Source organism: Yinghuangia soli, from assembly GCF_021502675.1.
GTDB classification, from domain to species: Bacteria; Actinomycetota; Actinomycetes; order Streptomycetales; family Streptomycetaceae; genus Yinghuangia; species Yinghuangia soli.
Window position 1 is genome coordinate 12,558 of the sequence record NZ_JAKFHA010000040.1, and the last position, 57,397, is coordinate 69,954.

Consider the following 57,397-nt stretch of genomic DNA (forward strand, 5'->3'; position numbering starts at 1 on the left):
CCCACACGTCTTCCTATTCCCGCCCCCCCCCCCCCCCCCCCCCCCCCCCCCCGCCCCCCCCCCCGGGGGGGGCGGGCGCCCCCCACGTCGTTGTGTCCCGGGTTCGGTCGCGCTTCAGCTCGGCGAGGGGGTCGGGGGGTGGCCTCCGCAGAGGGTGGTCAGTTGGTTGGCGACATCGGTCAGGTGGGTGGCGAGGGTGCGGACCTCGGCGCGGGGGGCGTCGGGGCGTAGGAGGTGGAGTTCTACCTCGTAGCGCGGTCTGCCGTCGTGGCCGAAGACCGGGGCTGCCATGTAGGAGACCGGGAGGGTCTCGGCGTTCTGGAGTTCGCCGGAGAGGTAGCCGCGGCCGATGCGGCGGAGGAAGGCGGACATCTGGGGCAGGTCGCTGCGGCCGGTCAGTGCCGACATGGTGCGGATCGCCTCGGTCACCTGCTCCATTGCGTCGTCGAGGCGCCAGATGCCGACGCCTTCGGCGCGCACGGTGGCCAGGAAGCGGTCGAGGTGTTCGCGGGCGGCCGGGTCGGGGGTGCGGGCCAGCCATTCGCGGCGTTCGGCGGGGGTCCGGAAGGCCATCACGACGGCGCCGAACGGCGGGAAGATCGGGAGGCGGGTGCGGTCGGCCGGGCCGGGGCGGCCGCGGCCGGACGAGGCGACGACGCTGGTGTGGTCGGCGGCGACCCGGCTGAGCGAGGCGGCGAGGCCGGTGGCGGCGCTGAGTTCGCGCAGCAGGTCCTGGGCGCCGTCGACCACGGGTACGCGCGCCAGGACTGCGCCGGCGATCGGGACCAGGCCCGCACCGGCGCGGTAGGCGCGGTCCTCGCCGCGCTCCGCCCAGCCGTGGTGCTCGAGTGCGCCGAGGACGGCTGCGCACGTCGCGCGGTTGAGGCCGAGGCGCTCGCTGATCTCGGAGAGTGCCGCCCCGTCCTCCGCGTCGAGGAGCAGTTCCACGATCGCGATGACCCGGTCGGTGGGCGGTGACGTCGACATTGCTCTTGTCCCTCCTCGGCGGCGCCGCTATGTTCGCCGAATAGATGGCGATAGTACGCCGAATATTCGGCGCCTGCCAAGGCCGAACCCGAAGGAGCACGCCATGACAGCCACCGCCGCGGGGCCCGAACTGTCGGTCCACATCGGGTCGGACGACCTGCCGTTCGTGGAACTGGGCGGCGGCAACAAGCTCAAGGTCATCTGCGTCAAGGCGCAGGAGGGGCTGTGGATCGTGGAGAACGTCTTCCAGCCCGGCTTCGCCGTGCAGACCCACCGGCACACCGGCCCGGTCTACGCGTACACCGTGTCCGGGGCGTGGAAGTACACCGAGTACGACTACGTCAATCGCGCTGGTTCGTTCCTGTTCGAGCCCGCCGGATCGGTGCACACCCTGACGTGTGTCGAGCCCGACACGCGCGTGTGGTTCCAGATGTACGGCGCCAACCTCAACCTCGACGCGGACGGCAATATCGAGTCCGTGACCGACGGCCCGGCTTCGCTCGAGTCCTACTACCGGCTGTGCGAGATGCAAGGGCACGGCCGTCCGAACGTCCTGGTCGCCTGAGGAGCCGCCGTATGACCGCCACCCCCGACACCGTCCCCGCCGGCGTGCCCGACATCTACAGCCCGGACTGCTACACGGGCGGCGTCCCGCACGGGATATTCACCGAACTACGCCGCACCAGCCCGGTGTTCTGGCAGGACATGCCCGGCGAGCCCGGCTACTGGGCGGTGCTCAAGCATGCGGACGTCGAGTACGTCTCGCAGCACCCTGAGCTCTTCTCCGCGGAGCGCGGCGGAATAGTCCTGGAGGACCTGGACGAGGTACGCCTCGACCAGCTCCGCGGCACTCTGCTCGCGATGGACCCGCCGCAGCACCGCGCGTACCGCAAGCCGCTGGTGAAGTCCTTCACGGCACGCGTCGTCAGCGGCATGGAAGGCCGCATCCGGGAGATCTGCCGCGAGATCTTCGCCCGCATCCCGGACGGCGACGTCGAGTTCGTGCACGACGTCACCTCCAGCCTCCCCACCCAGGTCATCGGCGAGCTCATGGGGCTGCCGGAGGAGGACTGGGCCTACCTCCACCGCCTGGCCGAGCGGACCAACAGCCAGCAGGACCCCGAGGCCGCCCGCGACGGTTACGGACCCGGCGACGCATCGCGGGAAATGGCGATGTACGCCGTGCAGTTCGCCATGAAGCGGCGCACTGAGGAGCCCCGCGAGGACCTCACCACGCTCATTCTGGAGTCCGAGTTCGGCGGCAAGATGATGACCGACATCGAATTCGGTTCCTTCTTCATGCAGTTGGTCACCGCGGGCAATGACACCACCAAGACCATGCTGTCCGGCGGCCTGCACGCACTGCTCACACACCCGGAGCAATTGGCCGCACTCCGCGCCGACCCGTCCCTCATCCCCGGAGCCGTCGAGGAGATCCTGCGCTGGGCCAACCCGCTGCACTACTTCCGGCGTACCGCGACGCAGGACGTCGAGCTGCGCGGCGTGCAGATCAAGGCGGGCGACAAGGTCGCCATGTATTACTCGTCCGCGAATCGCGACGAGGAAGTATTCGAGGACGCGCAGGCCTTCGACATCTCGCGGCGCCCCAACCCGCACCTGTCGTTCGGCTTCGCCGAGCACTTCTGCCTGGGCGTGCACATCGCGCGCCTGGAAGGCCGGGTGTTCTTCGAGGAACTGCTTGCGGCGTTCCCCCGCATCGAGCTCCTCGGCGCGCCCACCCGGCTTCGCTCCAACCTCAACAACGCCCTGACGGCCTTGCCGGTACGCCTGATGCGCAGCTAGGGAACGCCGGGCAGGGAACGGGCCAAGTCGGTCAGGGTCTTGGCGAAGAGCTCGGGGTCCAGGGTGTGCATGGCGTGGCCCATCTCCGGAAACGACAGGTAGTCGCAGCGGTTGCCGGCCGCGGTGACCAGCTCCCGGGCCCGGGAGGCCTGGACGTCGGCGAGGGCACCCAGGAGGCGGCCGGCCGCGTCGATCGTGCGGAAGTGGTGGGTGAGCAGTACGGGGGTCTTGACCGCGGGGCCGTACCGGTGCGCAGTCTTGATTTCCCTTCGCGGGACTTCGGCCTTCGGGCTTCCGGGCATGCCTGACAGGGATTCAACTACGTTCGGTTGGTTGGAGGTTGGCCACATGGCCCAGATTGCGACGCGGCACTTGGGCTCGGCGACCAAAAGCCGGCATCGTCCGGACGCGGTTTCTCGTCCGGACGATGCAGTTCGGCGTCACTGCTCCCGGAGGTAGGTGAGGACGGCCAGGACGCGGCGATGGCCGGCCTCGTCGGTCAGCAGGCCGAGCTTGGTGAAGATGTTGCGGATGTGCTTGTGGATCGCGGCTTCGGTGACGTGGAGTTCGGCCGCGATGTCGGCGTTGCGGTGGCCTTGGGCCATGAGTTGGAGGACGTCGCGTTCTCGGGCGGTGAGCGCGGCGAGAGGGCTGCTGACGCGGGTCCGGCGCATGAGGGTGGTGACGACCTCGGGGTCGAGGACGGTCTCGCCGCGCGCCACGCGGTCGATGGTGCGTAGGAAGTCCTCGACGGCGCCGACGCGTTCCTTGAGGAGGTAGCCGACCGCACCGGCCCCGTCGGCGAGGAGGTCGCCGGCGTACTTGGTCTCGACGTGGGCCGACAGGACGAGCATCGGAAAACCGGGGCGGAGGGCGCGGACCTGCATGGCGGCGCGGAGGCCTTCGTCGGTGTACGTGGGCGGCATGCGCACGTCGACGATGGCGAGGTCCGCGGCGGACTCCTCGATGGTCTCGTGGAGGCCTTCGGCGTCCGGGCGGGCGGCGACGACGTCGATGCCCTCGGCGGCGAGCAGGGCGGCGAGCCCTTCACGCAGGAGGGTGTCGTCCTCGGCGATCACGACTCGCACGGGAGCTCCATCCGGACCGCGGTCGGGCCGCCGGGCGGGCTGGTGAAGGCGACGGTCCCGCCGAGCGCCTCGATCCGGCTCTCGATGCCGGACAGGCCGGTGCCCTTTGCCGGTTCGGCGCCGCCGTGTCCGTTGTCGGTCACGGTGGTGATGACGCGCATGTCGCCGTGGTCCTCCGTCCAGGTGAGGTGGATGTCGCACGTGGTCGCGCCGCTGTGCTTGGCCACGTTGGTGAGTGCCTCGGCGACCGAGAAGTACAGGGCGGCGTCGACGGATGCCGCGGTGGGGGCCGGGGCTTCGATGTGCAGCCGGGTGGGAATCTGCATGCGGTCGGCCAGCATGCCCAGGGCCGGTACGAGGCCTTCCTCGGCGAGGGCGGGCGGGTAGACGCCGCGGATGATGCGGCGCATTTCGGCGAGCGCGTCGCGGCTGGCGTCCTGGGCCTTGGCCAGCGTGGTCGCGATATCGCCCTTGCCGGTGGTCAGTTGGCGTTGCGCGGTGCCGATGAACATGGAGACGGCGACCAGCCGGTTCTGTGCCGCGTCGTGCAGGTCGCGTTCGATGCGCCGCAGTTCGGCGCTGTGCAGGTCGACTGCGGAGCGGCGGCGCTGTTCTTCCATCCGGGCGCGGAGGCGGAGTTCCTGGTCGCGGCCGGGGGCGAGGAGGCGTTCGAGGAGCTTCGCGTCGGCGGCGGCGACGGCGGGTACGGCGAACCACCAGGCGGCCAGCCCGGCAAGGCCGATCAGGCCGGACGCCGCGGCGAGCCACCAGGACGTGATCACGAAGAACTGCTCGGCCGGCTTGCCGTCCGGCATCGCCCACCAGTACGCGGGCAAGGCCAGGGCCTGCACGGACAGCACCGGCACGAGGATGCTGACCGCGCCGAGCGGGATCCCGACGACGATCCGCTGGAGAAGGGCGGCCAGGTCGCGGGGCAGCGTGCCGTCGGCAATGCGGCGGGCAGGGCCCGCCCCGGGTGCGGGAGGAAGGTACGGGGAGCCGATGCGCCGCCCCAGCGCCCGGCCGACCCGGCCCCGTTCGGCGCCGCACCAGCGCCGCAGCAGCCCGGACGCGGTCCCGGCGAGCAGCAGTCCGACGCCGACCAAGGACAGCGCGGCGACGAGCACGAGGAACGCGAGGACGAGGAGGCCGTGGAGCCCGGCGAGGCCGCCGCCCAGCAGGTAGCGGGCCGAACGGGCCAGGCGCCGGAGCGGCTTGGCGTCGTGCGGCCGCCCAACGCTGCCGGCGTCTTCCGGGGAGCTCACCGGGCGAGCCTACTTCCCCGCCGCCGTCCGGTCCCGGAGGTATAGCCGGCACCACCATGCAGGTGGGAGCCCGTGCCACCCAGGGTCGGGCGTGCAGGGGACTGTGCCGCACGGGCCCCGAATCTACGGTCGAAAGCGTGAAGAAGCACAAGGGCGGACACCCCGGAAACCACGCCGAGCACGCCGAGCACGCCGTGACGATCAGCGGCCTGAGCAAGAGCTTCGGCACCGACGCCACCCGCTTCTGGGCGCTGGCCAACATCGATCTCACGGTCGCGCCGCGGACCTTCACCGCGATCATGGGACCGTCCGGATCCGGCAAGACGACCCTGCTGAACTGCCTTCTGGGCCTGGACAAGCCCGACACCGGCGCGATCCGCATCGGCGGCACCGACATCACCGCGCTGGACGAGGCCGGGTTGGCCGAGATGCGGCGCTCGCACGTCGGCGTCGTGTTCCAGTCCTACAACCTCATCCCGTCGCTGAGCGTGGCCGACAACATCTCGCTGCCGCTGCGGCTGGCCGGGCGCCCGATCGACATGCGCCGGGTGCGGGAACTCGCCGACACGGTCGGCGTCGGGGCCACGCTCGACCGCCGGCCGGCACAGTTGTCCGGCGGCCAGCAGCAGCGCGTCGCGTTCGCGCGGGCGCTGGTCACCGATCCGGAGCTGATCGTCGCCGACGAGCCGACGGGGGCGCTGGACACCGCGTCGAGCGACGTCGTCCTCGGCCTGCTCCGGTCGATCGTCAGCGATCTCGGACAGCGGGTGCTGCTGGTCACGCACGACCCGCGGGCCGCGGCGGTCGCGGACCGCGTGCTGTTCCTGCGGGACGGGCGTTGGCACGGCGAACTCCGCGGTGCTGCCGAAGGCCGGATCGCCGCGGCCCTGGCAGACCTCGGGCGGCGGTCGTGAAGGGGCTCGCGCGGCTGATGCTGCGCGCACGTCGCGGCCAGGTCGCCGCGCTCGCCGTGACGGTGTTCTTCTCCGCGGTACTGGTGGGGGCGTTCGGCGTCCTCCTGGAGACCGGGGTCCGCGGCAAGGTCGCGACCGGCGAATACTCCGGTGCGCCGCTGCTGGTCGCGGCCGAGCAGGCGGTGCCGGTCGACGGCGACGTCGACATGACGGTCCCGGGCCGGGCGCTGCTGCCCGCCGCACTGGCGGACGAGATCCGTGCGGCGCTGCCGGGCTCCCGCGTCGTCGCGGACCGCATCGTGCCCGCGGTGCTCGGTGCCCGGTCCGGCGGCGCCGAGCCGGTGGACGCGCATCCCTGGTCGGCGTTCGCCCTCGGGGACCGCGAACTCGCCGCCGGGCGCGCGCCGGAGGGCCCGGGCGAGATCGTGCTGCCCGGCCATGCCGCCCGCGCCCGCGGCCTGGAGATCGGGGCCCGGACCGTGCTGGGCTTCGGCGACCAGGCCGTTGCGTACACGCTAGTGGGGACCACCACGGCCGACGACTCAGGCGTGGACGTCCCGGACGTGTACCTGAGCGACCAGGAGATCGGGACGCTCGGCAACCCCGACCGCAGCGTGGCGGCCATCGGCGTGTGGCCGCAGGCCGCATCCCGGGCGGACGTCCTCCCCGGCATGCTCGCGCCGGCCCGCGCACGGCTGTGGGACGGCGGCGACCGGGGCCCGGTCGAAGCGGTGTCCCAGGGCCGCGCGAAGGCGACGCTCGTGTCGGCGGCCGGGGCGCTCGGCGCCCTCGCGTTCATCGTCGCGGTGTTCACGGTCATCGCCCTCACCTCGCTGCAGATCCGCGAGCGGTCCCGCGAGTTGGCGATGCTCCGGATCGTCGGCGCCACGCCGCGGCAGGTGAAGCGGCTGCTGCGGTCGGAGATCCGGATGGTCGCCGGACTGGCCGGCGGCCTGGGCGGGCTCGTCGGGCCGTTCGCAGGCGCGGCCCTGATCGGCGTCATCCGGTCGTGGGGCGTGCTCCCCCGGACCCTTGAGCCGGTCTACGGCCCGCTGCCCTTCGCCGTGGCAATGCTGACCGGCCTCGTCGCCGCGGAGACCGCCACCCGCGTCGCAGTACGCCGGGTCGCCCGCAGCAGCCCGCTGGGACTGCTCGACGGCGGCGACGCGAACCCCCCGGGTGCGCCGCGGACGGGTCGGCGCACGGCACTCGGTCTGGCGCTCCTCGCGATCGGCATCGTGATGGCACTGGCCCCGGCGTACACGTCCAATGTGGATGCGGCCAGCGGACTGCCCGGTATCTCCGGGCTGGTGATGGCGCTGTCGATCGGCCCGCTGAGTCCGTACGTGGTGCGGGCGGCAGCCGCGGCCGTGCGCCGGCCGGCCATGCGCACGGCCGCCGCCTATATGGCGCTCGGCAGCATCCGCCACCGGGCCGCCCGGGTCGGCGGGGCGCTGACCCCGATCGTGCTCGGGGTCGCGCTGGGTGCGGTGCAGCTCTCCGGTGCGGCGACGGTCGGCGCGGTGTCGGCCGCGCAGGCGGAGGCGGGCGCGCGGACCGATCTCACGGTCACCGTGCCGGGTCCCGGCATCGGCGAGCGGACGGCCGAACTCGTGCGCGGCGTAACCGGGGTCGGCTCCGCCACCCCGTTCGTGGCGGCGGGCGTCATCGTGCAGCCGCCCGCGGGCAGCGGCAACAGCCCGCAGACCCTGAACGCGCTCGGCATCGCCGGCGACCAGGTGGAGCAGTACGCCGAACTCGAGCCGACCGGTGGCGACCCGATCCGGCTCCGGGAGGGCGAGGTCGCACTCGGCGTCCTCGGCGCGGCGCAGTTGGGCGCCCGCGTCGGCGACCGGGTCACCGTCGTGCTCGGCGACGGCCGGGCGCTCACGCGGCAGGTCGGCGTGCTGTACGAACGCGGCCTCGGCTTCGGCGAAGTGCTCCTGCCGCTTGCCGACCTGCTGCCGGCCACCGCGTCCGGGCGTGCCTCCGGGCTGGCCGTCACGGTCCCCGGCTCCGCCTCGGCGGCACAGGTGGCGGACGGCATCCGCGACCGCCTGGCGGACGTCCCGGGGGCCGAGGTCACCGGTTCCACCGGCGGCACCGGCGGCGACGCTGCGGGCGGCGAGGAGAAGTTCGGGCTGCTGATCCTGCTGGTCCTCTTCGGCTACATCGCCATCGCGGTCGCGAACTCCCTGGTCACCGCGACGCTCTCGCGCCGCTCGGAGTTCGCGCTGCTGGCCGCCGTGGGGGCCACGCCGCGCCAGCGGCGCTCGGTCCTGCGCTGGGAGGCCGCCGTGCTGGCCGCGACCGCGTGCCTGGTCGGCACCGCGTTCGCGCTGCCCGGGCTGGTCGGCATGACGTACGCGCTGAGCAACGGCGACCGCTTGATGCCCGCGATCGACCCCGTCGCGTTCACCTCGATCGTGGCCTTCACCTTCGTGCTCGTCTTCTCCGCCACCGCACTCGCCGGCCGGTCCGTCCTGCGCGCGCCGCGCTGACCCGCGCCGAACGCGCGGGCTACCCCGGGGGCGTGTACCGGACGCGGGCCGCGATGACCGCGACGTCGTCGTCCACGTCCCCGGTGAGCAGTGCGGCGAGGGCGGCGTCCACGAGCGAGTCGAGCGGCAGGTGGCCGGGCAGCCCGAGTGCGGTGAGGCGCCGCAGCGAGGCATCAATGTCCTCGTCGCGGCGTTCGACCAGGCCGTCGGTGTAGAGCAGCAGGGTGTGGTCGGGGGTGGTGCACGGCGCCGTGTGCCGGGCGTAGCCGCCCAGCCCGGTGCCCAGCGGCGGCCCGGCGGTGAGCGGCAGCAGTTCGACGCTGCCGGAACCGTCGACGTACGCCGGCGGCAGGTGCCCGGCGCCCGAGTAGGTGTAGGTGCCGAGGCGGGCGTCGGCCAGGGCCAGCAGGCACGTCGCCGGGCGGATGTCGGCCAGCCGCGAGGCGCGTTCGTCCATGCGCTCCAGGACGCGGTGCGGCTCGGGGTCCTTGCGGGCCTCCTCGCGGAGCATGGTGGCGTAGTGGCTCATGTCGACGGCGGCGGAGATGCCGTGCCCCATCACGTCGCCGATCACGAGCAGGGTGCGGCCGTCGTCGAGCGGGATGCTGTCGAACCAGTCGCCCCCGACCAGGGCGCTGCGCTCGGCGGGCAGGTAGCGCGAGGCGATCCGGATGCCGGGATGCGGTTCGCTCGGCCGGGACAGGAGGGCCTGCTGCAGTTCGCGGGCGATGTGGTGCTCGCGGGTGTAGCGGTGCGCGTTGTCGATCGCGACCGCGGCCCGGCCGGCCAGGTCCTTGGCGGTGACGACGTCCTCCGGGGTGAACTCCGGGGAGCCGTCCACCCGCACGAGGACGACGATGCCGACCGTCTCGCCGCGCGCGGTCAGCGGGACGATCAGCCGCGACCGCACGCCGATCGCCCGGTAGACGGGCACCCGCTCGGCGGTCGTCGCGGCGAGTGCGGGGTCGTCCCCGGGCCGCAGGTCGACCAGGTCGGGGCGCCCGGTCGCCAGGATGCCGGGGATCGGCGTGCCGGGGCCGTAGTCGTTGTGCGGCCCGGGTTCGCCGTAGGCGCCGATGCCGGCCTGCAGGCAGTCGACGGACACCGTGGCGGCCCGGCGCAGGCGTACCGCGTGCGCGGCGGGCGGCCGGGTGCCGTCCTCGGGTTCGTGCGGCACCACCTCGACGGTGACCCCGTCGGCGAGCCGCGGTACGAGGAACCTGGCGAGTTCGCGGCAGGTGCGGTCGACGTCGAGGGTGGTCCCGATGCGGGTGGCGGCCTGGTCCAGCGTGGTCAGCCGCTGCTGGGCCCGCTCCAGTGCGCGCTGCTGCTCCTGCGCGGGGGTGACCTCCAGCAGGATGCCGATGATGCCGAGGACTTCGCCGTCCTGTTCGACCCGGTGGTACGCGGCATGCCAGAAGCGGCGCTCGGAGGCGGACGTCGCGCGGGTGTGGCCGCTGGCCATGACCTCGCGGGGCACGCCGTCGGCCAGGACCTCGCGCAGCACGTCGTCGCAGGCGTCGAGTTCGGGCATGACCTCGGCGACCGTGCGGCCCAGGTGCTCGGCCACCGGGAAGCCATTGATGCGGGCGAGTGCGGGGTTGACGTAGGCGAACCGCAGCCCGGGGTCGAACACGACGACGCCGGCGCCGGTGCCGTCCAGCATCTGGCCGAGGATGGCACGGGCCAGCGGCGAGGAGGGGTCGTCGAGCATCTGCGTCCCCGTCCTTCCCGTGCGCGTCGAGGGCCGACGAGGTGCGCCCCAGCCGAAATGCCATCTTTTTCCATCTTGTTCAATCTTTTTCCATATTCTTCCGCGTCGCACGCCGGACCGCCCGAGCACGCGCCGCGCCGTTTGGTTTTGTCTGATTCTGGCGAATATTGCCCGTATTGCCCGAGGGAAGGGGATCAGGGTGAAGGCGACAGCGGGCCGGGCCCGTCGGCCGCTGCCCGCGTGGTCCCGCAACCGGGGGCGAAATCGGGGCCGGAAATGGGGACGGCCGAAGCCTGCCGATGCGTCCGCCGGGTTCGTCACCGGCATGTTCAGCATCCCCGAGGGCATGGCCTACGCCAGCATCGCGGGGTTCAATCCGGTCGCCGGCCTCTTCGCGGGCGTCGTCCCGACGATCGCCGGCTCGCTGACCGGCCGGACCGTGCTCATGGTCACCACGTTGACCAGCGCGATCGCCCTCACCTCGCAGAGCGTCCTGAAGGACGCCGGGCTCGACCCCGCGGACGCCGGGAACGTGGCCGCGCTCGCCGTGCTGACCGGCGTCGTCATGCTGCTCCTGGGCCTGCTGCGGCTCGGCTCGGTGCTGAGCTTCGTGTCCAACGCGGTGATGGTCGGCTTCGCCACCGGCATCGCGCTGCAGATCATCACCGGGGTCCTGAAGGACGCCACCGGCTACACCCCGCAAGGCCACAACAAGCTGCGCCAATTGGGCGACTGGATCTGGCACATCGGCGATTGGCAGCCCACCGCGACGCTGGTCGCCGCGGGGACGGTCGCGGTGTGGGCGGCCGCACGGGCGTTCCGGCGGCTCAAGCCGGTCGCCCTCCTGATCGCCATGGTCGTCGTGTCGGTGGCCGCCGAGCTCGCGGACGCGGACGTCGAACGCGTCGCGGACATCGCCGCCATCCCCAGCGCCCTCCCGCACGTCACCGCACCCGACTGGGGCGCCATGCCGCACCTGCTGGGCGGCGCCGTATCGGTCGCGCTCGTGGCCCTCGCGCAGGCCGCGAGCATCGCCCCGACCGTCCCCAACCCGGACGGCTCCAAGTCGTCCGTCGATGCGGACTTCACCTCGCAGGGCCTGGCCAACGCGGTCGGCGGGTTCTTCCAGTCCCTCCCGGTCGGCGGATCGCTGTCGCGCACCGGGGTCGCCGTGGACGCCGGGGCCCGCACCCGCTGGGCCGGCGTCTTCTCCGGGATCTCCCTCGCCCTGGTCGTGGTGCTGTTCGGCGGCCTGGCCGAACGCATCCCCATGCCGGTCATCGGCGGCCTGATCCTGGTCGTCGGCGGCGAACTCGTCTGGGGCAAACGCGGCGACATCCTCCTGGTGCTGCGCACCTCGTGGCTGTCCTCCGCCGCGATGGCCGCCACCTTCGCCGCCACCACCCAGCTCCCGCTCCAGCAGGCCATCATCCTCGGTGCGGTCCTCTCCCTCCTGCTCTACTGCGCCCAGGCGGCCCGCCAGGCGAGACTCATCGGGCTCACCCGCGACGCGGACGGCTTCTGGACCGCGGGCCGGCCGCCCGAGCGCATCACCGGCGACTCCGTGACGGTCCTCGCGTACGACGGGGTCAGCCTCTTCGCCGAGATGCCGCGCATCGACGCCGACTGGCCCGAGGCCAGTGGCGAGCGCAATGTGGTCGTGCTGGTGCTGCGGATGGTGCCGGACGTGCCGTCGTCCCAGATGCTCAAGCTCCTGCGCAGACGCGCCGACGACCTGGGCGCGCACGGCGGCCGCCTCATCCTCGCGGGCGTCGAGCCGGGACTGGCCGAAGTCCTGCGCAGCACCGGCACCGGCCGGCACCTCGGCATCGTCCCGGCCGGTGCCCGGCTGTTCGGCTCGCTGGAGGAAGCGGTCGCCCTCGCGAACGCGTGGCAGGCCGGGCCCCGCGACTAGAGTCGTGATCATGATGTACGGACGGGCCGAGGAGGCCGCCGTCGTCGCGCGCCTGCTCGACGATGCCAGGGCAGGGCGCAGCGGGACCCTCGTCGTGCGCGGCGAAGCCGGGATCGGCAAATCGCTGTTCCTGGACCGGATCGGCGGGCTGCCCGAGCGCCAGCGGGGCCGCGCCTGACGAACGTCCCGGGCGGGCTGCGCACCTTCGAGCAGCGCGCGCCGGCCGCCGCTTCGGCCGGCGATCTCCGGCCCGTGGTCCACGAGTTCCCTCTTGCCGCGGCGTCCGCCGCGCACGCCTTCCTGGCCGAGGACCGGGCCGTCGGCACGGTGGTGCTGGTGCCCTGAGCCCCGTGACCGGCGTCCGGCAGCCCCCGAAAATGGCACCAGAAGATCATCATCAAAGCCGCAAAAATGATCAGAACCCTATGGCTGCCGCGCACGCCGAACGGGGTGCGCCACTCCGGTGAACGGGTGACCGATCGGCGCGGCGATGAGAAAGCGGGTACCTCGGCCCGTCGCGAGATCCCGGATCTGCGCAAGGACGAACTGCGAGAAGGCAGCAGCGGTCGACCCGCAGAGCCGACCGCCTCGATGCGGCATTGGCAGGTATTGCTGTAGCTATGCCAGGCAATCAGGTGAGATCTAACTAGTTGGCACCTTGATCATGACTACCATCCCCTTCCGTGACAGATAGTCAAAGTGTCCGGGATACAGGCGATTCCACCGATGTGGTCATCCTGGGGGCGGGACCGGCCGGTCTCGTCCTCGCAAATCTCCTGCTGGACGCCGGAGTCGGATGCGTGGTCCTCGAACGCGCCGACCGCGAGCACGTGCAGACCCGGGCGCGGGCCGGGTTCCTGGCCGCGAACACCGTGCGCGTGCTGGAACGCCACGGCCTGGCCGACGGACTGCGCCGCGGCGGCCGGGAGCACAGCGTCTGCGAGTTCCGCACCGGGGACGGCCGCTTCCGCCTCGACTACAGCGGCCTCGGCCGCGGCGAACCGCACACGGTGTACCCGCAGCAGGAGTTGGTGACCGACCTGCTCACCCGGTTCCTGGCGGCCGGCGGCGATCTCCGCTTCGCGACCGAGGCGGTGGCCGTGCACGATCCGGACACCACACAGCCCTGGGTGGAGACGCGCGACGCCGACGGCCGCCCCGGACGCTGGACGGGCAGGTACGTGGCCGGCTGCGACGGCCGGCACGGCGCGGCCCGGCGTTCGCTGCCGCCCGGCGCGGTCCGCATCCACCGGCGCGACCACGGAGTCTCGTGGCTCGGCCTACTCGCCGAGGCGCCGCCCAGCCTCGACGCGGTCGGCTACGCCATGCACGAGCGCGGGTTCGCCGGGCACATGGCCCGCACCCCCGAGACCACCCGCTACTACCTCCAATGCGAGCCCGGCACTTCCCCCGCGTCATGGTCCGAGGAACGCATCTGGGACGAACTCACGGTCCGCATGCGCGCCGCGGACTACGGCGCGCTGCACCACGGCCGCATCGTGCAGAGCACCGTGGTCGACCTGGAGTCGGACGTCCTCGAACCGCTGCGCCACGGCTCGCTGTTCCTGGCCGGAGATGCGGCGGGCCTGATCAGCCCGTCGGCCGCCAAGGGCGCGAACCTCGCGGTGCTGGCCGCCGAGATCCTCGCCGAGGCACTGGTGGACGACCTCCGCAACGCCGACCCCGGACCTCTCTCCCGCTACTCGGCCCGCTGCCTGGCGCACATCTGGCGGGCACAGGAGTTCTCGCTCTGGATGATCCGGCTGCTGCACCGCGCGCCCGGGCAGGACGACGAGGCGCTCTTCCAGGAGCAACTCCGTCGCGCGCGCGTCGAATCGCTGCGCACCTCGCGCACCCACCAGGACTGGTTCGCCGACAACTACGTCGGCATCTGAGCCCGCCCGCTTCCCCGCACACCCGTACCGCTTCCCCCGGACTTCCCTCCCCGTCCTGCCGATACCGCGACCTGCCGCGGCGCACCGCCATGAGGATTTCTTCGCCATGACCGCACTCACGACCGCCTTCCCGCACCCGCCCGGTCCGCCGATCCCGAACGCGCACACCCGCGACGACGCGGTCCGGCTCGGCGAGGCGGTCGAGTTCGTCCGCCGGCAGGACTCGGCCGCACTGCTGTCCCTGCTGCTGCCCGGCCTGAACGGCCTGGAGCTGCGCGCGATGGCCGACCGCTGCCGCTTCGCGCATGCCGGGCTGCTCGTCTTCCCGGCCGATTTACCGGCGCTGTACGCCGAGTTCGCCGCGCTCGGCCTGACCGCCGACGACCCGCAGCCAAGCGTCGTGGTCCGGGACCGCCTCGCCGCCCGGCACCGGCGCGATGCCGCGGACCTCGACGTGGGGATCCTGCGTCCGGCGGTGGCCGGCCCCGAGGGGGAGCACCGGGCGGTCGAGGTCTTCGCGCTCGCCGTCCCGGCCGGCTCGGACCTCGCGGACATCGCCGGGCACGAACGCGAACGGGACCACGAGGCGCACCTGGCGTTCGAGGTGGACCGGCCCGACCCGCTGGTGCTGCGCGGCATGTGCGCGACCTTCGTACGACACGGCGCGGTCGCGGACGGCGGCGGCTACAACCCGCACGAGGACGGCACGGTCTTCTACTTCACCGCCCCGGCCGACTCCAAGGCGGGCTACCGGCGGCTGGAGATCTACGCCCGCGGCGACCACCGCCAAGTGCTCGCCCCGCACTTGGAGGACTACCAGCAGCGGCAGCCCGCCGAGACCCTCCTCCGCCTGCTGACGGGCGCGTGGACCACCCAAGCGCTGGCCGCGTGCGCGCAATTGCGGCTTGCCGAAGCGCTGGACACCGCGGACGACGTGGGCCTCGAACCGGCCGTGCTGGCCGAGACGGTGGGCGCCGACCCGCAGAACCTGGCGACGCTGCTGCGCTACCTGGTCATGCTGGGCGTCGCGGAGGAGGACGGCGGCCGGTTCCGGCTCACCGGTCTGGGCACGCTGCTGCGGGCGGACGCCCGCGGATCCATGCGGCCGCTCGCGCTCATGTACGGCGGGCCGTTCTACCAGTCGTTCGCGCTGCTCACCCAGGCCGTGCGGACCGGGCTGACCGGATTCGAGCAGCTCTACGGCGAGAACCACTTCGACTACTTCGCCCGCCACCCCGAACTCGCTGTCCGCTTCGACCAGTCCATGGCGGCCAGTGCCCGCATGTTCGACCCGCTGCCCGGGCACCCGGTCATCGCCCTCGCCGACAGTGCGGCGACCCCCCGGACGGTCGTCGACATCGCGGGCGGCACCGGCGAGTTGCTGCGCTGCCTGCTGACCGCGCGGCCGAACCTGCGCGGCATGCTCCTCGAACGCCCGCACGTCGTCGAGTCCGCCCGCGGCGCCTTCGCGGCGGCCGGCCTGGCCGACCGCTGCACGTTCCGGTCGGGCGACTTCGCGGACGTACCGGGCGGCGGCGACGTCTACATCCTGTCCCGCGTCCTGCACGACTGGGACGACGAGAAGTGCGAGGAGATCCTGCGGTATTGCGCCGACGCGATGCCTGCGGAGGCCGACCTGCTCATCGTCGAACGCCTGCTGCCCGCCGACGGTTCGCCGTCGCTGGCCACCGCCTGGGACCTCCACATGATGTGCAACGTCGGCGGCCGCGAGCGCCGCACCGACCACTACGCCCGCCTCCTCGGCAGCGCCGGCCTGCACCTCGTGGACACCGCCCCGCTCCCCCTCGGCGCAAGCGTCCTGCACGCCCGCAAGCAGTAGTCGGCAACAGGCTTGGTGGCCCCGGAAGTTCCTTCCGGGGCCATCAGCACCCGCGGTGGAAAGGTGACCGTCAGACCTGCGATGCCGACGGCAGGCGTGCCGTCATGTTGAGGCGCACGAAGTCGAGTACCGGGCTCGGGAGTCGGGCGGCGACGGTGCGGACGACGGACCGGCGGTCGGCTTCGGAGCGGTCGGCCAGGTAGGGGCCCAGTGCCGCAGCGTCGAGGAAGTCCGCGGCCTCTTCGCGCGTCTCGAAGGCGACGGGGGCGTCGACCAGCCAGGTGCGGACTCCGGTGAATCCGGATGCGGTAAGGCGGTCGGCGGTGTCTTCCGCGGTCGCGTACAGGTTGCGGGCGGCGGAGTCGATGCCCAAGTCGGCCAGGATGCCGTGGACTTGAGCAAGGCTGCGGTGTCCGCCGCATTGGATGGCCAGTTGCCCGCCGGGGCGCAGCACGCGGGCTGCCTCGGCGAAGAAGGCCGCGTGGTCGCGCACCCAGTGCAGGGCTCCGGTGGAGAAGACCACGTCGAAGGCGGAATCTGCGAACGGCAGCGGCTGTTCCAGGTCGACGCGCTCGAGAACGGTGCGGTCCTGCCACGCGCCCAGCCGGGTCCGGGCCTGCGCGAGCATGCTGGCCGAGAAGTCCACCGCGGTCACCGACGCCGCGGGGAACCTGCGGAGAAGCTCCTCGGTCACGCGGCCGCTGCCGCATCCGGCGTCCAGCACGGCCGAGTCGGGCGCGATGTCGAGAGCTTCGACCACACCGGCGCCCCAGGAGAGTTGGGCATCGCTGCGAGTGTCGTACGCCGAGCCTGTCCAGGTGTCCGTCATGCCGCCCAGGCTCCCGCAGAACCCGGCGGGCCGCAGGGGATTTTCGCCGGCCTGGTTGGTTGCACCGGTCACAGTCGCCGCGACGCCGCAGACCACACCGACGTCTTCGCCCGCCCGTGCGACAAGCTCGGCGGCACACGTCGGCCCCGACCGAAGGAGCGGTCGGGGCCGGCTGCGCGGGGTCTCAGTTGCGGCTGAGGGGGTTCGCCTCGTCGATGCGGGAGAGCTTCTCCGGGTTGCGGACGTAGTAGAGGCCGGAGATGCGGCCGTCCTCGATGCGGGCCGCCATGATGCCGTCCCGGTCGCCGTCCAGGTGCATGACCAGGGCCGGGCTGCCGTTGACCATGGTGATCTCGGTGACGATTTCCTTGGCGTACTTGGCGGTGCCGCCGATGATGAAGCGGGCCACCTTGTCGGCGCCCAGGATCGGGCGCACCGCCGCCTGCTTGATGCCGCCGCCGTCACTGAGCAGCACCACGTCGGGGGCGAGCATGTCCAGCAGGCCCTGGAGGTCGCCGCCGTCGACCGCGCTGCGGAACGACTCCAGGACCGCCTGGGACTCGCGCTGCGACACGGTCTGCCGAGGCCGGCGGGCATCGACGTGCTTGCGGGCGCGGTGCGCGATCTGGCGTACCGCGGCAGGGGTCTTGTCGACGGCCGCGGCGATCTCGTCGTAGTCGACGTCGAAGGCCTCGCGAAGCACGAAGACCGCGCGCTCGGTGGGCGACAGCGTCTCCAGGACGAGCATCATCGCCATCGAGACGCTCTCCGCGAGCTCGATGTCCTCGGCGACGTCGGGTGCGGTGAGCAGCGGTTCGGGCAGCCACGGCCCGACGTACGACTCCTTGCTGCGGCTGAGCGTGCGCAGCCGGTTGAGGGCCTGGCGGGTGGCGATCCGGACCAGGTACGCACGGCGGTCGTGGATCTGCGCGAGGTCGACCTTCACCCAGCGGAGCCAGGTCTCCTGCAGGACGTCCTCGGCATCCGCGGCCGACCCGAGCATTTCGTACGCCACCGTGAAGAGCAGGTTGCGGTGCGCGACGAACGTCTCGGTCGCGGGGTCGGACGCCGCCCGGTCGCCGGCGGGCCCGGCGGTGTCCTCGTCGGTCTGCTCGCTGCTCTGCTCGTTCATGCGCGTCTTCCCTGGGTGCGTAGGCGGTGGTCCAGTATCACGAAGCGGCTGGTCAGGAAGCCCGGGAGGGCACTCCTTCGCGGCCGGCCTGCATCGGCCCGGCCGCCGCGGCGGCTGTGCCCGCCTGCTTGCCCGCCTGCTTGCCCGCCTGCTTGCCGGCCTGCTTGTCCGCCTTGCGCCCTTCGACGGCCAGCTGCCACACGGTGCTCTTGCAGACCAGTTCCTTGAGCGCCGCACCCGGGCGGCCCGCCAGGTGCAGCCGCATGGCGCGGTCGTCCTTGTGCGAGAACTGGAAGATCCCGGCGCGGCGGCCGAGGCTGATGCACTGCCCGGCGAACTTCACGTGGGCCGGCGCGGGCTGCGCGCCGGCGATCCGGCTCAGCACGGTCTCGGCGGCCTGCGGACCGTACTGGACGGCGGCCTGGCAGCTCATCCGGGCGTCCAGGCCGGCCGGCGCGGCGGAGTCTCCGGCCGCGACGATGCGCGGGTCGTCCACGCTGGTCAGCGTCTCGTCGGTACGCAGGCGGCCCAGCGCGTCGGTGCTCAGCCCGCTGCGCGCGGCCAGGTCCGGCACCCCGAACCCCGCGGTCCAGACGGTCACTTCGGCCGCCACCACCCGGCCGTCGGCGAGCCGCACGGAGTCGCGCGTCACCTCGGTCACCTTGGTGTCCGGACCGTCGACCACCACGACGCCGAGCGCGGCCAGCCGCTCGGCCACCACGCGGCGGCCGCGGCGGTGCAGGTACGGGCCCAGCACACCGCCGCAGACCAGGGTCACCGCGCGGCCCTGCTCGGCGAGTTCGGCGGCGGTCTCGATACCCGAGGGCCCGGCGCCGACGACCGCGACCGGGGCCGCGGCAGGCGCGGCGTCCAGAACCGGGCGCAGCCGCTGCGCCTCTTCGAGACTGGCGATCGGGTAGGCGAATTCCGCGGCACCGGGCACTTGCGGGTCCGTGCTGCCGCTGCCCACCGCGTAGACCAGATAGTCGTAGCCGAGGGTCTCACCGCCGGCCAGCTCCACGCGGCGGCCGGCCGCGTCGATCCGCGTCACGCTGCCGACGAGCAGCGCGACGCGGTCGGCCAGCACCTTCTTGTACTCGGTGGTCGCGGCGTGCGTGCCGCCGGCCAGCTGGTGCAGGCGGATGCGCTCGACGAAGTCGGGGCGCGGGTTGACCAGCGTCACCGCCACGTCGTCGCGCTTGGCCAGGCGGTTGGCGGCCATGACTCCGGCATAGCCGCCGCCGATGACGACGATGCCGGTCTGCTGCGCGTTGGTGTTCGCCATGGTGGCTCCTCGGTCGTTCCCACTCGGTCGCCATCAAGACACCGCGCCCCCGGCCCCTGTGACAGGGTGTGACCCGGATCACTCAGGCCGGCTTGCGGCGAAGACCGTGGTGGCGGCGAGGAGGAAGACGTCCGGGCGGTGCCGGACGCCCTGCGGGGCGTCCGGGTCGGCGAGGACATCGAGGGTGCGGCGGTCGTCCGCGTCGAGGGCGCCGCCGAGGATGTCGCGCAGCCGCACCAGGTGGGCGTGCAGGAAGGCGCGCACGGACTCGGTCGCGGGGAGGTCCAGCACCTCGGTGAAGCTGCCGGTGCCGGCCAGGCCGGCCGCGGTGAGCATCGCGGGCCAGTCCTCGACCGCCGCCGTGCTGCCCGGGAGTCCGGCGCGCATCGCGGAGTACCAGTCCTCCGCGGCGGCATCCAGCCGGGCCTGCAGGCCGGGGCGCCCGATGCCGATGTCGCGCGGCAGGAAGCGCATCGGGAGGCCGCCTTCGGCCACCGCGAGCAGGCCGCCGGGCCGCAGTACCGCGGCGAGTTCGCGGAGGGCGTCCTGCTGGTCGCCGATGTGGTGCACGGCCTTGCTGCTCCACACCAGGTCGGCCGTACCGACGTCGGACGCGAGGCCGCCGGGCAGTTCGGCGTGCCGCACCGCGACGCGGCCGCCGAGGCCGAGGCGCTCGGCACGGGCCAGGGCGTGGTCGAGGAGCACCGGCGAACCGTCCGCAGCGACCGCTTCCGCGGCGCCGAATTCGGCGGCGAACACGCAGGTCATGACGCCGGGGCCGCTGCCGGCATCGACGATCCGGCGGACGTCGCCGCCCGCGCCGTGCAGGGTGCGCAGCCGGGCCGCGATCGCGCGGAGGACCGGGAGCTGGAGGTCGCCCGCGGCTTCGAGTTGCGCGGCCATGAAGTCCCAGTCGATGTCGGTGCTGCCGTGGCCGTGCGGTCGGCCGTGGCCCGGGGAAGTGTCGTGTGCAGTCATGCTGCGGAGCGTGCCTGCGCCGCGCGGTATCGGCAACGTTTGTTGCCGTTTCCGGGAAGCGGGGGTGGAATGCCCTCATGGACGACCCGAACGAGACCCTGCAGACCGTCCTCGACGACGTCGCCCCGCGGCTCAAGAGGATGCGGGCGCAGCGCGGCATGACCCTGGCGGCGCTGTCCGAGACCACCGGCATCTCGACGAGCACGCTGTCCCGGCTGGAGTCCGGGCAGCGCCGGCCGAGCCTGGAGCTGCTGCTGCCGCTGGCCGCCGCGTACCGGGTCCCGCTGGACGACCTGGTCGGGGCGCCCGAGGTCGGCGACCCGCGGGTCCGGCTGGTGGCCCGGCAGATGCCGTACGGCGGCCAGGTCGTGCCGCTGACCCGCAGCCCCGGGCCTATCCAGGCGTTCAAGATGGTCTTCGGCGACCGGGGCGAGCCCGACCTGAAGACGCACGAGGGCTACGAGTGGCTGTACGTGCTGGACGGCCGGCTGCGCCTTCTCCTTGCCGACCACGACCTGGTCCTCGGCCCGGGCGAGGCCGCGGAGTTCGACACGCGCGTGCCGCACTGGTTCGGCAGCGCCGACGGCCGACCGGTGGAAGTGCTCAGCCTGTTCGGCCGCCAGGGCGAGCGCATGCATGTACGGGCCAAGCCCAAGAGCTGAACCGCGGCCGAGCGAACCCCCATGCGGGAAGGGTCCTTTGACCAATTCTTGACGTACTGCCGCGCCCTCCGGCCGAAGCGGAATCACTAGCTTTCCCTGGTGACCTTGCAACAACTGCGCTACCTCGTCGCACTGGCCGAACACGGCAGCATTACGGCCGCCGCGGCGGCGCTGTTCACCGCGCAGACCGCGGTCGGGCGGGGCATCCAGGCGCTGGAACGCGAGTTGAAGGTCACCCTGCTGGACCGCAGCCAGGGCCGCATCACCCTGACCGCGGAGGGCAAACGCGTCGTCGCCCTGGCCCGCCGGACCCTGCAGGAAGTCGCCGCGATCGGCGCCCGGCCGCACCCGACTGCCGCCCCGGCGCCGCGGCGCACCGTGCGCGTGGGCACCACGGCCTCGGTGGCCATCCACATGATCTCCACGCTCACCCCGCGCTTCGCCGCGCTGATGCCGGACGTCGGGGTGGAGGTGGTGCGCTGCGGCGACCGCGAGCAGATCTTCGCGGGGGTGCGCGAAGGCACGCTGGACATCGGGCTGGCCAACCTGCCGTGCCCGGGCGACCTGGAGGCGGACCCGGTCGAGCCGTTCGAGGTGGTCCTGGTCTCGCCGGAGGCGACGGCTCTGCCGGATCCGGTGCCGTGGGAGGCGCTGGACGGACTGCCGATGATCCTCCCGGCCCGGAGCGGCACGCGGCGCGCCGACCTGGAGGAGTTCTTCGCGATCGCCGGCGTGCGGCCGAAGGCGGTCGCGGAGATCGACGAACGCGGCGCGTGGCTGGCCGGGGTGACGTCGGGTCAGGGCTCGCTGTTCTGGTACCGCGACCTGGTCGGCTGCTTCGGGTCCCCGGTCCGGGTCCGGCGGTTCGATCCGCCCATCCACCGCACCATGGGCCTGGTGACGGCGCGCCGCCCGCAGCCGCCCGAGGTGCGCGCGTTCAGCGTCTTCGCCCGCCAGGCGGACGGCCTGCGGCGCGGCGGCCGGGCCGGCTGACCCCCGGCATGCGCGTGTCCCGCCCGGCGCGCTGCCGGACGGGACGCACAAGCGCGGAACCGGCTACTCGATGACGACGCCGGCGTCCTTGTACTTCTGCTTGAGCTGGTCGAACTCGGCCTGGGTCAGCGTCGCGACGGACGGACCGGCCAGGTCCTTGAGGTCCTGCAGCGTGGTGTTGCGGGTGAAGCCGAGGCAGGCGATGCGGCCGGACGTGCCGATCTCCTTGAGGTGCCCGACGTAGCCCTGCTTCGGCGGGAGAGCGTCGCACAGCGCCTGGTCGGAGCTCGGGTAGACCTCGACGACCTTCCAGTGCGCATTGGTGCCGGTGCACGCGATGGGCAGGATCGGGTCGCGCACGATCGCGGTGGACACGACCGAGTCGATGCAGTCCTTGGCCTTGAGCATGCCGAGCACCGTGCCGCGCGTGGTGACCGCGGTGGGCGTGGTCGGCGGCGTGGTCTGCGGACGGGTCGTCGGCGGCTTGCTGGTCGGCGGCGTGCTGGGCGGCTTCGTCGGCGCGGTCGTGACCGCGGTCGGCCCTGTGGAGCCGTCGGTCTTGTCGTCCTTCTCGCCGTCGCCCTTGGTGAGCAGGACGACCGCGACCGCGATGCCGGCCAGCACCACGACGACCGCGATGATGCCCGCGATCATCGGGCCGCGCCCGCCACCGGGCGGAGGCGGCCCCATCGGGTAGCCGCCGTGCGGCGGCCAGCTGCCGCCGGGCGGACCGGGCGGACCGGGCGGCATGCCGCCGCCGGGGGGCGGACCGGGGTTGTTCCACCCACCACCGCTGCCGCCGGGCGGCCCGGGCACGCCGGGAGGACCATACGGGTACCCACCACCGTTGGGTATCGACATGCAGGCTCCTGAAGTTCGGTCCGGCCTCTCGATCGAACGCCCGGCTCCGGATGGCCGGGTCAGCCAACTGCCCTGTATCCGACGTCAGTTCGGATCTCCGTACGGCAGCAAAGCCGAGAATAGGCCGCGTCAACCCCTGGCGGGAGCCGAGCTTCCCTCACGTCCGCGAATCGAGACCGCCGCCCTGCGCAGGAGGCTGCGCCTACGGTGACCGGATGGATCCCGCAAACGAACTGCGCGCCCCCTACGACCCGGTCGAGCCGTACGCCGGCGGCATGCTCGACGTCGGCGACGGCAACCGCATCTCCTGGGAGGTCGGCGGGAACCCGGCCGGGAAGCCGGCGGTCGCCCTGCACGGCGGCCCCGGATCGGGCCGCGGCACCGGATCGGCACGCTACTTCGACCCGGCCGTCTACCGGATCGTGCGGTTCGACCAGCGCGGTTGCGGCCGCAGCACCCCGCACGCCGCCGATCCGGGCACGGACATGCGCCACAACACCACCGGGCACCTGGTCGCCGACCTGGAACTGCTGCGCGCGCACCTGGGCATCGAACGCTGGCTGATGTTCGGCGGCTCGTGGGGCTCGACGCTGCTCCTCGCCTACGCGCAACGGCACCCCGAGCGGGTGGCCGCCGCGGTGATCGCCGGGGTCACCACGACCCGGCGGGCCGAGATCGACTGGCTGTACCGCGGAGCGGCACGGTTCTTCCCGGCCGCGTGGGCGCGCTTCCGCGACGCGGTGCCGGAGGCCTCCGGGCACCCGGACGACCTGGCGGCCGGCCTGGTGGCGGCGTACGCCCGGCGCATGGCCGACCCCGATCCGGAGGTGCGCAGCCGCGCGGCCGCCGCGTGGTGCGCGTGGGAGGACGCCGTCCTCTCGCTCGAACCGCACGGCCCGCCGTCCCCGTACACCGACCGGGTGGGGGACGAGCGGCTCGCGTTCGTGCGCATCTGCACGCACTACTTCGCCCACGCGGCATGGCTCGACGAGGGGGAACTCCTGCGCGGCGCGGACCGGCTGGCGGGCATCCCGGCCGTGCTGGTGCACGGCGCCCTGGACATGGCCGGACCGCTGGAGACCGCCTGGGAGCTGTCCCGCGCGTGGCCGGGAGCGCGGCTCGACGTCGTGGGCGGAGTCGGGCACAAGGGGGGTGCCGAGATGCTGGACCGTATCGTGCGGGCCCTCGACGGGTTCGGTGCGCAGGACTGGTGACCACCGGAAATTGACCGGAAAAGCGTGAGATGGAATGCACCTGATCCGGGGTCTATTCGGGCACGTAGATTCTTCCTTGCGGCCCGGGATTCCGGGCCGCACGACGAGAAGTCACCAGCTCAGGAGCGTTCCATGACCACCGCAGCCGCGCAGCCGCAGTCCTCCGTCCTCGTCCGCGCCCAGGACGCCGAGCAGATCCAGGACGGCGCCACCAGCCTCATCACGCTGCTGGCCGACGCGGGCGCCACCGGGGGTGCCCTGACCGCCAACAAGGCGACGTTCAAAAAGGGTTCGCCCGGCGCGCCGGCGCACTTCCACACCAAGGCCACCGAGATGTTCTTCGTCCTCGAGGGGACCATGCGGATCCTGGTCGACGACGAGGTCCTGACCCTCGGCAAGGGCGACTTCCTCACCGTGCCGCCGACCGTGCCGCACGCGTTCGCCCCCGCGCCGGACACCGAGGCGGAGATGCTCGTGGTCTTCACCCCGGGGCTGCACCGCTTCGACTACTACCGCCTGCTCGAGCGCGTGTACCGCGGCGAGGCGACGGTCCAGGAGATCCGGGACAGCTCGGAGCAGTACGACAACCACTACTTCGAGAGCCCGGTCTGGCAGAAGGCGCTCGCCGAGCGCTGATCCCGTCCTATGGCGTGGATCACATCGGCGCGACCGATGATTGTGCGGCCGGCCTCCGGTCTACATGCACAAGAACGCGGCCTCCGGGCGCGCGGCACCGGACGCCACACGACGAATGGACGGCAGTCATGAGCGAGACTCCCAAGGGCCCGGCCTCCTACTACCCCTCGATCGAGAAGAAGTACGGACGCCCGATCTCCGAGTGGCAGGACATGATCCGCTCGTCGCCGCTGACCAAGCACATGGAACTCGTCGGCTGGCTCAAGGAGGAGCACGGGCTCGGCCACGGCCATGCCAATGCTCTGGTGGCCGGGACGCTCGCCGAGGACAAGGCCAAGTAGTCCCGCCCCCGGCGGCGCGGGCCCGCCGGTGCCTGCCGCCGCTGCGAGGCGGCCGACGGGCCGTTCCGCGCCGGTATGTACGGTGAAGCGATGCGCTACGGGGTTCTGGGTCCGCTGACGGTGTGGGACGGCGACGGCAGGCCGGTCACCGTCCCCGAGGCGAAGGTCCGGGCCCTGCTCGCCGACCTCCTCGTCCACGAGGGGCAACCGGTCTCCGCGGACCGGCTGGTCGACGATCTGTGGGGCGGCGACCTCCCCGGAAATCCGGCCAACGCGCTGCAGGCCAAGGTGTCCCAGCTGCGCCGCGTCCTGGGGCGCGACCGGGTGGTCCGTCAGATACCCGGCTACCGGCTGCACCTGGACCCGGCCGAGGACGAAGTGGACGCGGACCGCTTCCGCAGCCTGGTCGCCGCGGCACGGGCCGCGGCGGATCCCGGGACCCGGGCGGAGCTGCTCACCCGGGCCCTGGAGTTGTGGCGCGGTCCGGCGTACGCCGACTTCGCGGACGAGGAGTTCGTCCGCGCGGCCGCCCACCGGCTGGCCGAGCAGCATCTGTCGGTCCTCGAGGAGCAGGCCGAAGCCCGCCTGGAGTCGGGCGGCCACACCCTTCTGATCGGCGAGCTGGCCGACCTGGTCGCCCGGCATCCGCTGCGCGAACGGCTGCGCGCCGTGCAGATGCGGGCGCTGTACCTGGTCGGCCGGCAGAGCGAGGCCCTGGCGTCGTACGCGGACATCCGCGAGCGCCTGGCCGACGAACTCGGCCTGGACCCGGGCCCCGGACTCGCCGGCCTGCACGACGCGATCCTGCGCCAGGACCCTGCCCTGTCGCACACCGCGCCCGCCGAGGCCACCCCCGGACCCGCCCCCGCCCCCGTCCGGCAAGCGGACTCCCCCGCACCCGCCCCACACCGCCCTCCGGGCAACCTCCCCGCCGCCCTCACCGCCCTGGTCGGCCGTACCGAACCACTGTCCCGCATCGACCACTTGCTCGACGGCACCCGCCTGGTCACGCTCACCGGACCGGGCGGCGTCGGCAAGACCAGGCTCGCGGTCGCGGCCGCCGCGCAGCGCGCGGAAGCCGCGGGCGGCGGCCTGCCGGACGGCGTCTGGCTCGTCGAACTCGCCGGTCAGCGGGGTGATACCGCCGCACTGGTGGGGGTGGTGTCCGCGGCGCTCGGCATCCGCGACGACTCGCCCGCCGGGCAGCCGGGCCTCGGCACCCCCGCGGCACCCGCGGAGCGGCTCGCCGCGGCACTGCGCGACCGCCGCCTGCTGCTGGTGCTGGACAACTGCGAGCAGGTGGTCGAGGCGGCCGCCGAACTGGCCGGACTGCTGCTGCGCTGCGCCCCCGGGCTGCGCGTGCTGGCCACCAGCCAGGAGCCGCTGGGGCTGGACGGCGAGGCGGTCTTCCTCGTGGAGCCGCTCGGCCCGTCCGATGCGGTGCGGCTGTTCGCGGAACGGGCGGCCGCCGCGGCTCCGGGATTCACGCTCGACGGCGCCGACGACGCGGACCAGGCGGCGGTGGCCGAGATCTGCCGGCGCCTGGACGGCATCCCGCTGGCCCTCGAACTCGCCGCCACCCGGGTCCGGGCCCTCGGCGTCGCCGAGTTGGCGGTCCGCCTCGGCGACCGGTTCCGGGTCCTGACCGCGGGCCGCCGCGGCGCCCCGGCCCGGCAGCAGACGCTGCGCGCGATGATCGACTGGAGCTGGGACCTGCTCGGCGCACCGGAACGCGCCGTGCTGCGCCGGCTCGCGGTGCATGCCGACGGCTGCACGCTGGCCGCCGCGGAAGCGGTGTGCGCGGGCGGCGAGGTGCCGGGCGGCGAGGTGCTCGACCTGGTCGGCCGGCTCGTGGACCGCTCGCTGGTGGCCGTGGTGGACGGCCCGCGCGGCCCGCGGTACCGGCTGCTGGAGTCGGTGGCCGCGTATGCGACCGAACGCCTGCACGAGACAGGCGACTTCGCCGACACGCAGGACCGCCATCTCGCCTACTACCTGGCACTCGCGGAGGAGGCCGCCCCGCACCTGCACGGACCGGGACAGCAGGAGTGGCTCGGCCGGCTCGACGCCGAGGCGGCCAACCTGCGGGCCGCGCTGGACACTGCGGTGCACCGCCCCGAGACCGGCGAAGCGGCCCGCCTGGGCGCCGCCCTGACCTGGTGGTGGCTGCTGCGCGGACGGCTGACCGAGGGCCGCCGCACGATCGCCGCGGTCCTCGACGCCTCCCCCGGCGATGCCGAACTCCGGGTTATCGGCGATGCGTTCGTGATGCTCACCGGCGACCGGCCGGCAGTGGGCGCCTGTCCCGCGGCGGACATCCCCGACCCGGTCCGGCGCGGCCGGGCCCTGTGGCTCTTCGCGTACGCGCTGTTCAACGGCGGCGATCCCGCGGGCAGCGAGGTCCTCAACACCGAGGCGCTGGGCCTGTGCACGGACGCCGGCGACGAGTGGGGCGTCGCCGCGGCGCTCGCGCTCCAGGCCATGCACGCGTTCATCCGCGGCGACCTCGACACCCTGGTGGCGTCCGGGCTGAGCAGCGCGGGCCTCTTCCACGGCCTGGGCGACCGGTGGGGCGAGTTGCAGACCGTCACGCCGCTGGCCGCGCACGCGGAGATCAAGGGCGACTACCGGGAAGCCACGCGCCGCCAGCGGGATGCGCTGGGCATCGCCCGAACGCTCGGCCTGGAGACGGAGATCGCCGCGCGGCTCTCCGGACTCGGCCGGCTGGCGCTGCTCACCGGCGACTGGGAGCGGGCCCGCGAGCTGCACGAAGAAGCACGGCTCCGGGCAGTCGCGCAGGGCTACGTCTACGGCGAGGTGCACGCCGACATGGGGCTCGCGCTCGGCGCACGGCGCTCCGGGGCGCTCGACGAAGCCCGGACGCGGCTGCAGCGGCTGATCGACCGCTACGGCACCATCTCGTCCGCTTCCGGGCAGCACCTTTACCAGGCCGAGTCGGGCTTCACCGCGGAGTTGCGCGGCGATGCCGGGCAGGCTCTCGCCCATCAGCTCCGGGGGCTGGAATTCGCCGCGGAGATCGGCGAACCGCGGGCCTTCGCGCTTTCCTTCGAAGGCCTCGCGGGTGCCGCCGCGTTGTCGGCCGATGCCCGCCGGGCATCCTTCGGCGCGGCATTGCTCGGTGCCGCGGACGCGGCCCGGCGCAGTGTCGGCGCTCCGCTGCCGGAGGCCGAACGCGGCGACGTGGACCGCATCACCGCCGCGCTGACCGCACTTCTGGGCCCGGGTGCGTTCGCGGAGGCTTTCCGGGGCGGCGCGGGACTGCCGCCGGAGAAAGCGGCGGACGCGGCACGGGAGTTCTTCGCGAAGTAGCCCGGCGGCGGCGCAGCGCGCTCGGCGTCCTGTCGGATTGCACGAATCTTGTTCACAATCCCGCCGGCCGGCCCGGCCGGTCACCGAGTGCCGACCACCGGGCACCGGTCCGGCACTTCGCCCCGGCGCCCCCGACCCGGCGCCCACCAGGCGGTTTGCCCGCGGAAATCCCGCTCCCGGCCGGTCTTGTACGAATCGGGGCCCGCGGCGGCTTGCACTTTCCGGGCGTATCCGCTTGCCGTTGACACTCTCCGGAGCCGTACGTTGACTGATCGCGGTGCCGCCACACCAGGAGCACGGGGCTCCGAGGGACTAGCGGCGCACGCAAAGGACGCTCTCCCGTGACGACAGCGACCGATTACTTATCCGGAACACGCGCCACAACGGCCGCTCTTTTCGAGGTCCGGCCCTACACGCCGCATTGCGGCGTCATCCGCGCCGAAGGCGACCATGCGGTCATCGGCATATCGCCGGGCAACAGCTATTTCTCCGCGCAGCGGATACTCGACCTGGCCCGGTGGGGGCTCGCCGAATTCGACCGCGTCGACCTCGTCTATACCGACCTGCATGTCGCGGAGATGTACGAGGCGCTCGGCTACGGCAGCGACGACGCCCGCCGCAAGGCCGTCAAGAATCTCCGCGGTGTGCGGGCCAAGGTGACCGCCGCGGTCGAGACCTCGGGCGGCGGCAGCGGGCGGCTGCGCGGCCATGCGATGTCGGACTTCACCGAGATCCCGGCGTACCGCGCGATCCACCACCATCTCAAGGAACTCCTGGCGGACGACGAGGACTTCCGGCGTACCTGCGACGCCCTGGTGGACTCCTTCCTGACCGCGAAGGTGCTCGACGGCCGGGCGGGTACCGCCCGGCAGCGCGAAGTGTGCCTGGAGTACGTGTGCGCCGAGGCGCCGCTCTTCCTGGACACCCCGGCGATCCTCAAGGTGCCGTCCTCGCTCAACTGCTACCACCAGCTCCTGCCGATGGCCGAACTGCTCTACTCGCGCGGCTCCGGCCTGCGCGCGTCGCGCAACCAGGGCCACGCGATCGTCACGCCCGCCGAAGGGGAATCCGATGGACGTTGAGACGCTGACCGAGTTCCCGTTCTCCTGGCGCGGCGACCGACTGCCGGACGAGATCGAGGAGTTGCGCGCCGAACCGGTCAAACGCGTGCGCACGATCGCGGGCGACGAGGCATGGCTGGTCTCCTCGTACGAGCTGTGCCGGCAGGTCCTGGAGGATCCGCGGTTCAGCCTGAAGGACACCTCGGCCCCGGGCGTGCCGCGGCAGTACGCGCTGACGATCCCGCCCGAAGTCGTCAACAACATGGGCAACATCACCGGTGTCGGCCTGCGCAAGGCGGTCCTCAAGGCGATCAACCCCAAGAGCGAGGGCCTTGAGGACTGGATGCGGCAGTACGCCGCCGAGCTGGTGGACGGCCTGGTCGCGAGCGGCTCGCCGGTCGACCTGCGGCAGCAGTTCTCCAACCCGTACTCGGAGGCGCTGCACTGCCGCATCCTCGGCGTCCCGTTCGCGGACGCGCCGCGGCTGGCGGCGAGCCTGGACATCGCGTTCATGAACTCGGCCTGCCCGGTCACCGGCGCCAAGCTCAACTGGGACCGCGACATGGCCTACATGGTCGAGCGGCTCGACGACCCGGCGACCACCGGGCTGATGGCCGAGATCGCGGCGCTGCGCGCCGACCCGGACTACGCGCACCTGACCGACGAGATGCTGGCCACCGTCGGCGTGACCTTCTTCGGCGCGGGTGTCATCTCCACGTCGGCGTTCCTGACCATGGCGGTCTTCTCGCTGCTGCAGCACCCCGAGGTGTGGGCCCAGTTGCGGGAGGACCCGAGCCGAATCCCGGGCGCGGTCGACGAGCTGCTGCGGGTCAACCTGTCCATCGGGGACGGCCTTCCGCGGCTCGCGCTGGACGATGTGAAGCTGGGCGATGTGCTGGTCCGCAAGGGCGAGTTGGTGCTCGTGCTCGTCGAGGGGGCGAACTTCGACGAGACGGTGTTCGACGACCCGCACCTGGTGGACATCGGCCGCGCCAACAGCAGTGCGCACCTGTCGTTCGGCGGTGGCCAGCACTATTGCCCGGCCACCGCGCTGGGCAAGAAGCACGCCGAGATCGCGATCGCGACGCTGCTGGAGCGCACGCCGAAGCTGCGGCTCGCCGTGCCGGTCGAGCAACTGGTGTGGCGCACCGGGTTCATGAAGCGCATGCCGGAGCGCCTGCACGTGATGTGGTGACCGCGGTGCGGCCCGGGTCCCCCACCCCGGGCCGCTTCCGCTCGCGGGCGCGGCGTCAGGCGGCCGTACGGACGTGTCCGCGGGCGACCTTGGCGGCCGCCGCGGCGAAGGCGCGCATCGCGGGGGTGGCCTCCTCGGCCCGCCAGACCAGGCCGTACCCGACCGGTTCGGCGTCCTGGAACGGCACGAACCTGACGCCGGGACGCGCGTGGTAGTCCGCGGTGTGAGCGGCCGACAGCAGGCCGCCGCGACCCGCGGCGACGAGCATGAGCGCCTCCTGCATGTTGGTGACCGCGGGACCGCGCAGGATCGGCCGTCCGGCGGGCGTGTGCCGCGGGGCGTGGTGCTCGGCCAGGTGGTCCGGGAGTTCGCCGGCCACGGTGAGCAGCGGGATGTCGGCCAGGTCCTCCAGGGTGACCGCGGACCGGGCGGCCAGCGGATGCCCGGCCGCCACCGCGAGCGCACGGCCGTCGCGCAGCAGCGCGGGCCCCTGCCCGAGGTCGACCTCGCGGACCGGCAGTTCGGTGAACTGCACGTCGTACTCGCCCTTGCGCAGCGGGCCGTACGGATCGGTCAGCGGCACCTCGCAGATCTCCACCGCGAGCCCGGGATGCGTGCCGCGCAGCGCCTCGGCGGTGGCCAGCACGATCTCGCCGGCCAGCGGTGTGGAGAACCCGACGTGCAGCACCGCGTCGATGCCGCGCGCGGTGGCCCGGGCCCGATCGACGGCGTCCTCCATGGCCCGGTGCAGCGGCGCGAGGTCGGCGTGCAGTTGGCGGCCTACCGCGGTGAGCCCGACGCGGCGGCTGGTGCGCACGAACAGGGGCGCGCCGACCAGGCGTTCCATGCGCTGCACGAGCTGGCTGATCCGGGAGCGGGAGAGCCGCATGCGGTCCGCGGTCCGGCCGAAGTGCAATTCTTCGGCGAGGATGAGGAAGGCCTCCAGCTCGTCGCGTTCCATGGTCGTGCTCCCGTCCGCTTCGCGCGTGCCGCGCCGGCCGGCCGGATCGTCCAGCCAGACTGCACGAACGGTGAATTCTTCGGCGTTGTTCCGCCGGTACCCCCGCGCCAGGGTTGTTGAAGACACAACGACCACGGGAACCGACGAGGCGATGACCATGAGTACTGGACTGTCGGCGCGAACCGAGCGCCCCGAATCCCTGGGAGCCCGCGGCTGGGGCGTGCTCCTGGTGCTGGCCGGCGCGATCTTCCTGGAGGGCATCGACGTAGCGATGCTCAACGTGGCACTGCCGGCCATCCGCGAGGACCTGGCGATGTCCACCGGCGAACTGCAGTGGGTCATGAGCGCGTACGTGCTCGGCTACGGCGGTTTCATGCTGCTCGGCGGCCGCGCCGCGGACCTCTTCGGCCGCCGCCGGATGTTCGTCTTCTGGCTCGCGGTGTTCCTGGCGTTCTCCGGCCTCGGCGGATTCGCCACCGAGGGCTGGATGCTGATCGTGGCGCGCTTCGTGACCGGTGTCGCGGCCGCCTTCATGACCCCGGCGGGCCTGTCGATCATCACCACGAGCTTCCCGGAGGGCCCGCGGCGCAACAAGGCGCTGCTCATCTACTCCGGCACCGCGGCCGGCGGTTTCTCGATCGGCCTGGTGGTCGGCGGCCTGCTGACCTCGGCAGGCTGGCGCTGGGTGTTCTTCGCGCCCGTGGTGCTCTCCGCGATCATCCTGGCCGCGGCGCTGATCCTGCTGCCCAAGGCCGCGGCCCCGGAGCGCAGCGGCCAGAGCTTCGACCTGCTGGGCGGCCTGACCGTCACCGCCGCCATCATCCTGATCGTGCTGGGCGTCGAGCGCGCCGCGCACGCCTCGGCGTGGGCCACCGCGGCCACCGTCGGCGGCGGCCTGGTCCTGCTCGCGGTGTTCGCCGCGGTGGAACGCCGGGCGGCCGATCCGCTGGTCCGGCTCGGTGTGCTGCGCAACGGCAACCTGCTCCGCGCCAACATCTCCGGACTGCTCTTCTCCGGCGGCTTCTTCGGCTTCCAGTTCATCGTGGTGCTGTATCTGCAGGAGCTGCGGAACTGGTCGACGCTGGAGACCAGCCTCGCGATGGTGGTCATCGGCCTGGACGCGATCCTGTCGCCCACGCTGACCCCGAAGCTCGTGGACCGGTTCGGCAACACCAAGGTCGTCTTCGTCGGCCTGCTGACCGCCGCCGTCGCGTACGGGACGTTCCTGCCGCTCGGCGCCGACTGGTCGTACCTGGTCATGCTGCCCGGCCTGATCCTGGTCGGCCTGGCGTTCGCGATGGTCTACGGGCCGCTGACGATCGCCGCGACCGACGGCATCGCCGAGGAGGAGCAGGGCCTGGCCGGCGGACTCCTTTACACATCGCTCCAGTTCGGTGCCGCACTCGGCCTGTCGACCGCGACCGCGGTGAACATCGCGGCCACCGGCGCCGGTCCGGGCGGGCTGCTGGACGGCTACCGGGCCGCGCTCATCGTGCCGTTCGTGGCGATGCTGGTCGCCGCTGCGGTGACCGCGACCGGCCTGCGGTCCGCGAAGACCGCCGGTGCCCCGGCCGCTCCGGACGGGCTCGCCGGCCCGGCCGACCGCACCGCGCGTGCCGACGCTTCCGTCGGCAGCTGACCTTCCCTTACTTGCCCAGGAGGCCGTGATGACCCGCAAGACCGCCGACTTCGCCGACATCCGCGACGACTTCTTCGGCTACGTCCGCGAGATCAAGTACGCCACGATGATCACCGTCGACGCCAAGAGCCGCCCGCGGGCCCGGGTGCTCTTCCCGGTCTGGGAGATCCAGGACGGCCTGCCGCTCGGCTGGCTCGCCGTCTACAAGACCCCGGTCAAGGCCGCGCACCTCGCGAACAACCCGCACACCACGTACTCGTACTGGAGCCCCCGGCAGAACGCGGCCTTTGTGGACAGCGTCTCCACCTGGGCCGAGGACGACGAGAGCCGGCACCGCGCCTGGGACCGGTACGTGCAAGGCGGCCCGCCGGGGGTGGGCTACGACCCGGCCCGCTACTGGCGCGGCGGGCCCGACGACCCGTCGTACCACGTGCTGCGCATCGAGCCGTGGCGCATCCAGCTGGTCCGCGGCACCGACCTCCGCAACACGATCTGGCAGCCGGTGCGCAGGCCCGCGACGTCCGATCGCACAGCGGCAGGCGACCGGGTCGGCGCCGGAACTGGATGATCCACCTCATTCCAGGGCGAGACCTAGGCAAGGACGACGGACAGCAGGAAGGCTGTGACCACCACGCGGTGCCCGCCGGGACATCCCCGGGGGGCACCGCCGCATACCGGACACTGGTGTCCGAAAGCGGGCTCGGAAAGGGGCGTCGACGATGCGGGAACTGGCGGCAACCGCGCTGCGGTGGATCTCCGAAGGCCGGGCCGCGGTGCTGGCCAGACCGGTCACCGAGCAGGGCTTCGGCCCGCGGCACCCGCACGACGCGCTGCTCCTGGCGCCCGGCGGAACCGTCGAAGGGACCCTCTACCAGGGCGCGTTCGACGCGCACCTGGCCGCCGAGGCGGCCCTCCTCCCGGCCTCGGGAATCTCGCGCGTGGTCCCGGTCGCGATCCACGGCCAAGGCGCCTCGGACGCCGGGCTCACCTGCGGCGGCCAGGCCGAGGTCCTGCTGCAGCCGCTGGACTCGGTGCCCGCGCAGTGGTGGTCGCTGCTGGCCGACGGCAAGGGCGCGGCACTCGTCACCGGGCTTGCGGAGGAAGACGCGCGGACCACGTCGATCGTGGTCGCCGCGGACGGCACAGTCCGTGCCGGAGACCACGGGGACGCCGCGGCGGTGGACCAGGCGGCCGCACTGCTGCGCCGGCACCGGTCGGGCCGCGACGTCCGCTACACCGACACCGGCCTCACGCTGATCGAGGTCGTGCCGCCGGTGCCGCACCTGCTGATCGTCGGCGGCGGCGAACTGGCCGCCCTGCTGACGGCCCAGGCCCGCCTTCTCGGCTGGTCCGCGACGACCACGCAGGAAGCTTCGGCGGCGCTGGAGTTCGTGGCGGACCACGCGGACGGCGGTTGCCTGGCGATGCTGAGCCACGACACCGCCGTGGACGTCCCGGTGATCGGTGCCGCGCTGCGCGCCGGGCTTCCGTACGTCGGCGCGCTGGGCTCGCGGCGCACGACCGCGCGCCGCGCGGAGGGCCTGGCCGCGGCAGGCCTGTCCGCGGAGCAGATCGCCTCGGTGCACGGCCCGCTCGGCCTGGACCTGGGCGCCCGCACGCCGGCCGAGACGGCTCTTGCGGTGTGTGCGGAGGTGCTGGCCGCGCTCGACGCGCGGACCGCGCGGTCGCTGCGCGACTCCGATCGGCCGATCAACGCCTGAACTACGATCGGGTGCAGGCTGGTTCCGCGTGCGGCGCGCATCCGGACCGGGCAGATCACACCACGCGGGCCAGCGCGCCGATTTCCAAGGCGACCCACACCGCCCCGTCCGGACCCACGGCCAGACCGTGCGGTTCGGAGCCGGGGGTCGGCAGCGGACAGGGCTCCGACTGCTCCCCGTCGACGGCCATGCGGCCGATCCGGTTGCCGGCCCATTCGGAGAACCACAGGGCGCCGTCCGGACCCGGGGCGATCGCGTGCGGGCGGGCGGCGCGGTCCGCGAGCGGGAATTCGGCGATCCGGCCGTCGACCGTGACGCGTCCGACGGCTCCTGCGCCGATCTCGGTGAACCACAGAGCGCCGTCCGACCCCGCGGTGATACCGACGGGCGCGGCACCCGCGGTCGGCAACTTGTGGAGGGACACGGTGCCGTCGAGGGCGATGCGGGCCACGGCGTCGGCGGCGTTGAGGGTAAGCCACATCGCCCCGTCCGGCCCGGCGGTGATCGCCGAGGGGAAAGCCCCTTCGACGGGCAGCGCATAGCCGCTGATCTCGCCGTCGACGGTGATGCGGCCTACGCGCGAGGTCGCGGTGGCGGTGAACCACAGCGCGCCGTCCGGGCCCGCGGCGATGCCGAACGGCCCGGCCAGGTCGGGCGGCAGCGCGTAATGCACGGCGTCGCCCGAGGTGGTGATGCGGCCGATGCGGTGGCCGCGGTACTCGGTGAACCACAGGGCGCCGTCCGGGCCGGGGGTGATGACAGTGGGTCCGGTGTCGGCGCGGTCCAAGGCGAACTCGACCGGCCCGGCGTCCGGGGCGATGCGGCCGATCCGGCCTGCGTGGACGAGCGTGAACCACATCGCACCGTCGGGGCCTGCGGTGACGGCGTACGGTCCGGCGTCCGCCGAAGAGACGCGGTATTCCTGGACGGTATTCATACGGTGGCTCCTTCACGTCCTTCGTGCAGTGGACGACTCGGATGCTACTAATGCAACTTCTTCGCGTTAAGATGAGCATCACATGCAGGAGGCACTAATGCAACTGGGTTGCTTTTGACCGCGCCCGGCGGCCCGCAGGACGCGGCACCGGGCACTCCCGGGAGCGTCCGCCCGGGCGGTCGCACGGCGCGCACCCGCGAGGCCGTGCGCGCGGCCACGCTCGCCGAACTGGCCGACAAGGGCTTCGCCGGGCTGACCGTGGAGGGCGTCGCGGCCCGGTCCGGCGTGCACAAGACGACGCTGTACCGGCGCTGGGGCACCCCGGCCGCGCTGGCCGCGGACGCGCTCGACGTCGCGTCGGCCGAGCCGTGGCCGGTGCCCGACACCGGAAGCCTCCGTGCCGACCTGCGCGCGGTGGCCCGGCAAGTGGTCGCGGGCTTCACCGATCCGGGCAGCGGACCGGTGGCCCGGTCGCTGACCGCGGCCGCGCTGCACGACCCGGACGCGGGACGGGCGCTGCACGCGTACCTCGCCGCGCGGCATGCCCAGGCCGCGGTGATCGTGAACCGGGCCGCGGACCGCGGGGACGTCCCGGCGGGCACCGACGGGACCGATGTGGTGCGCTGCGCCGTCGCGCCTTTGTACTACCGGCTGTTCGTCACCGGGGAAGCGGTCGACGAGGCACTCGCGGACCGCTACGCGGATGCGGCCGCCACGGCGGCGGCAGCCGGCGTCTTCGCGCCGGAGGCGGACTGACGCGTCCGACACCCGCCGCCCCGGTCCGGCTCAGCCGTCGCCGTACGTGTCGCGCCAGCGGCGGCGGTGCCGGGCGTCGCCCTGGCCGGTCCCGTTGAGTTCGGCCAGCGCGGACAGGCGGGTGCCGCTGTTCCACAGGCCGAGGAAGTCGCGGTGGATGGCCCAGATGCCGTTCTTCGCGGCGAACTCCGTGGACGGGCGGGTGAAGCGCGTGGTGGTGACGAAGATGGCGACGTCGGCGCCGAAGTGCGCCTGGGCGCCGCGGAGATCGCGCAGATCACGGGCCGGGATGCTGCTCGTCGGGGTGTAGCGCTTGCACTGCACGACCATGCTGCGGCCGTCCGGCAGCCGGCCGCGGACGTCGGCGCCGTTGTCCCCCGAGCCGCCGACCCGCCGGACCTGGGTGCAGCCGTCCCGCCGGCACAGCGCGGCGATGTGCTCCTCGAACTGCCGCCCGGTCATCGCGTCGAGGTCGTCGAGAGTGCGGCGGCCCGCGGCCAGCGCATCCGCGGCCCGCCACTCGGCATCGGCCCGGCGCGCCACGCGGTCGGCCCGCCACAGCACCCAGCCGACGGCGCTCGCCGCACCTGCAAGCCCGACGCCGAGGGCGTAGGGCCACCCCCAGAGCCGGAACGCCACGGCCACCAGGACGGCCACGCCGCCGGCGAGCGCGGTCAGTCCTTGTGCGGGGCTTCCCGGCGCCCGCGGGCCGCCTGGCCCGGCCGGACCGCCCGGGCTACCCGGACCGCTTGGACCGCTTGGGCCGTTTGGACCACCCGGAGCGCCGGGTCCGCGAACGACGGCCATACCCGCCCCCAACCCGCTCGAGTCCTTCTTGAAGTGTGGGCACGGGGCGCCGCCGGGCGGAAGTGCGGTGGGCTGAAAAGCCGTTCGGATCGGTGGATGGGAGGTCGGCAGAAGGTCAGCCGGGAAACGGACCGAGCGCACCGGCCCCGACCGAGGCGCGTACCGCGCCGTTGGGGCCGAGCAAGGACCGCAACGCCGAACGCATGACGCGCAGTTCGGTGCCGTCGACGGTACTGCGGACCGGTGTGCGGCCGCCCTGGCCGGAGGTGCGGGCGGCGGAAAGGCCGGCACGTGCGTTTTCGGGCATGGCGAATCCGTCCTTCGGCCGAGGCCGGGTAGCGCCGGATTACCGGCGGGGGCATGGGAGTTCGAGTGGGGACCTGGGAGCCCGGGTCGTGCTGCGGTCAGCGGACCCAGCCCGTGTAGCGGTCGGCACCGCGGCGGCCTTCGGTGCGGTGCGCGCGGGAGGCGGCGTCGACGGCGAATCCGGTGGCGCGCACGAGCCAGGCGTTGACGGACAGGGCTTCGCGGGCTGCGGCGTCCTCGACGCGGGTCTTGAGGGCGGCGGGTATACGGAAGTTGATGCGCGCGGTGCCGCCTTCGTCGTACTCGGCACCGGGCGGGAACGGGGGCGCAGGCGGGGTCTGCGCAGGCTCGGCGTCGGCACCGCTGAAGTCGGCGGCGCCGCCGGCCGGGGGCGCGGTGACGACGAAGGCGGGGTGCAGTCCGCGCAGCCGCACCTCGACCGAGCCGGGCGCGAGGTCCCGGGTGATCTCGTCGGCGGCCGCGGAAAGGGCGTCCAGCAGAGTGAGCCGGATCGAGGCCTCGAGGGGGGCGAGCAGCCGCTCGGCGAGCGCACGGGCGTCCTCTCCCCGAGCCTCGGCAGCGACCGCAAGCTCGTGCCGCAAGTTGTCGACATAGGGCGTGAGGTCCATGACGCCATCATGGCACCATCTTGGCGCCACTACAACAGCCAGATGGCAGCAATGCGGTGTCAGTGCCCATGCATGGGCCTTGAGCTGCACAGATACCAGTGAGAGGAAGCCCAGAGTGCGCATGCTTCGGGCGGCTCGCGCCTGTCGTGATGCCACCAGCGGCGCCGGTGGCACTAATGATGGCACCAACGACGCCACTCCGGCGCCGGGCGTCGCAACCGGCTCCCGGCGGGCGGTCCGGTGCGCCGGTGATGCCACCGCAGCGCGGAAGGTACGTTCGAGGCGTACCTCGTGCGGCCGTTCGGGCCGCCGGATCGAAGGAGCGTTGCGTCCCATGGCCCGTATCCCCGCTTCCGCCGTCGCCGCCGCAGGCCTGATCGGCGGCTACGCAACCGCCCGCTACACGAAGAAGCGCCCGCTGGGCGGCGTGGTGCTCGCCGGTGCGGGCGCGGTCGCCGCGAAGGACTGGGCGGGCCGGGCCGGCATGCCCACCGCCGCGGCGCTGACCGGCCTGTACACGCTGGCATTCGGGGTCTCGCACCCGCTGGCGAAGAAGATCGGCGCATGGCCTGCGGTGTTCACGGTCGCCGGGACTGTCGCGGCGGCGTCGTACGCCTTGGCCGACCGCGCCAAGTAGGCGGCGGGGCGGGCTCCCCGAGTCCGCCGGGCCGTTCCGCATTCGCGTATCAGGCTTGTTCGTCCGGCAGCCTGGCAGTCCGCAAGCCCCGTCAGTCGATCAGGCGGACCGCAGTGCGCAGTTCAGGCGCCTGCTCCTTCAAGTGGCCGACCAGTTCGTCCGCGGCGGCGTGCAGGGCGTCCAGCGGCATGGGCGCCAGGCGTTCGAAGAGGAAGAGCGCCGCCGACGTGGTCTCCGTGATGCGGGTCCGGGTGCACTGCCGGTGGTTCCAGCGCCGGCAGGTGACGCCGAGGTCGTCGCGCCAGACGACTTCGCCGAGGGCGGGGTGCTCGATGGCCGGAGCGCCGTCGGCGACCGTCTCGAAGTCCTCGGTGCCGTCGGCCCGGACGAGGCGTGCAGCACCGGTGTAACCGGCCAAGTCCTCGCCACCGATGGGCAGCCGGTGCGCCACGCTGACCGCGTTGTAGAGGTCGACGATGCGGTTGACCTCGGGCAGTCCGGCGGCGGCGCGGCGGATGAGGGCCTCCGCGCTGTTGCGCGTCCGGCTGGGCTTGGCGCCGAAGGCGGTGTACGCCTCGCGCCAGGCGGCGATGTGCGGGTCGGCCGCGACGTCGAGGTCCGCGGCTCCGTCGGCGGCGGACTTCAGCAGGCCGCGCGACCAGGCGTCGGTCGGTCCCGCGGGCAGGTTGTCGGCGGCCACGACCAGCACCGCGAAGTCCGGGCGCAGGGCGCGCACGGCCGGGTCCACCTGGACGTCGGCGGCGATCTGCGCGAGGTCGAAAGCGGGCGCGGGCATGCGGGAACCCTTCGTCGGTCGGTTTGATGAACTTCACGGTACCATCGACCGACCGATCACACCGCCGACCGTTTCGGATGCGGACCGGCCGGCACACCTCAGGACAGGCGGGGCACGGACATGGACGACAAGGCGGTCGTCGAGGCGGTCGCGGCCCGGGTGCGCGCGCTGCGCCGCGACCGGGGCTGGAGCCTCGACACGCTCTCCGCCCGCGCCCAGGTCAGCAAGGGCGTCCTGGTGTCGCTCGAGAACGGCCGGTCGAATCCCAACCTGGCCACGCTGGTCCGGCTCTGCGATGCGTTCGGCGAGCCGCTGACCACCCTGCTCAGCGCGCCCGAGCAGCCGCTTCTCCAAGCCGTCGGCCCGGACGGCCATTCGGTGCTGTGGACCGGCGAGGGCGGCGGCGCCGGGACGCTGCTGACCGGGGTGTCCCGACCGGCCGGTGCCGAGCTGTGGCATTGGCGGCTGGCGCCGGGCGAACTGCACCGCAGCGAGGCGCACATGGCCGGCACCGTCGAACTGCTGCACGTCCTGCGCGGCACGCTGACCGTCACGGTCGGCGACCGCGAGGCGGTCGTCCCGGCCGGGCACGCCCTGCGGATGGCGGGCGACCGCCCGCACGCGTACGCCAACCGCGGGACGGAACCGACCGAATACACGGGCGTGGTCCTGGTCCCGGGCCCGCAGACCCCGGCCTGAACCCTGCGGCGAGCGGGCCCTGCCGTACCCGGGCGCGCGCGGGGCCGGCGGCACGGGCGTGGCACCGACCGCCTTTGCGGTCAGCCGGACTTCAGAATCCCGGCGAGCAACTCCCGCATGCCGGCCGCGATATCGGCGCGGGACGGGGGTGCCGACCAGCCTGATCCGGCGATGGCGTCGAACATCATGCCCTCGCACCAGGCGACCAGGGAGCGGCCCTGCCGGACGGGGTCCTGGGCGCCCATCGCGGCGAGCAGGCCCACTGCTGCTTCGCGGAAGGCCCGCCCGGCTTCGTCGTAGGCGCCGCGGAGTTCGGCGCGGCGGGTCGCTTCCAGGGCGAGTTCGTAGCGGGCGATCTTCTGGTCGCGCCCGTCGCGGATGGCCGCGTCGACGATGCCGGCGAGCAGGTCCACGACGGCATCGGGGTCGCTGGGCAGCAGTGCGGCGAGGTCCGACGGCGAGGCGGCCGGCCCACCCGCCGGGCCGCCGGCCGGAGGCTGGATGCCGGCCGCTTCGGCCGCGTCCGAGCCCATGGCGTCCGCGAATTCGCCGGCTTCCCGCATGGTCATGCGGGCCAGAGCCACTTCGAGCAGCGCGGCGCGGGTGCGGGCGTAGTAGGACGTCGACCCGGACGGGAGCCCGGCTGCCTCGTCGACGGCGCGGTGCGTGAGTCCGCGCATGCCGCGTTCGACGAGCAGGTGGACGGCGGTGTCGCCGATGAGGTCCAGGCGAGCGCCTTTGCCGGTGGTCACGGCCACACCCTAGCCATTCCCCCCTACAGGTGTAGAGATTTTGGACTGCGGCCGGCCCTGGGAAGCTCCTCCCGAGGGCCGGCCCGCGGGCCTGCCGGCTCACACGGCTGCGGTGATCCCCATGAACTCCGCTACTGCCACGTCCGCTTCGGCCAGGACGCGGGGTCCGGAGGCCTGCGTGTCGTGGATCAGCCGCACCGCGGCGTCCCGGATGCCGCAGAATTCCGAGATGCCGACCCGCAAGGTGCGGTCGAGGACGTCGTCCCAGCCCTTGGCGGCGAAGTGGTCCCGGTCGTAGCCGGCGAGGCCCACCCAGAGCATCCGCTTGCGGCCCAGGCGGGGCCTGCTGCGGCCGTACGCGAAGCCGTATCCCCACACCCGGTCCACCCAGCCTTTGAGCACCGCGGGCAGTCCGAACCACCACACGGGGAAGACCGCGACGATGGTGTCCGCGGCGTCGATGCGCCTTTGGTGGGAGCGGACTTCGGCGGAGTACCGCTTGTCGCGGTCGCTCCAGTCGGGCTCGTCCTCGGGGCCGAGGCGCGGGTCGAAGTCCTCGGCGTACAGGTCCAGTACGTCGACCTCGTGACCCGCGGCGGCCAGGCGCTCGGCGGTCTGCCGGGCGACGGCGGCGGTGAGGGCGTCGGTCCGCGGGTGGGCGACGACCAGGAGCACCCGGCCGGTCTTGGCTTCGTCGGTGGCGGTCATGGCCGGTCACGCCCCGATCCGGACGAGCATCTTGCCGGTGTTGGCGCCGCGCATCATGCCGAGGAACGCCTCGGGCGCGTTCTCGATCCCGTCCACGACGGTGTGCTCGCTGCGCAGTGTGCCGTCCGCGAGCCATCCGGCCGCCTTGCCGATCCACTCCGGGAACAGCGGGAAGTAGCTGCTGACCAGGATGCCGCGCAGGGTGAGTTCCTTGGCGGCGGCCTGGAAGAGGTTGTCCGGGCCCGGTACGGGGGCGGTGGCGTTGTAGGCGCTGATCGCGCCGACCATGGCGATGCGGCCGCCCGGGCGGAGGGATTCGATGGCGGCGCGGAGGTGGTCGCCGCCCACGTTGTCGACGTAGACGTCGATGCCGTCGGGTGCGGCTGCGGCCAGTTGCCCTTCGAGGTCGCCGGCCCGGTAGTCGATGGCCGCGTCGTAGCCGAAGGCCGCGACGAGCCGGGCGCCCTTCGCCGGGCCGCCCGCGGATCCGATGACGGTGCGGGCACCGAGGCGGTGCGCGATCTGCCCGGCGACGCTGCCGACGGCGCCGGCCGCGGCGGAGATGAAGACGACGTCGCCTTCCTGGACCGGTGCGGCCTTGGTGAGGGCGGCGTAGGCGGTCAGGCCGGTGGTGCCCAGGGCGCCGAGGTAGGCCTCGGCGGGGGCGAGGGCGGTGTCGACGACGGTCGCCGCGGCGGCGTCGACCACGGCGTACTCGCGCCACCCGAGGAAGTGCGCGACGGTCGTGCCGACCGGCAGCGAGGCGTCCCGGGAGGCGACCACTTCGCCGACCGCGCTGCCGTCCAGGGCGGTGCCGAGTGCGAAGGGCGGCAGGTAGGACGGCACGTCGTCCATGCGGCCGCGCATGTAGGGGTCGACGGACATCCAGGTGTTGCGCACCAGTACCTGCCCGGCACCGAGCTCGGGGATCGCCGCGCGGACCAGCTCGAAAGCATCGGCTGTGGGCTCGCCGAGGGGGCGGGCGGCGAGGCGGATCTCCGCGGAGGTGGCGGGGAGGTGGGCGGTGGTGATGGGGGCGGCAGTGTTCGTCATGGCAGGCTCCTCGGCTTCGGTCGGGCGGTCGGGCGGCGGGCTTCCCTGCCGACGACCTGAACGATGCCGAGGGCCCCTGACGGTTTCCCGACGGTTCTCGCACGCCCCGCGCACAACGCCGCCTCCCCCATCCCTGCCACTCCCCGTCCGGCCCCGCATCACCTGCGGGTTAGCGTGGGCGGCATGCGATTCGACGTGCTGGGACCCGTGGCGGTACACACGGACGCCGGTGTCCCGGTGGCCGTCCCCGGCGCCAAAGTGCGCGCGCTGCTCGCCGATCTCCTCGTGCACCACGGCAGCCCCGTCTCCGCCGACCGGCTGGTCGAGGACCTCTGGGGCGACACCGTCCCCGGCAATCCGGCCAACACCCTCCAGACGAAGATCTCCCAGCTGCGCCGGGCCCTGGACGGCGCCGAGCCGGGCGCCCGCGGCCTGGTCGCCCGGCTGCCCGCGGGCTACCGCCTGCAGGCCGAGGACGACGCCGTCGACGCGGCCCGCTTCACCGCGCTGCTCGGCCGGGCCCGGTACGAGTCCGACCCGGGAACCCGTATCGGCCTCCTCGTGGACGCTCTGGCGCTGTGGCGCGGACCGGCCTTCGCCGATTTCCAGGACGCCGATTTCGCCCGCGCCGCCGCCGCCAAGCTCGCCGAGCAGCGCCTGACCGCGCAGGAGGATCTCGCCGAGCTGCGCCTCGCCCGCGGCGAGCACGGCCTCGTCGCCGGCGAACTGGCCGACCTGGCCGCCGAGCACCCCCTGCGCGAACGCCTGCGCGCCGCGCACATGCAGGCGCTCTACCGGGCCGGGCGCCCGAGCGAGGCGCTCGCCGCCTTCCAGGACCTGCGCACCCGCCTCGCGGACGACCTCGGACTCGACCCCGGGCCCGAGATCACCGCACTCCACCAGGCCATCCTGCGGCAGGACCCGGATCTGGCCGCACTTCCCCGGACGACCGCAGCAAGCACGCCGACCGCCGAAGCCGCCCCCGCGGCGTCAAGCCCGGCTGCCCCGCCCGTGCCCCGGCCGCGCACCAACCTCCCCGCCCGGACCGCCGAGCCCATCGGACGCGACGAGCAGACCGACCGCGTCTGCGCGCGGCTCGCCGGCACCCGGCTGCTGACGCTGACCGGCCCCGGGGGCGTGGGCAAGACCAGCCTGGCGCTGGCCGCCGCGCGTCGGCTGGCCGACCATCCGACCGGCGCCGAAGACCCCTTCCCGGACGGCGTCCACCTGGTCGAACTGGCCGCCGAACGCGCGGGCGCCGACGCGCCGGTGGCCGCCGCGATCGCCGCCGCGCTCGGCCTCCGCGACGAGGCGGCCGACCGCAGCAGCGCGACGGAGCGCCTGGCCGCCGCCCTGGCATCGCGGCGCCTGCTCCTCGTCCTCGACAACTGCGAGCACGTCGTCGACGAGGCCGCCGCCCTCACCGCCCGACTGCTGCGCGCGACCCACGGCGTCCGCATCCTGTGCACGAGCCAGGAGCCGCTCGCCGTCGCGGGCGAGGAGATCGAGGCCGTCGCCCCGCTCGACGAGGCCGATGCGGTACGCCTGTTCACCGAGCGGGCCGCAGCCGCCGCGCCCGGGTTCACGCTCGGCCCCGGCGACGCGGAGACCGCCGCAGCGATCTGCCGCCGCCTGGACAACCTGCCGCTGGCCGTCGAACTGGCCGCCGCACGCGTCCGCGTGCTGGGCGTCGCCGGGCTGGCCGACCGGCTCGACGACCGCTTCCGGGTCCTGGCCGCCGGCCGCCGCGACGCACCGTCCCGGCAGCGCACGCTCCGCGCGATGATCGACTGGAGCTGGGAACCGCTGACCGCCCCCGAGCGCGCGGTGCTGCGCCGCCTGGCGGTGTTCCGCAACGGCTGCACACTGGCCGCCGCCGAAGCCGTATGCGGCCCCCGGCCCCACAGCGAACCGAACGACGCATATTGGCAGTTCGCTCCGGACGCACCCGACGTCCTGGACATCGTGACGCGCCTCGCCGACCGCTCCCTCGTCACCGTCGTCCAAGGCGCCGCAGGCCCGCGCTACCGGCTCCTCGAATCGGTCGCCGCGTACGGCCGCGAGCGCCTCGCCGAGGCCGGCGAGACCGCCGAGTCCACCGCCCGGCACCGCGCCTGCTTCACCGCGTTCGCCGAGCGCGCCGAACCCCACCTGGTCACCCGCGAGCAACGCACGTGGCTGTCCCGGCTGGACGACGACGCCGCCAACCTGCGCGCCGCCCTCGAATCCGGCACCGCCCCCGCGAACGCCGAGGCCCATGCCGAAGAAGCCCATGCCACGCAGGCCCCCGCCGCCGAAGCCCTGCGCTTGGCCAATGCCCTCTCCTGGTACTGGATGCTGCGCGGACGCCTCGCCGAAGCCTGCCGGTCCCTGGACGCGGCCCTCACCGCCGCCGCCCCGACGCTCCCCGGCCGCGCCGACGCGCAGGCCCGGCGCGCCGCGTTCGGCCTGCTGCGCGGCGACGGAACCGGTAGCGGCACCGTCGTCCCGGACGCCGCGCCGCGGGCCGCCTGGATGCTCGCCTTCGCCCGGGTCGGCTTCGGCAGCACCGCCGACGTCGCCCCCGAACTCGACCGGCTGCTCTCCGCGTTCAAGGCGAACGGCGACCGCTGGGGCGAGGCGGCGACGTACGGCACCCGCGCTTCGAAGGCGATCTACGACGGCGACCTGCCCGCGCTGCGCGCGAACGCCGCCGCCGCTGCCGACCTGTTCGCGGAACTCGGCGACCGCTGGGGGCATTTGCGCGCCACCGAGCAGCTCGGCATCCTCGCCGAGATCGGCGGCGACTACACCGAGGCCGCCCGCCTCCACCGCCAGGCGGTACGCAGCGCCGAAGACCTCCACCTGTGGGTCGACGTCTCCTTCCGGCTCGCCCGGCTGGGCCGGACGGCCCTGCTTTCCGGGGACATCGGGCAGGCCGACGACTTCCACGCCCGGGCCCTGGACCTGGCCCGCGGCCAATCCCACAAGCCGGCCGAGCAGTTCGCCGCGACGGGCCTGGCGATCGGCGCCCGGCGCCGCGGCGACCTGGACCTGGCCCGCGACCTGCTGACCCCGTGGGTGGCCTGGAACCGGAGCCGGGGCGTCGCGGCCGGCGAGGCACTCGTGCTGGCCCAACTGGGCCTGGTCGCCGAGCAGCAGGGCGATGCCGCCGCGGCCCTGGCCTTGCACCTGGAAGGCCACGCCGCCGCCGAGCGCACCGGCGACCCGCGCGCGGTCGCGTACGCCCTGGAAGGCCTCGCAGGTGCCCGCGCCGCCGCAGGCACGGCGGGCGACGCCGAAGCCGCGGCCCAGGCCGCCTCTCTGCTGGGCACCGCCGAGGCCCTCCGCGCCTCCGTGGGCAGCCCGCTCCCCGCAGGCGAACGCGAGGACGCCGACCGGGCCGCCGCGGCCGCGCGCGCCACGCTCGGCGAAGCCGCCTGCGACGCCGCCCACCGGTCCGGGCTGAGCCGCACCGCCGAAGACCAGGTCGCCGCAGTCCGCGCCGCCACCGGGACCGGCGGCTCACCCGGGGACACGTCCTCCGAAGCCCTCACGGCCGCGGCCCCATGAGCCCCACTGTCCCCGCTGTTCCCGCCCGACCCGCCCGATCGGTCCGCCCCGCAGCGCACGCCGACCGGAAAACCCTGCTGCCCGCGCGCCGACCGCAGGCCACAATGTGTCCCCGCGCAGCCCGGGCACAGGCAGCGCGGGCGCAGACATCGACGATTTCCGGAAGGGGGCCGGGCGCGTGACCGATGCGACGACGAACCTGCTGTGGCACGCCGGCCGGGCACTCGGCGCGGACATCCTGGCCCGCCTCGAGACACCTGCTCCGCAGCCGCACGCAGCCGCGGAGCCGCTGCCACCCGCGGTGCTGGAGGACGCCCTGCGGCACGGCGACGCGCAGCGGGTCATCGGCACGTTCCACGGCGCCGCGGCCACCGCGCGCACCGGCAAGGGCACCGCGCCCGACCCCGGCACGCTGCTCCGCTTGCTGGAGCGGGACGACCCGGAGACCAACGAGGTCCTGTTCCGGCAGTCCGGCTGGCCCGCGCTCCGCCAGGCCGTCCTCGGCCAGCAGCGCCACGCACCGCATCCGGCCCCGCACACCGACCCGGCCGCGGACCCGGCCGCCACCGAGACCCCGGTACCGCTCGCCCCGAGCCTGCGGGACCGGATATTCGCCGTCGGCGGCCTGGAAGACCTGCAGGCCGCACTGTCCGCAGCCGACCCCGACCTGGTGTTCTGGGCGCTGGCCGGCACCCGGTCCGGCGGCGCGCACGGCGGCCCGATGGCCCGGGTACGCGCCTGCGTGACGCTCGACGACGCCGGCCGCACGGCCCAACTCCGCCACATCCTCAAGAACTTCCCGATCGAGTTGCCCGCCGGCGCACCGCCCGAGGCGTACGAGCAGTTGCACGCCAGGCGCCCGCGCGCCCTGATCCGGCAGTACCTGGACGAGGCCTACGGCGACGTGGCCCTGTGCGCCAAGCTCGCCCGCGCCCGCAAGGCCTCGAACGGCCGGGCCCTGGTCCGCGACGTCCTCGTACCGCCGTGGGCGATGCTCGCCGCCCGGCACGCCGAGACCCCGCTGCCCTGGGGCGCCGCCGTCGCCCTCCTCGAAGACACCCGCTGCCCGGCCGAGTTGCGCACCGCGCTCTTGCGAACCCACCCGCGCGCCGTGCAGATGGTGCCCACCCCGGGCCCCGAGGTGCTGGCCGTCTGCGCCGACCTCGGCGAGGACCAACTGACGAAGAAGGTGCTGCTGCAAGGCGTCGCCGCCGGGTCGGTCGACGCGGCGCAGCTGGTATACGCCTGCCGCCCCGCCCGGCTCGCCCTGACCTCACTGGTCCACGGCGGCATCGAGGCCGTGGCCACGCAAGCCGAAGCGATCGAGACTGTCCGGCACTTGCTGGCCTCGGGCACAGCCGACCGGCCCGAAAGCTGGCGCGACCTGTACGCGGCGCTCCCCACCTTCCCCGGCTCACCCGCCGAGCTGCTCACCGCCTCACCCCGCCCCGACGACGCCGCCCCGACCGACGAACTCCCCATCCTGAGTGGCCAGTCCGCGTGGGCCTACGCGGTACTGCTCGGCATCGCCGGCCCCGAGTCCACCACCCCCGCACTCCGATTCCTCGACGACGCCCGGCTCGCCCCGCTCGCCGGCACCCGCGAAATCCCGCACCACCTGGCCGGCCACATCCTCAGGCACAGCGGACCCGTGGCCCGCCGCGTCCTCGCCGGCAACCCCGACGTGCGCCCGGACCTGCTCGAGCAGTTGGTCATCGGCGGGGACCAGGCCATCGCCTCCGCCGCCTACCGCAACCCGCGCTGCCCCTTCGCCCTGCGCCAGTACATCCTGTCCCTGGACGGCATCGACGACGGCCTGCGCGCCGAACTCCTCCGCTCCTACCGCGATCAGGACCTGTGGCCGCTGCTCGCCTCGCCGGACGCCGAGCTGCTGCGGCACGTCGTCCAGGCCCGCCGGCACGACCCGTACGCACAGTGGGCCGCCCTGCGTGCCGCGCACCGGCTGGCCGAACTGCACGGCGTGTCCGCGCTGGAAGGCCTGCCCTCGGTGCCGGAGATCGACGCCGCCCGGCAGCACGGCAGCATCGCCCCGCTCACCGAGGCCTTGCAGACCTGCGACCTGGAGTGGGCCAAGGCTCTGGTCGAAGCCACCGGGATCCCGTACCGGCGGACCCCCGAGGGCATCGTCGCCGCGCTCGCCGACCCCGGGCTCGACTGGCGGGCCGTCGCGGCCGCCGGCCGGCACCGCGACGCGTCCGACCAGATCGGCCACGTCCTCAAGCAACGCCCCGACTACCCCGTGGAGTTGGCACTGCAGCAGATCCCCCCGCAACGCACCTCGGAGCGCGCGCATCCGGTCGCGGACAGCCGACTGGGCGAACTCCACCGGTCCTACGTCACGGCCGCGCTGCCCGGCACCCCGGTGGTCTGGGCCGACGGCGTACGCCTGCTGCGCGCCGGGACCCTCACCACCGCCGAGTTTCTCGCCGCGAGTCCGGCCTACACGGTCGTGCAGTGCGCGGCGTCGTACCCGCCGCTGGCCCGCGAAGTGGCGCGCTACCTGCGCACCGAGCTCGGCGACTCGGTCGACGCCTGGGTCGTGGCCGCCCGCATGCTCGGCCACGGAGTCCTCCCCACCCTCCCCGAAGTCACCGCCACCGCGAAGGCGGCCGTGTGACCGCCGACACCCATCCGCTGCTGCGGTACGCCGACCCGGCCACACGCGATGCGGCCGCCGAACGGCTCCGGCTCGCACCCGGCCCCGAGCCCGAACCGCCCGTCCCGGTCGACCCGGAAGGCGTGATCGCCCGCCTGCGCTCCGGCCGCGGCAAGGATCCGCGGTACGTGCTCGACGGCGTCACCGTCACCGACTGGGACATGATCGTCCGCGAGCACCGCAAGGCGCCGCTGCCCGACGTGATAGCCGCCGGCCTGGTCGCCCGCGACGACTGCCCGCGCGAGGCCGTCCTCGAACTGGTGGTGGCGCGTACCGTCAGCCGGCGCGGCCTGGCCACCGGAACGCTCGCCAACGCCCTGCTCCGCGGCATCCTGACGCCGCACGACGTCATGTTCGAGGCGGCACCCGGCTGGTCCGCGCTGCGTGTGCTGGAGAAGTACGCGGTCAAGCACGGCGACTGGCTGCGCCCGGTACGCCGTGTGCTCACGGACGCCGCCGAGCTCCTGCCCGGTGACGACCCGGCGGCCTGGCAATGGCTGCTGACGCACGGCCCGCGCTTCCCCGGCACCTACCCGGAACTCTGCGCATACGCCCGGACCCTGGCCCGCGCCGGAGCCTCCGCGGCCACCGCACCGGCCCCGGACGCGACCGGTGACGCCCAGGCCACCGTCGACTGGGACTTCGGCAACCCGGCAGGCCTGCTGTCCCGGATCCGCCCCTCGCTCGCCGCGAAGATCATCGGGATGCTCCCGGAGACCGCGGTCATCGCCTTCCTGGAGACCCCCGACCTGCCGCCGTCCGTCATCGTGCCCGCGCTGCGCCGTGCACCCGCGATGCGGAGCCGCATCCTCCGGAGTGCCGATCTGGGCCGGGCCGGAGTCGAGGCGCTGCTGGCGCTGCGCGACTCCGACGTGAACGGCGCACTCCTGGAAATCGCCCCGCAGCGCGCCGACATCACGCTGGCGATCCACCGCGCCACGCGCCGCGACCAGCCGCGGAACGTGCCGCTCGGCGCCGCCGCCCGGCGCTTCCTGGTCAACCACCACGACCCGGCACGGGAGAACATCGCCACCGCCGTCCACGGGCACTATCCGCAGCTGATCCAGGCCGCGTTCCGGCAGCTCGGCGAACGCCTCGGCACTGCACGGGCGTTGCGCGGCTTCCTGAGCCTGTGGGAGTGCCAGGGACCGGACGGCGTACGGGCCGCGGCGGCCGACCCGCGCCTCGGACTCGGCCCGGAGACGCGCCGGATCGTGCAGGCCGCGCTCGACGCCGCGGACCGCTCGAACGACGGGGTGAACGACCCGGCCGGCGCCGCCGGATCGGCACTGCTGCGTGCCGAAGTCGCCCGCCACGAGCACCCCACCGCGCTGATCGAGGCCATGCGCGAGGACCCGCGCCTCGCCGGGCAGCCGCTGCCGCCCGAGTTCTGGCCGGTCGCGGTCACCGCGCACGCCCGCGACCCGCTGCCTGCCCCCGCCCTCGCGCGCCTGGCCGCCCAGCCCGGCTGCCCCGAGGCCCTGGGACTGGCCGCCTGCCAGGCGCTGCCCGAACTGGCCCGCACCCTCGGCGGCCGGTCGCGGCCGTACGCCCTCACCGCCATACGCGATCCGCTGCACCTGGCCTCGGTGACCTGGCAGACCCCGCGCAACGCCTGGTACTTCGACGCGATCGACAGCTCGCTGCTCAGCGCCGAGGAGTTCGTCGAACTCGCCCATCCCGTCACGACGATGCTGGACGCGCTGGACAACATCCGGGCGATACTGCCGCACGCCAACGAGGCCGCCGAGCGGCACATCGCCAAGCTGCTGCACACCGCGCTCGGCGACGATCCGGAGGCCTGGACCGTCACCGCCCACCTCATGCCCGACTTCGTCGGCACCCTCCCCGAACTCCTCGCCACCGTCGAGGCGGTCACCCGTTGACCCGGGCCGACCAGGAACTCGCCGCGTTCCTGGCGTACGCCTCCGCCGAGGACACCGCCGCCACGCTGCCCCGCCTGTCCACGGCCACCCGCCTCGGCCTGCTGCGGTACGGCGGCACCCCGTCCCCGGCCTTGGCCGCTTGGGCCACCGGCCACGGGACGCCGGACGAACACGCCGCCCTGGCCCGCAACTCTGCTGCGGGCCGCGACACCCTCGCCCGTCTCGCGGCCGTCGCCGACGGCCCGGCCCAGGCCCTCGTCTACGTCCACCCGCAGACCACCGCCGGCCTGCGCCGGACCATGCTGGACGCCGATCCGCTGCCCGCCGCGCTGCGCGACCTGGTGCTCGGCACCCCGCGCTCCCGCCGCGTCCTCGGCCCCGCGCTGTCCTGCCGGCACCCCGAACTCGCCGCGCACGCACGTGCGCACATCCGCGGACCCGGCGGCAGCACACCCGCCGAGACCCCGCGCGAGCTGTACGAGTGGCTGTCCCGCACCTCGGGCGACAGCGCGCGCTCGCGACGCCGGGCCCGCGGGCGCCTCGCCGCCTTCCCCGTCCACACGTGGGGTGCCGACGCGTGGGCGGAACTGACCGCGCTGCACAGCGCCGGCCTCCTCGACGAACGCGCCTGCACCGCGCTGGTCGAACTCCCGGAATGCCCGCTGCCCACCGCGCTGGCGCTGGTCCGGACCCGCATGCCGGACGGCGGTACCGGCTACGTCGTGGCCGCCGGCCTCCGGGCAGGCACCTTCACCGCCCGCGAACTGGTCCGCGAAACCCCGTACGCGGCCCACCTGCTGCGCACTCTGGAAACCGCCGAGCGGGCGTACGAGAACGAGATCCGGCCGCACGACCTCGCCGAGATCCACCGCGAGCTGACCGACCTCGCACACCGGGACATCGGCGCCGAACCGGCCGTCTGGCGCGCACTCCTGGAGCTGCTCCACGACGAGTTCACCGGCCCACTCCCCGAACTCGCGGCTGCCGCCCGCCGACTTGCCGAGACCGCCCCGCGAGTCCCGCGGCGTCCCTGGCCGGTCCCCGGCGAATCCTCCTCGTCCCCGTTCGCCCACCTGCTGCGCTTCGCCGACCAGGCTGCGGTACCCGGGATCGTCGCCGCCCTGGACCCGCACGACCTCGCCGAGTTCGCCCACTACGAAGTCCCGCACGGCCCGACCGACGCCATGACCGATGCGTTCCTCGACCGCGCCGGCCCGGCCCTCGCCGAACTCTTCCTGCACCGCCAGTGGTTCCGCGGGAATGTCCTGCACCAGGTCGTACGCCGCGACGACCCCGACCTGAACGCCGCTCTGGTGACCGGTCGCGGTATCCCCGCCGCGGCCTGGATCGCGATCGCCTCCGGACGCCCGCACACCCCGGGCCGCAGCACCCCCGTCCCGCTCGCCGCCGGCACGGCCGCCGCACTGCGCGACCGGGTCGGCGACAAGATCGGCAACTTGCGCTTCGCGGTCCGGACCCGCGACCCCGACCTGATCTCCGAAGCCCTGCACCTCGCCGATCCCGGCCTGTCCCCCGGCCATCAGGTGATCGGCTGCCGGCGCCTGCTGGAACTGGGCCGCGCCGACGACGTCCGCGCCCTGGCCAGGCCGCACGGCCCCCTCGACCCGCTGCTCGCGACCCGGATCCGCAACACCCCTGCCGCCGCGGACCCGGCCGCACCGACGGACCCGGCCACACCGACGGCATCGACCGCATCGACCGCGCTGGCCGAGACGCTGGCCCGCACCGAGCGCGACCTCCTCCGGCACGAACTGGCGCACGGCGCCCACGACCAGACCGGCGGCCTCCTGGACGACGAGGACCTCCCCTGGGCCGAGGTCGCCGCCGCCGTCCGCCGCGCCGAACTCCCCTGGCAGGTCGCCTTCGCCCTGGCCCGGCGGCCCGACCTGCCCCCCGACGTCGCCGTTGCGATGCTCGAACACGGCGCCCCGGACGCGTACGCCGCCCCCACCCTGGCCCAGAGCTCCCGGCCCGCCGCGCTCACCGCGCTGCGCCGGCTGCCCGCCGTCCCCGCGGTGAACGCGGTCGGCCCACTGGAGGAAAGCCGCGCCTGGCCCCTGCACTGCGTCGCCGAAGGCCTGATCAGTGCCGCCGAACTGTACGCGCAGGGCCGCCCGGCGCGGTCCGTGCTCCTGCTCGGCCGGGCCTTCCCGGACCGGCTCGCCGGGCTCCGTGCGATCCTCGGAGCGGAGATCTCCCGGCACTGCGCCGGATCCTCGGACACCTGGGCGGTCGCCGCCGCCCTCCTGGGCGGGTTTCCCGGTACCGTCCCCGACCTGCTCGGGGTCGCCGCGGCGGCCGCCGCACCCGCAGCGGCCGGCACCGGTGCCGCGCCCGTCCGTCCTGCCCGCCCCGTGGGAGACGGCGGAACCTGACCGGACCGTCCACGCGTCAATTGCTTGGACGGTTGTCAGCTCCGCCTGGAACCATCGAACCTGTCCGAAGGGAGGTGATCGAAATGGCCTACGGATCGACCAAAACCCCTAAGCCCCTGGTCGTCGAACTGACCGACCGCCGGGCCCTCGAAGCCTGGCAGCCGGCCGACGACGAGGTCGTCGCGAAAGCCCGCGAGCTCAAAGAGCAAGCACTGCTCGACTTCGGCATGCAGGCCAGCGTCATCGCCTCGTGGCTCTACACCAAGTGCCACCACCAGATACCGACCACCGCGATCGACACCGCGGCGGTCATGGCGTCCGGCGACGGCACCTGCCTGCTGCTCTACAACCCCGACTTCTTCGTCGCGCTCGGCCTGGACGGCGTCAAGTTCGTGCTGTTCCACGAGGCCCGGCACCTGATCCAGCGCCACCTGTTCGCGGACGCCGAACTGCGCGCCGACCCGGTGTTCACCCTGGCCGCCGAGGTCACCATCAACCACGTCGCGATGAAGCGCCTGGGCCGCTCCGAGCTGCCCCTGGTGCGGCGTACCGACCCGGAGACCGGCGAGGTCACCGAGGAGCCGACCGGCGTCGACCCGCGCAAGATCCATGCACTGTACGTCGCCGACCTGGACGAGCAGGGCCTCGAACCGCTCCCGTACGACGACTTCATCCTCACCGACGCCCTGGTCTACGCCGAGCTCAAGCGCATGAAGGACCCGCCGGTCCCGCCCCCGCTGTGCGTGCACCTGGTGCTCGGCGACGGCACCGGCGAGAACGACGGGCTGGACCCGGAAACCGTGGCCCGCATCTCGTCCGAGGTGCTGCGCGGCGTCCTGCTGTCCGCCCGGCGCGGCATGCGGCTGGCCCGCGAGGAACTGCTCGAACTGCTCAAGCGCACCGACGGCGCCACCGATGCGGCCACCAAGATGTGGGGCGACCTCGGCGCCGGATTCCTGCGCGGCGAGACCCAGAAGACCCGCCGAGTCGACTGGTGGCAGCAATGGCTGATCGACGTGCTGTCCTCCAAGCTGCGCGACGGCGAGCGCCTGGTCTACCCGAAGAAGCGCGGTGCGCTGCTGGCCACGCTCGGGCACGACCCGATGCTCGCCCGGCGCGGCCAGGAGCGCACGAAGGTCGTGGTGGTCGCGTACGACACCTCCGGGTCGATGCCCGGGCACGTCATCGAGTGGCTCACCGAACTGGTCGGGCACACCGACGGCGTCGAGGCGCACTGGCTGAGCTTCGACGGCGCGCTCATGCCGTTCAAGCCCGGCGAGCGCGTCTACGGCGGCGGCGGGACCGACTTCCAGCAGGTCGCCGACTACGTGGAGGGCCGCCTCTCGGTGGCCGGGCACCGCTTCGACGAGAGCGTCGACGCGGTCCTCATGCTCACCGACGGCTACGCCCCCGCGATCACCCCCGCCGAACCGGACAAGTGGATCTGGCTCATCACCGAAGGCGGCGACGAGTGGCCCGAGCGCCACGACCCGCCGATGGCCTGCCACCGCGTCACCACCGGAGACCGCTGAACCGGCAGCCGGACACCCGACCCCGAGCGGGCCGCGGATCACCGCGGCCCGCCCTCGTACCGCAGCCCGCACGCGTGCCGCAGCCCGATCCCGCACCCGTACCGCCGAACTCCTGTTTGCGGAAGGACCCATGACCATCACCGCCGACACCCCGCAGACCGGGGGCCGGACCGCGCGCCCGGTCTGGAAGGCCACCGCGACCTTCCCCGAGCCGCCGAAGGGCTGGAAGGGCGCCTCCAAGCTCGAGGAGTTCATCGACGCGATGATCGACCTCGGCCAGACCGGGCAGATCTTCGGCGAGCACGGCATCGGCAAGACCGCCACCTTCTTCACCCACATCCCGGACAAATACCCGGACACCGCCCTGGTGTTCGTGCCGGCCGCCAACCTCACGCCGGACGACCTCCTCGTCAACACCCCGGTCCGCGACCCGCGGACGAACGACCTGGTGCTGCGCCAGCTGATCATGCGGCAACTGCGCCCGGGCACCCCGTTCGTCCTGCTCATCGACGACGCGCTGCAGGCCGGCGAGACCATCCAGTCGCAGCTGATGCAGGTGGCCTGCAACTGGACGCTGGGCGAGTTCGACCTGCGTGAACTGGGCTGCATCGGGGTCTTCCTGACCGACAACGAGTCCCTCACCGAGACCGCGACGCGGCGCAGCGACCTGGCCATCCTGGACCGGATGGTCACCGTCAAGATCACCGCGACCGACACGTCGTGGCGCATCAAGCTGGCCGAGCGCTTCCCGCACCACGACCTGTCCGGCGTCTTCAAGATCTGGACCGGGCTGTCCCCCGCGCTGCGCCAGCTCCTGTCGCCGCGCACCCTGGAGCACATCCTCGACTGCGCCCTTGCCGGCTTCCCGCTCGAATGGGGCCTGCCGCTGCTCAACGGCGACCGCCTGCGGCTCGTCGAGGCGCTCAAGGACGGCACCCCGGGCCCGGACCGCACCGACGAGACCCTGGACCGCATCGCCACCGCGCTCGGCGTCCGCAACCCCGAGCACACCCCCGACGCGGTCCGCCGCGTGGTGCGCGAGGCCGTCGCGCGCCGCTGGGCCGTCCTCATCCAGGGCCCTCCCGGCTGCGGCAAGACCGAGGTGGTCCGCGAGGTCGTCCGCGAGGAACTCGGCCACGACCCCATCTACTTCTCGCTGCCGGTCACCAACGTCGAGGACCTCTGCGCACCCGTCCCGACCGTCGACGGCTCGCTCGACAACCTGCTCGCGCAGCGCTTCACCGCGCCCGGCGACAAGGTCATCGTGTGGGACGAGTACAACCGGCCCAAGGACAAGTCGGCGTTCGCCAAGCTCATGGAGATCACCCAGGAGTGGTCCATCGCGGGCCGCCGGATCCCCGGGCTGCGCGCCCAGATCGCCCTCCAGAACCCGCCGTACCACCTGGGCCGCAAGATGCTCGTGGCGCGCAACAACATTGCGCAGGCCACCCGCTTCACCGCATCGCTCCAGGTGCGGCCCGAGGACATCCCGGCCAACGAGTGGCTCATCGCCACCTACGGGCCGATCGCCGAGACCGTCCTCGAATGGTGGAAGGCGGACATCGACGACGAGGGCCGCGAGTGGATCACCAAGCGGACCCTGGAACGCCTCATCAAGCTGCACCGGCGCGGCATGGACCTGGAGATGGCCAAGGTCTACCTCGGCGACGGCGAGTACGCACCGGTGCCGCTCAACGCGCTCGAATCGCGGCTCGCCGACAAGCCGCGCACCGGGCTGGGCGACATCGCCGCGAACCTCGAGGCGTGGGAGCAGCGGCTGCGGGCCGGCAACGAGGTCTCCGGTGAGGGCACGAACGACACCGACGTGGTCCACCAGGTCCTCGCCAACGCCGAACTCTCGCAGCTGCGCGAGCACATCGACACGGTCGCGCGCCTGCTGGCCTGCCTGCCGCCCAAGCTGAAGTCCAGCTACCTGGTGGGGCAGTCGGAGGAGAAGCAGCGCTTCTGGATCGACGCGTTCGCCCGCATGCCGCGCAACTAGCAAGCGAGCACAGGCACTCCGCACGAAACACAGCGGCGGCAGACCGCCCCAAGGGCCAGTCTGCCGCCGCTGTCGTACGTCAGCCTCCGGGACGGTACGCGGCAGCCGCCGCGAGCCCCACCAACTCCGGCAGCGTCCCCTCGAATTCGGGCAGCAGCTGGACGAACACCGCCCACGTCTCGGCATCGGCGCCGAGCTGCGGAAGCACCTGCCGGGCCAGCTCCGCGCGGTACTCCTCGGCACAGCCGTCGGGGCTCGCGGTGAGGACCGCCTCCAACGCCTGGCGCGCAGGCCTCCCGTGCGCCACCAGGTCGGCCGGGGTGACCGCACGCAGCCAGCCGTCGTGGCCCGGGTCGGCGGTCGACGCGCGGATGCGCTCGGCCGGGGCCAGCTCGTACAGGCCCGGCTCGGCGGGCGGCACGGCCTTCTTGGGCCGGTGCCACTTCGCCCGCGCCTCGGCCAGCACCGAAGGCGACTCCTCGGCGAAGGCCCGCTGCATCACCGCGAGCACC

The 57,397-nt window shown here is 73.5% G+C and carries 48 protein-coding genes (1 of these 48 running past the window's edge); 28 read left to right on the forward strand and 20 right to left on the reverse strand.

The window, feature by feature from the left end:
* Window positions 1–114: 114 nt before the first annotated feature.
* Window positions 115–987 (reverse strand): IclR family transcriptional regulator, encoded by an 873-nt coding sequence (locus tag LZ495_RS37400; protein WP_235057633.1) that lies wholly within the window; start codon window positions 985–987, stop codon window positions 115–117.
* 103 nt (window positions 988–1,090) lie between these two features.
* On the opposite strand from LZ495_RS37400, the gene LZ495_RS37405 reads away from it, so the two are divergent.
* Window positions 1,091–1,552 (forward strand): 2,4'-dihydroxyacetophenone dioxygenase family protein, encoded by a 462-nt coding sequence (locus tag LZ495_RS37405; RefSeq protein WP_235057634.1) that lies wholly within the window; start codon window positions 1,091–1,093, stop codon window positions 1,550–1,552.
* Between the two features lie 11 nt (window positions 1,553–1,563).
* A complete protein-coding gene (locus tag LZ495_RS37410) occupies window positions 1,564–2,790 on the forward strand; it encodes a cytochrome P450 (RefSeq protein WP_235057635.1) in 1,227 nt (408 codons plus the stop codon).
* Here LZ495_RS37410 and LZ495_RS37415 read toward each other — a convergent pair.
* From LZ495_RS37415 to LZ495_RS37425, 3 genes are all read right to left on the reverse strand, one after another.
* Entirely contained in the window at window positions 2,787–3,092 is a 306-nt protein-coding gene (locus tag LZ495_RS37415; protein ID WP_235057636.1) for a hypothetical protein, read from the reverse strand. The two genes, LZ495_RS37410 and LZ495_RS37415, sit on opposite strands and share 4 nt — an antisense overlap.
* Window positions 3,093–3,230: 138 nt before the next feature.
* On the reverse strand, window positions 3,231–3,878 hold the full coding sequence (locus LZ495_RS37420; RefSeq protein WP_235057637.1) for a response regulator: 648 nt from the start codon (window positions 3,876–3,878) through the stop codon (window positions 3,231–3,233).
* A complete protein-coding gene (locus tag LZ495_RS37425; RefSeq protein ID WP_235057638.1) occupies window positions 3,866–5,143 on the reverse strand; it encodes a sensor histidine kinase in 1,278 nt (425 codons plus the stop codon). The genes LZ495_RS37420 and LZ495_RS37425 overlap by 13 nt, the downstream gene beginning before the upstream one ends.
* A gap of 137 nt (window positions 5,144–5,280) precedes the next feature.
* Between LZ495_RS37425 and LZ495_RS37430 the strand changes: the two genes are divergently transcribed.
* The gene (locus LZ495_RS37430; protein WP_235057639.1) at window positions 5,281–6,057 is read left to right on the forward strand and encodes an ABC transporter ATP-binding protein; all 777 of its coding nucleotides are present in this window, start codon (window positions 5,281–5,283) and stop codon (window positions 6,055–6,057) included.
* Between the two features lie 17 nt (window positions 6,058–6,074).
* The gene (locus LZ495_RS37435) at window positions 6,075–8,558 is read left to right on the forward strand and encodes an ABC transporter permease (RefSeq protein ID WP_235057640.1); all 2,484 of its coding nucleotides are present in this window, start codon (window positions 6,075–6,077) and stop codon (window positions 8,556–8,558) included.
* Between the two features lie 19 nt (window positions 8,559–8,577).
* On the opposite strand, the gene LZ495_RS37440 is transcribed toward LZ495_RS37435, so the two are convergent.
* Complete coding sequence (locus LZ495_RS37440; RefSeq protein WP_235057641.1) at window positions 8,578–10,272, reverse strand: SpoIIE family protein phosphatase; 1,695 nt, start codon at window positions 10,270–10,272, stop codon at window positions 8,578–8,580.
* A 199-nt stretch (window positions 10,273–10,471) separates the two neighbouring features.
* Between LZ495_RS37440 and LZ495_RS37445 the strand changes: the two genes are divergently transcribed.
* The 4 genes from LZ495_RS37445 (at window position 10,472) to LZ495_RS37465 (ending at window position 15,922) form a co-directional block, all read left to right on the forward strand.
* Window positions 10,472–12,187 carry a SulP family inorganic anion transporter gene (locus tag LZ495_RS37445; RefSeq protein WP_372498701.1) on the forward strand — a complete coding sequence of 572 codons (1,716 nt, stop codon included), beginning with the start codon at window positions 10,472–10,474 and terminating at the stop codon, window positions 12,185–12,187.
* A gap of 10 nt (window positions 12,188–12,197) precedes the next feature.
* The gene (locus tag LZ495_RS37450) at window positions 12,198–12,365 is read left to right on the forward strand and encodes an AAA family ATPase (protein WP_235057643.1); all 168 of its coding nucleotides are present in this window, start codon (window positions 12,198–12,200) and stop codon (window positions 12,363–12,365) included.
* Between the two features lie 550 nt (window positions 12,366–12,915).
* The gene (locus tag LZ495_RS37460; protein WP_372498702.1) at window positions 12,916–14,082 is read left to right on the forward strand and encodes a 4-hydroxybenzoate 3-monooxygenase; all 1,167 of its coding nucleotides are present in this window, start codon (window positions 12,916–12,918) and stop codon (window positions 14,080–14,082) included.
* 106 nt (window positions 14,083–14,188) lie between these two features.
* Entirely contained in the window at window positions 14,189–15,922 is a 1,734-nt protein-coding gene (locus tag LZ495_RS37465; protein ID WP_235057646.1) for a methyltransferase, read from the forward strand.
* A 70-nt stretch (window positions 15,923–15,992) separates the two neighbouring features.
* Here LZ495_RS37465 and LZ495_RS37470 read toward each other — a convergent pair whose 3' ends face one another.
* The 4 genes from LZ495_RS37470 to LZ495_RS37485 form a co-directional block, all read right to left on the reverse strand.
* Window positions 15,993–16,751, reverse strand: a complete 759-nt coding sequence (locus LZ495_RS37470) for a class I SAM-dependent methyltransferase (protein ID WP_235057647.1) — start codon at window positions 16,749–16,751, stop codon at window positions 15,993–15,995.
* A gap of 184 nt (window positions 16,752–16,935) precedes the next feature.
* Window positions 16,936–17,883 carry an RNA polymerase sigma-70 factor gene (locus LZ495_RS37475; RefSeq protein ID WP_235057648.1) on the reverse strand — a complete coding sequence of 316 codons (948 nt, stop codon included), beginning with the start codon at window positions 17,881–17,883 and terminating at the stop codon, window positions 16,936–16,938.
* A 52-nt stretch (window positions 17,884–17,935) separates the two neighbouring features.
* A complete protein-coding gene (locus LZ495_RS37480) occupies window positions 17,936–19,168 on the reverse strand; it encodes an NAD(P)/FAD-dependent oxidoreductase (protein WP_235057649.1) in 1,233 nt (410 codons plus the stop codon).
* 78 nt (window positions 19,169–19,246) lie between these two features.
* Window positions 19,247–20,146 (reverse strand): class I SAM-dependent methyltransferase, encoded by a 900-nt coding sequence (locus tag LZ495_RS37485; protein WP_235057650.1) that lies wholly within the window; start codon window positions 20,144–20,146, stop codon window positions 19,247–19,249.
* A 77-nt stretch (window positions 20,147–20,223) separates the two neighbouring features.
* Here LZ495_RS37485 and LZ495_RS37490 point away from each other — a divergent pair, with 77 nt between their 5' ends.
* On the forward strand, window positions 20,224–20,808 hold the full coding sequence (locus tag LZ495_RS37490) for a helix-turn-helix domain-containing protein (protein WP_235057651.1): 585 nt from the start codon (window positions 20,224–20,226) through the stop codon (window positions 20,806–20,808).
* Window positions 20,809–20,907: 99 nt separating this feature from the next.
* Window positions 20,908–21,801, forward strand: coding sequence for a LysR family transcriptional regulator (locus LZ495_RS37495; RefSeq protein WP_235057652.1), 894 nt, complete (start codon window positions 20,908–20,910; stop codon window positions 21,799–21,801).
* A 63-nt stretch (window positions 21,802–21,864) separates the two neighbouring features.
* Here the strand turns inward: LZ495_RS37495 and LZ495_RS37500 are convergent, their stop codons facing one another.
* Complete coding sequence (locus LZ495_RS37500) at window positions 21,865–22,662, reverse strand: hypothetical protein (protein ID WP_235057653.1); 798 nt, start codon at window positions 22,660–22,662, stop codon at window positions 21,865–21,867.
* Window positions 22,663–22,877: 215 nt separating this feature from the next.
* Between LZ495_RS37500 and pip the strand changes: the two genes are divergently transcribed.
* From pip to LZ495_RS37530, 6 genes are all read left to right on the forward strand, one after another.
* Entirely contained in the window at window positions 22,878–23,876 is a 999-nt protein-coding gene (pip, locus tag LZ495_RS37505; protein WP_235057654.1) for a prolyl aminopeptidase, read from the forward strand.
* A 132-nt stretch (window positions 23,877–24,008) separates the two neighbouring features.
* Entirely contained in the window at window positions 24,009–24,512 is a 504-nt protein-coding gene (locus LZ495_RS37510; protein ID WP_235057655.1) for a cupin domain-containing protein, read from the forward strand.
* Window positions 24,513–24,640: 128 nt separating this feature from the next.
* On the forward strand, window positions 24,641–24,853 hold the full coding sequence (locus LZ495_RS37515) for a DUF4287 domain-containing protein (RefSeq protein WP_235057656.1): 213 nt from the start codon (window positions 24,641–24,643) through the stop codon (window positions 24,851–24,853).
* Window positions 24,854–24,943: 90 nt separating this feature from the next.
* Window positions 24,944–28,183: an ATP-binding protein gene (locus tag LZ495_RS37520; protein WP_235057657.1), complete on the forward strand. Its 3,240-nt coding sequence runs from the start codon at window positions 24,944–24,946 to the stop codon at window positions 28,181–28,183.
* A gap of 341 nt (window positions 28,184–28,524) precedes the next feature.
* The gene (locus LZ495_RS37525; protein ID WP_235057658.1) at window positions 28,525–29,265 is read left to right on the forward strand and encodes a cyclodityrosine synthase; all 741 of its coding nucleotides are present in this window, start codon (window positions 28,525–28,527) and stop codon (window positions 29,263–29,265) included.
* Entirely contained in the window at window positions 29,255–30,439 is a 1,185-nt protein-coding gene (locus LZ495_RS37530; protein WP_235057659.1) for a cytochrome P450, read from the forward strand. Before LZ495_RS37525 ends, LZ495_RS37530 begins: the two co-directional genes overlap by 11 nt.
* Window positions 30,440–30,494: 55 nt before the next feature.
* On the opposite strand, the gene LZ495_RS37535 is transcribed toward LZ495_RS37530, so the two are convergent.
* On the reverse strand, window positions 30,495–31,400 hold the full coding sequence (locus LZ495_RS37535) for a LysR family transcriptional regulator (RefSeq protein ID WP_235057660.1): 906 nt from the start codon (window positions 31,398–31,400) through the stop codon (window positions 30,495–30,497).
* 157 nt (window positions 31,401–31,557) lie between these two features.
* Between LZ495_RS37535 and LZ495_RS37540 the strand changes: the two genes are divergently transcribed.
* The 3 genes from LZ495_RS37540 (at window position 31,558) to LZ495_RS37550 (ending at window position 34,760) form a co-directional block, all read left to right on the forward strand.
* Window positions 31,558–33,039: an MFS transporter gene (locus LZ495_RS37540; protein ID WP_235057661.1), complete on the forward strand. Its 1,482-nt coding sequence runs from the start codon at window positions 31,558–31,560 to the stop codon at window positions 33,037–33,039.
* Window positions 33,040–33,067: 28 nt separating this feature from the next.
* Window positions 33,068–33,607 carry a pyridoxamine 5'-phosphate oxidase family protein gene (locus LZ495_RS37545; RefSeq protein ID WP_235057662.1) on the forward strand — a complete coding sequence of 180 codons (540 nt, stop codon included), beginning with the start codon at window positions 33,068–33,070 and terminating at the stop codon, window positions 33,605–33,607.
* A 151-nt stretch (window positions 33,608–33,758) separates the two neighbouring features.
* The gene (locus LZ495_RS37550) at window positions 33,759–34,760 is read left to right on the forward strand and encodes an XdhC family protein (protein ID WP_235057663.1); all 1,002 of its coding nucleotides are present in this window, start codon (window positions 33,759–33,761) and stop codon (window positions 34,758–34,760) included.
* 55 nt (window positions 34,761–34,815) lie between these two features.
* Here LZ495_RS37550 and LZ495_RS37555 read toward each other — a convergent pair whose 3' ends face one another.
* On the reverse strand, window positions 34,816–35,697 hold the full coding sequence (locus LZ495_RS37555; RefSeq protein ID WP_235057664.1) for a Vgb family protein: 882 nt from the start codon (window positions 35,695–35,697) through the stop codon (window positions 34,816–34,818).
* 204 nt (window positions 35,698–35,901) lie between these two features.
* Here LZ495_RS37555 and LZ495_RS37560 point away from each other — a divergent pair, with 204 nt between their 5' ends.
* Window positions 35,902–36,453 (forward strand): TetR/AcrR family transcriptional regulator, encoded by a 552-nt coding sequence (locus LZ495_RS37560; RefSeq protein ID WP_235057665.1) that lies wholly within the window; start codon window positions 35,902–35,904, stop codon window positions 36,451–36,453.
* A gap of 30 nt (window positions 36,454–36,483) precedes the next feature.
* On the opposite strand, the gene LZ495_RS37565 is transcribed toward LZ495_RS37560, so the two are convergent.
* The 3 genes from LZ495_RS37565 to LZ495_RS37575 all read right to left on the reverse strand — a co-directional run bounded on the left by LZ495_RS37565 (window position 36,484) and on the right by LZ495_RS37575 (window position 38,195).
* Window positions 36,484–37,110: a restriction endonuclease gene (locus LZ495_RS37565; protein WP_235057666.1), complete on the reverse strand. Its 627-nt coding sequence runs from the start codon at window positions 37,108–37,110 to the stop codon at window positions 36,484–36,486.
* A gap of 265 nt (window positions 37,111–37,375) precedes the next feature.
* On the reverse strand, window positions 37,376–37,567 hold the full coding sequence (locus LZ495_RS37570) for a hypothetical protein (RefSeq protein ID WP_235057667.1): 192 nt from the start codon (window positions 37,565–37,567) through the stop codon (window positions 37,376–37,378).
* 97 nt (window positions 37,568–37,664) lie between these two features.
* A complete protein-coding gene (locus tag LZ495_RS37575) occupies window positions 37,665–38,195 on the reverse strand; it encodes a hypothetical protein (protein ID WP_235057668.1) in 531 nt (176 codons plus the stop codon).
* 334 nt (window positions 38,196–38,529) lie between these two features.
* On the opposite strand from LZ495_RS37575, the gene LZ495_RS37580 reads away from it, so the two are divergent.
* Window positions 38,530–38,832: a hypothetical protein gene (locus tag LZ495_RS37580; protein ID WP_235057669.1), complete on the forward strand. Its 303-nt coding sequence runs from the start codon at window positions 38,530–38,532 to the stop codon at window positions 38,830–38,832.
* Window positions 38,833–38,923: 91 nt separating this feature from the next.
* On the opposite strand, the gene LZ495_RS37585 is transcribed toward LZ495_RS37580, so the two are convergent.
* A complete protein-coding gene (locus LZ495_RS37585) occupies window positions 38,924–39,628 on the reverse strand; it encodes a B3/B4 domain-containing protein (RefSeq protein WP_235057670.1) in 705 nt (234 codons plus the stop codon).
* 120 nt (window positions 39,629–39,748) lie between these two features.
* Here LZ495_RS37585 and LZ495_RS37590 point away from each other — a divergent pair, with 120 nt between their 5' ends.
* Window positions 39,749–40,327 (forward strand): helix-turn-helix domain-containing protein, encoded by a 579-nt coding sequence (locus tag LZ495_RS37590; RefSeq protein ID WP_235057671.1) that lies wholly within the window; start codon window positions 39,749–39,751, stop codon window positions 40,325–40,327.
* 80 nt (window positions 40,328–40,407) lie between these two features.
* Here the strand turns inward: LZ495_RS37590 and LZ495_RS37595 are convergent, their stop codons facing one another.
* From LZ495_RS37595 to LZ495_RS37605, 3 genes are all read right to left on the reverse strand, one after another.
* Window positions 40,408–41,079, reverse strand: coding sequence for a TetR/AcrR family transcriptional regulator (locus LZ495_RS37595; RefSeq protein WP_308268702.1), 672 nt, complete (start codon window positions 41,077–41,079; stop codon window positions 40,408–40,410).
* Window positions 41,080–41,178: 99 nt separating this feature from the next.
* On the reverse strand, window positions 41,179–41,787 hold the full coding sequence (locus LZ495_RS37600; protein ID WP_235057673.1) for an NAD(P)H oxidoreductase: 609 nt from the start codon (window positions 41,785–41,787) through the stop codon (window positions 41,179–41,181).
* A 6-nt stretch (window positions 41,788–41,793) separates the two neighbouring features.
* A complete protein-coding gene (locus LZ495_RS37605) occupies window positions 41,794–42,840 on the reverse strand; it encodes an NADP-dependent oxidoreductase (RefSeq protein WP_235057674.1) in 1,047 nt (348 codons plus the stop codon).
* Between the two features lie 183 nt (window positions 42,841–43,023).
* Between LZ495_RS37605 and LZ495_RS44440 the strand changes: the two genes are divergently transcribed.
* The 6 genes from LZ495_RS44440 (at window position 43,024) to LZ495_RS37635 (ending at window position 56,885) form a co-directional block, all read left to right on the forward strand.
* Window positions 43,024–46,392: an ATP-binding protein gene (locus tag LZ495_RS44440; protein WP_268823870.1), complete on the forward strand. Its 3,369-nt coding sequence runs from the start codon at window positions 43,024–43,026 to the stop codon at window positions 46,390–46,392.
* A gap of 178 nt (window positions 46,393–46,570) precedes the next feature.
* On the forward strand, window positions 46,571–49,030 hold the full coding sequence (locus LZ495_RS37615; RefSeq protein WP_235057675.1) for a hypothetical protein: 2,460 nt from the start codon (window positions 46,571–46,573) through the stop codon (window positions 49,028–49,030).
* A complete protein-coding gene (locus LZ495_RS37620; RefSeq protein ID WP_235057676.1) occupies window positions 49,027–50,955 on the forward strand; it encodes a hypothetical protein in 1,929 nt (642 codons plus the stop codon). Before LZ495_RS37615 ends, LZ495_RS37620 begins: the two co-directional genes overlap by 4 nt.
* Window positions 50,952–53,351, forward strand: a complete 2,400-nt coding sequence (locus tag LZ495_RS37625; protein ID WP_235057677.1) for a hypothetical protein — start codon at window positions 50,952–50,954, stop codon at window positions 53,349–53,351. Before LZ495_RS37620 ends, LZ495_RS37625 begins: the two co-directional genes overlap by 4 nt.
* A gap of 83 nt (window positions 53,352–53,434) precedes the next feature.
* Window positions 53,435–54,883: a DUF2201 family putative metallopeptidase gene (locus LZ495_RS37630; protein ID WP_235057678.1), complete on the forward strand. Its 1,449-nt coding sequence runs from the start codon at window positions 53,435–53,437 to the stop codon at window positions 54,881–54,883.
* Window positions 54,884–55,013: 130 nt separating this feature from the next.
* Window positions 55,014–56,885 carry an AAA family ATPase gene (locus tag LZ495_RS37635; RefSeq protein WP_235057679.1) on the forward strand — a complete coding sequence of 624 codons (1,872 nt, stop codon included), beginning with the start codon at window positions 55,014–55,016 and terminating at the stop codon, window positions 56,883–56,885.
* Window positions 56,886–56,964: 79 nt separating this feature from the next.
* On the opposite strand, the gene LZ495_RS37640 is transcribed toward LZ495_RS37635, so the two are convergent.
* Window positions 56,965–57,397, reverse strand: the final stretch of a protein-coding gene (locus LZ495_RS37640) for a hypothetical protein (RefSeq protein WP_235057680.1). 1,433 nt of this gene lie beyond the right edge of the window; only the last 433 of its 1,866 coding nucleotides appear in the window; its start codon lies beyond the right edge, outside the window; it ends in the stop codon at window positions 56,965–56,967.

Excerpts from the sequence above, each read along its gene's own strand:
- LZ495_RS37400 (WP_235057633.1), bottom strand. The coding sequence starts at position 987 with ATGTCGACGTCACCGCCCACCGACCGGGTCATCGCGATCGTGGAACTG.
- LZ495_RS37405 (WP_235057634.1), top strand. The coding sequence starts at position 1,091 with ATGACAGCCACCGCCGCGGGGCCCGAACTGTCGGTCCACATCGGGTCG.
- LZ495_RS37410 (WP_235057635.1), top strand. The coding sequence starts at position 1,564 with ATGACCGCCACCCCCGACACCGTCCCCGCCGGCGTGCCCGACATCTAC.
- LZ495_RS37415 (WP_235057636.1), bottom strand. The coding sequence starts at position 3,092 with ATGCCCGGAAGCCCGAAGGCCGAAGTCCCGCGAAGGGAAATCAAGACT.
- LZ495_RS37435 (WP_235057640.1), top strand. The coding sequence starts at position 6,075 with ATGCTGCGCGCACGTCGCGGCCAGGTCGCCGCGCTCGCCGTGACGGTG.
- LZ495_RS37440 (WP_235057641.1), bottom strand. The coding sequence starts at position 10,272 with ATGCTCGACGACCCCTCCTCGCCGCTGGCCCGTGCCATCCTCGGCCAG.
- LZ495_RS37450 (WP_235057643.1), top strand. The coding sequence starts at position 12,198 with ATGATGTACGGACGGGCCGAGGAGGCCGCCGTCGTCGCGCGCCTGCTC.
- LZ495_RS37465 (WP_235057646.1), top strand. The coding sequence starts at position 14,189 with ATGACCGCACTCACGACCGCCTTCCCGCACCCGCCCGGTCCGCCGATC.
- LZ495_RS37470 (WP_235057647.1), bottom strand. The coding sequence starts at position 16,751 with ATGACGGACACCTGGACAGGCTCGGCGTACGACACTCGCAGCGATGCC.
- LZ495_RS37475 (WP_235057648.1), bottom strand. The coding sequence starts at position 17,883 with ATGAACGAGCAGAGCAGCGAGCAGACCGACGAGGACACCGCCGGGCCC.
- LZ495_RS37480 (WP_235057649.1), bottom strand. The coding sequence starts at position 19,168 with ATGGCGAACACCAACGCGCAGCAGACCGGCATCGTCGTCATCGGCGGC.
- LZ495_RS37485 (WP_235057650.1), bottom strand. The coding sequence starts at position 20,146 with ATGACTGCACACGACACTTCCCCGGGCCACGGCCGACCGCACGGCCAC.
- LZ495_RS37490 (WP_235057651.1), top strand. The coding sequence starts at position 20,224 with ATGGACGACCCGAACGAGACCCTGCAGACCGTCCTCGACGACGTCGCC.
- LZ495_RS37500 (WP_235057653.1), bottom strand. The coding sequence starts at position 22,662 with ATGTCGATACCCAACGGTGGTGGGTACCCGTATGGTCCTCCCGGCGTG.
- pip (WP_235057654.1), top strand. The coding sequence starts at position 22,878 with ATGGATCCCGCAAACGAACTGCGCGCCCCCTACGACCCGGTCGAGCCG.
- LZ495_RS37510 (WP_235057655.1), top strand. The coding sequence starts at position 24,009 with ATGACCACCGCAGCCGCGCAGCCGCAGTCCTCCGTCCTCGTCCGCGCC.
- LZ495_RS37515 (WP_235057656.1), top strand. The coding sequence starts at position 24,641 with ATGAGCGAGACTCCCAAGGGCCCGGCCTCCTACTACCCCTCGATCGAG.
- LZ495_RS37520 (WP_235057657.1), top strand. The coding sequence starts at position 24,944 with ATGCGCTACGGGGTTCTGGGTCCGCTGACGGTGTGGGACGGCGACGGC.
- LZ495_RS37530 (WP_235057659.1), top strand. The coding sequence starts at position 29,255 with ATGGACGTTGAGACGCTGACCGAGTTCCCGTTCTCCTGGCGCGGCGAC.
- LZ495_RS37535 (WP_235057660.1), bottom strand. The coding sequence starts at position 31,400 with ATGGAACGCGACGAGCTGGAGGCCTTCCTCATCCTCGCCGAAGAATTG.
- LZ495_RS37540 (WP_235057661.1), top strand. The coding sequence starts at position 31,558 with ATGAGTACTGGACTGTCGGCGCGAACCGAGCGCCCCGAATCCCTGGGA.
- LZ495_RS37545 (WP_235057662.1), top strand. The coding sequence starts at position 33,068 with ATGACCCGCAAGACCGCCGACTTCGCCGACATCCGCGACGACTTCTTC.
- LZ495_RS37550 (WP_235057663.1), top strand. The coding sequence starts at position 33,759 with ATGCGGGAACTGGCGGCAACCGCGCTGCGGTGGATCTCCGAAGGCCGG.
- LZ495_RS37555 (WP_235057664.1), bottom strand. The coding sequence starts at position 35,697 with ATGAATACCGTCCAGGAATACCGCGTCTCTTCGGCGGACGCCGGACCG.
- LZ495_RS37570 (WP_235057667.1), bottom strand. The coding sequence starts at position 37,567 with ATGCCCGAAAACGCACGTGCCGGCCTTTCCGCCGCCCGCACCTCCGGC.
- LZ495_RS37575 (WP_235057668.1), bottom strand. The coding sequence starts at position 38,195 with ATGGACCTCACGCCCTATGTCGACAACTTGCGGCACGAGCTTGCGGTC.
- LZ495_RS37580 (WP_235057669.1), top strand. The coding sequence starts at position 38,530 with ATGGCCCGTATCCCCGCTTCCGCCGTCGCCGCCGCAGGCCTGATCGGC.
- LZ495_RS37585 (WP_235057670.1), bottom strand. The coding sequence starts at position 39,628 with ATGCCCGCGCCCGCTTTCGACCTCGCGCAGATCGCCGCCGACGTCCAG.
- LZ495_RS37590 (WP_235057671.1), top strand. The coding sequence starts at position 39,749 with ATGGACGACAAGGCGGTCGTCGAGGCGGTCGCGGCCCGGGTGCGCGCG.
- LZ495_RS37600 (WP_235057673.1), bottom strand. The coding sequence starts at position 41,787 with ATGACCGCCACCGACGAAGCCAAGACCGGCCGGGTGCTCCTGGTCGTC.
- LZ495_RS37605 (WP_235057674.1), bottom strand. The coding sequence starts at position 42,840 with ATGACGAACACTGCCGCCCCCATCACCACCGCCCACCTCCCCGCCACC.
- LZ495_RS44440 (WP_268823870.1), top strand. The coding sequence starts at position 43,024 with ATGCGATTCGACGTGCTGGGACCCGTGGCGGTACACACGGACGCCGGT.
- LZ495_RS37630 (WP_235057678.1), top strand. The coding sequence starts at position 53,435 with ATGGCCTACGGATCGACCAAAACCCCTAAGCCCCTGGTCGTCGAACTG.
- LZ495_RS37635 (WP_235057679.1), top strand. The coding sequence starts at position 55,014 with ATGACCATCACCGCCGACACCCCGCAGACCGGGGGCCGGACCGCGCGC.